Origin of the sequence: Burkholderia plantarii, assembly GCF_001411805.1 — a bacterium.
Taxonomy (GTDB): Bacteria; Pseudomonadota; Gammaproteobacteria; order Burkholderiales; family Burkholderiaceae; genus Burkholderia; species Burkholderia plantarii.
Genome location: NZ_CP007212.1, coordinates 1,028,585 through 1,083,716, shown reverse-complemented (window position 1 = coordinate 1,083,716; position 55,132 = coordinate 1,028,585). Strand labels below are relative to the sequence as shown.

Genomic DNA, 55,132 nt, shown 5'->3' with positions numbered 1-55,132 from the left:
GCCTGCTGCTGGCCGGCGGCCAGGGCTCGCGCATGGGCGGCGTCGACAAGGGACTGCAGCCGCTGCGCGGCGAACCGCTCGCGCTGCACGTGCTGCGTCGGCTCGCGCCACAGGTCGCGGCGATCGTGGTCAGCGCGAACCGCAACCGCGACACCTACGCGGCGCTGGGCCGGCCCTACGGCGCGCGCATCGTCGCCGACGCGACGCCCGGCTTCGCGGGGCCGCTGGCAGGCCTGCTGGCGGGCCTGCGCGCGGCGGCCACGCCGCTCGTGCTGAGCGCGCCGTGCGACACCCCCTATCTGCCGGACGACCTGGCCACACGCCTGCTGGCGGCGCGCGACGCAAACGGCGCCGCGATCGCGATGGCCGTCAGCGTGGCAGCCGACGGCCGCACGCATCCGCAGCCGACCTTCGCGCTGGTCCCGGTCGCGCTCGCCGACGATCTCGAGGCCGCGCTGGCGGCCGGCGAGCGCCGCGTGCGCGCGTGGTACGCACGCCACACGACCATCGAAGTGCCATTTGACAACGAGCGCGCGTTTTACAATGCCAACTCTTTGCAGGAATTGACACGCCTCGAACGCGACTGACGGCGGCCCGCGTTTCACCCGCCGCGCGCTTTCTTCGACGCGTCCCGCCGCTGCGGCACGCCGCTGCCGCCTGCCGGCGCGAACCCGATCCCCGCCTCGCGGCGCTCCTTCAGCCATGACCACGCCACCGTCTCCCGAAACCCTGTCCGTCGAAGCCGCGCGCGCACTGGCGCTGCGTGCGATCGTGCCGGTCGCGGAAACGGAGCGCGTCGCGCTGTACGACGCGCTCGGCCGCGTGCTCGCCGACGCCATCACGTCGCCGCTCGACGTGCCCGCCTACGACAACGCGGCCATGGACGGCTACGCGTTCGCCGGCGAGGCGCTCGCGACCGCGGCGAACGGCGAACTCGCGCTGCCGGTGGCCGGCATCGCGCTGGCCGGCCATCCCCACGCGGGCGCCCTGCCGGCCGGCGCCTGCATCCGGATCATGACGGGCGCGCCGCTGCCGGCCGGCAGCGACACCGTGATCGCGCAGGAGCGCGTGAGCGCAACCGACACGCTGGTGCGCTTCGCGGCGAACGCGGTCGCGCCCGGCGCGAACTGCCGTCGCGCCGGCGAGGATCTCGCGCGCGACTCGATCGTGCTCGAAGCCGGCCGGATCGTGCGGCCCGCCGATCTGGGCCTGCTCGCCTCGCTCGGTGTCGGCCTGGTCAACGTGCGGCGCCGGCTGCGCGTGGCGTGCCTGTCGACGGGCGACGAGCTGCGCGCGCCAGGCGAGCCGCTCGGCGCCGGCGGCCGTTACGACAGCAACCGCGCGACGCTGTTCGGGATGCTCGCGGCGCTCGGCATCGAGGTGCTGGATGGCGGGATCGTCCGCGACGATCCCGCCGCGCTCGAAGCGGCGCTGCGGGACGCGGCCGCGCGCGCCGACGTGGTGATCACTTCGGGCGGCGTGTCGGTGGGCGACGCCGATTTCACGCGCGAGCTGCTCGAACGTCTTGGTGAAATCCGCTTCGCGAGCCTCGCGATGCGGCCCGGCCGGCCGCTCGCCTGCGGGCGCCTCGCCCCGACCGCGCCGGGCGCGCGCGCGGCGCTGTTCTTCGGGCTGCCCGGCAACCCGGTGGCGGTCGCCGCGACGTTCCAGGTGATCGTGCGCGACGCGCTGCTCGCCATGATGGGCGCGCGGGCCGAGCCGGCACCGCGCTATCCGGCACGCACCAGCGCGGCGATCGACACGCGCGCGGGCCGCACCGATTTCCTGCGCGGCGTGGCCAGCCGTGAACCGGACGGCGCGTGGCGCGTCGCCCCGGCGGGCTCGCAGAGCTCGGCGTCGCTGAAGGGCCTCAGCGACGCGAACTGCTTCATCGTCGTGGGCGCCGACCTCGCCCGCGTCGAAGCCGGCGACAGCGTCGAGATCCTGCCGTTCGCCGGCGCACTCTGAGCAACGATTATTTTCAGCACTTACGGGGCAACTCGATTATGAAAAAGCAAATCTCCTCGATCGCGGCAGGGCAGACGGCCAAGGCACTGATCCTCGTCTACCTGACGTTCAGCGTGCCGATCGTGCTGCTCGGCATCGTCGTCGCGTTCGTGCGCTACGGGTCGGTCGAGCTGAGCACCATCTTCAGCGCGCTGCTGCTGAACGCGATCATCGGCTTCGTGCTGCTGTGGATCGCCTGCCACGCCTACAACTGGGTCGCGTCGCGCTTCGGCGGTATCGAGATCGTGCTGTCGGACGTGCCGGAGGAAGCATGAAATTCGAGATCCGCGACGCAGCACCGAGCGACGTCGCGGCACTCATCGCGCTGACCCGCGAACTCGCCGAATTCGAGTCGCTGACGCATCTGTTCGTCGCGACCGAGGCCGATCTGGCCGATGCCCTGTTCGGGAAAAATCCGGCCGCCGGCGCGCTGGTGGCCACGCATGACGACGACCTGGTCGGCTATGCGCTCTACTTCCAGAATTACTCGACCTTCGTCGGCAAGCGCGGCCTCTATCTGGAAGATCTCTACGTGAAGCCGGCCTGCCGCGGCACCGGGCTCGGCACGCGGCTGCTGCGCGCGGTCGCGGCGCTCGCGGTCGAACGCCGCTGCGGCCGCTTCGAGTGGACGGTGCTCGACTGGAACCGCCAGGCGATCGATTTCTACGAACGGATGGGCGCCGTGGTCCTGCCGGACTGGCGCGTGGTGCGCGTGACGGGCGACGCGCTCGACGCGCTCGCGCAATCGCTGCACGACGACGACTGAGTAACCGTGTCTCGAGTCAAGCGAGATGAAGCGAATCGTCCCAAAGGGTGTTGGATTTGACCATGGCATTGAGCATGGTCAGGAGCTTGCGCATGCAGGCAACCAGCGCGACCTTGGGCAGTTTGCCGGCTGCTTTGAGACGTTGATGGAAGGCCTTGATAGCCGGGTTGTGGCGGGTTGCAGTGAGCGTCGCCATGTACAGCACGCGGCGAATTTCAAAGCGCCCGCCCTGCACACGTCGTCGTCCTTGGCGCGAGCCCGAATCGCAAGCGACAGGGGCAACGCCCACGAGTGCCGCAATCTGGCGACGATTGAGCTTGCCCAGTTCCGGCAGTTGAGCAATCAGGCAGGCACTGGATACCGGGCCGATGCCGCGAGTCGATTGCAGCAATCGGTCGAGTTCAGCAAAGTGTTCGCGAACGTGGCCGACCATTTGAGCATCGATGTCGTCGAGCTGGGCCTGAATGGCGGCGATGATGGCCTGCAAACTGGGATGCAAACGCTCGGGCGTGATTTGCAGCCGCTGCCGCTCGGATAAGAGCATGGTGATCAACTGGCGCCTGCGCGTCAGCAGAGCAGCAAGCCACTGCTGGCGCTCGTCGGAGACGGGGCGCAGCAAGCGGGACAGATCTTCACGACGCACCAGCACCGAGGCCATTTCGGCGAGCATGCGGGCGTCGATGGAATCGGTCTTGGCGAGCTTGCCCATGGCACGCGCGAAGTCACGAGCCTGGCGGGGATTGACGACGGCCACCGGCAAGCCAGCACCTTGCAGAGCGCAGGCCAATTCGGCTTCATAGCCACCGGTCGCTTCCATGACGACCAGATCGATGCCCAATGGCTGTAATGCCGTGGCCAGCGCCGTATGGCCGTCGGCGTCATTGTTGAAGCGTTGAGCGTCCAGACGGGCGCCCAGCAAGGCGACATCGACGTGGGCTTTGGCCACATCGATGCCAACCGTGACGAAGGAAGGAGCAGACATGATCTTCGGATCCCATGCTTGTACATGCGCACTCGGCGGTGCCGGGGCGCGTAACCGTTCGGGTTTCGGGAAGACCAGCACGGCGACCGTGCGCTCTTTACTCAGTCACGGGCTCGAACGCCCAAGCGGCGGACAAACTGCACGGTCTTGTCTGGCTACCGTCAGACTTTACCGTACTGGTCTGGTTTAAACATACAAGCCGGACGGCGCGCGCCGTCTCTCAGCCCGCGCCCTGAGCGGACACGCCGCGCCCCCGGGCCGGCATGCCGGCACCAGGCGCGCCACGACAAGCCCTCAAGCATCCTCGCCATCGCCCGCCGGGCCGGCCGCGCCGCCGAGCAATCCGGCCGCATCCTCACCGGGCAGCGCCTCGACTTTCTTGAGCTTGCGATTCATCACGCGCGTGCGCTGCTCGGCCGCCTCGATCGAGCGCGTCACCGTCTCCAGCTGCGATTTGGTACGCGCGAGCACCTCGCCGAACTTGCCGAACTCGGTTTTCACCGCGCCCAGCACCTGCCAGACCTCGCTCGACCGGCGCTCGATCGCGAGCGTGCGGAACCCCATCTGCAGGCTGTTGAGCAGCGCCGTCAGCGTGGTCGGGCCGGCCACCGTCACGCGATAGTCGCGCTGCAGCAAGTCGGTGAGCCCGGGGCGCCGCAGGATCTCGGCATAGAGCCCCTCGGTCGGCAGGAACAGCAGCGCGAAATCGGTGGTGTGCGGCGGCGCCACGTATTTTTCTGCGATCGTCTTCGCCTCGGCGCGCACGCGGGCTTCGAGCGCGCGCGCGGCTTCCTCGGCACCGGCGGCGTCCGCGCGCTCCTGCGCATCGACGAGCCGCTCGTAATCCTCGCGCGGGAACTTCGCGTCGACCGGCAGCCAGACCGGCTGCGCGTCGGCCTGCCGGCCCGGCAGCCGGATCGCGAACTCGACGCGTTCGCTGCTCTTGGGCACCGTCGCGACGTTCTTCGCGTACTGGTCCGGCGTCAGCATCTGTTCGAGCAGCGCCTCGAGCTGCACCTCGCCCCAGGTGCCGCGCGTCTTCACGTTGGTCAGCACCTTCTTCAGGTCGCCGACGCCGGCCGCCAGCGTCTGCATCTCGCCGAGCCCGCGATGCACCTGCTCGAGCCGCTCCGAGACGAGGCGGAACGATTCGCCGAGTCGCTGTTCGAGCGTTGCGTGCAGCTTCTCGTCGACGGTGCGGCGCATCTCGTCGAGTTTCGCGGCGTTGTTCGCCTCGATGTCCTTCAGGCGCTGTTCGAGCGTCGCGCGCACCTCGCCCATGCGGCGGTCGTTCGCTTCGCTGAGCTGCGCGAGCTGCTGGGTCAGCACCGCACCGAAATGGCGTAGCGCCGCGCCCTGCTCGTCGCGCGCGAGCTGGGCCTGCTGATGCAGCCCGTCGCGCATCGCATCGAACTGCTGGGTATTGGCGGCCACCAGCTTCGCGAGCTGCTGCGCGAAGCCGTCGATCTGCTGGTTCTGCACGGTGGCCACGCTGGTCAGCTGCGCAGCCAGCATCTGCTGCAATTGCGTGAAGCTGCCGGCCAGTTCGGTGCGCGCGCCGCGTGAGCCCGCCGCGAACTCGTCGCGCAGCGCGCGTTCGAGCCGTTCGAGCGCGTGCGCATGCGCGTCCTGCACCTCGTCGAGCCGCTCGCCGAGCCAGCCGATGCCGTCGCCGGCGTGGCCCGCGCCGCGCCAGACCACCACCAGCGCGATCACGAGCGCGACCGCCAGCAGCGCGATCGCGCCGAGCAGCCACGGCGTCATGCGCGTGCCTTGCCGAGCACGTCGGGATTGATCGGGTTCGGCGGGCGGCCGGCACGCGGGCCTTCGCCGAGCGCCGCGATCAGGTTGTCGGCGGCGAGATTCGCCATCGCGCGGCGCGTGGCCTCGCTCGCGCTCGCGATGTGCGGCGTCAGCACGACGTTCGGCACCTCGAGCAGCGCCGGCAGCACGCTCGGCTCGCCCTCGAACACGTCGAGGCCGGCCGCCGCGATGCGGCGCTCGCGCAGCGCGACGGCCAGCGCCGCGTCGTCGACGATGCCGCCGCGCGCGATGTTGGTCAGCGTCGCGGTGGGCTTCATCAGTGCGAGCTCGGCCGCGCCGATCGTGTGGTGGTTCTCCTTCGTGTAGGGCAGTACCAGCACGACGTGGTCGGCCTGCTTCAGCAGCGCTTCCTTCGAGAGATATTCGGCGTTCAGCTCGGCCTCGATCGCGGCCGCGACGCGCGAGCGGTTGTGATAGACCACGCGCATGTTGAAGCCGCGCGCGCGGCGCGCGATCGCCTGGCCGATGCGGCCCATGCCGATCACGCCAAGCGTCGCGCCGTGGATGTCGGCGCCGAGGAAGCTGTCGAATGACCACTTCTGCCAGCGGCCCGCCCGCAGCCAGTGTTCCGATTCGGCGATGCGCCGCGCGGTGGCCATCATCAGCGCCCAGCCGAAATCGGCGGTGGTCTCGTTCAGCACGTCCGGCGTGTTGGTGCCGAGCACGTTGGCGGCGTTGAACGCGGCCATGTCGAAGTTGTTGTAGCCGACCGCCATGTTCGCGACCGCGCGCAGCTTCGGCGCCGCCGCGAGCGCCGCCGCGCCGACCGGATCGCCCGCGGTGAGCGCGCCGTCCTTGTCGGCGAGCCGCGCGTGCAGCGCGTCGGGCGCGAGCGCGTCGCCGTCGTTCCAGTCCACCTCGAAATGCTGCTTCAGGCGCTCGATCACGTCCGGAAAGATCGAACGCGCCACCAGGATTTTCTGCATAACCCGTCTCCGTCGAGCATGTGCGACCGCCGGTGCCTCGGCCCCGCCGGGCCGCGACACGCAACCCATACCTGCCGAAACCCGCCCGTTCAGGCGGAAAAGAACAGCCACGTCGCCAGCGCGAACACCGGCAACAGGATGCCGAACGACCAGCCGAGATAGCCGAAGAAGCTCGGCATGCGGATGCCGCGCGCCTCGGCGATCGCCTTGACCATGAAGTTCGGCGCATTGCCGATGTAGCTGTTGGCGCCCATGAACACGGCGCCGGCCGAAATCGCCGCGAGCGCCGCGGCGCCCGTCGTCATCAGGCTCGCCGCGTCGCCGCCGGCGAGGTTGAAGAATACGAGGTAGGTCGGCGCGTTGTCGAGGAACGACGACAGCAGTCCGGTGGCCCAGAACAGCATCGGCACGATCGGCTCGCCGTCGACGCCCGTGACGAGATGGACGATCGGCGCGAACGCGCCGTCTGCGCCTGCGCGCAGGATCATGATGACGGGCGCGATCGTCACGAAGATGCCGGCGAACAGCTTCGCGACCTCCTTGATCGGCGCCCAGTCGAACGCATTGCCCTCGCGCGCCGAGCGCGGCGTGACCGCGAGCGACAGCAGCGCGACCACCACCAGCGCGAGGTCCCGCACCAGATTCTGCAGCGCCACCTGCGTGCCGGCCACCTCGAACTCGATGCCGGGCTTCCAGATTCCGCTCATCAGCACCAGCACGACGATCGCCACGAGCAGTACGAAGTTGATCCTGCCGTCGAGCCACAGCCGCGCGCCGGCCGCCTGTTGCGCGCCAGGCCGGTTTGGCCCGAGCGCGACGGCCCGCGCGTCGTCGGCCTCGTGGTCGAGCGGGTCCTTGTCGTGATCGAGCGCGCGCCCGAGCACGCCGTCGCGGCGGAAGCGCCACGCGTCGAGCAGGTAGAACACGGCCAGCAGCACGGCGCAGACGAACAGCGTCGGCAGCGCGAGGTGGCGCGTGGTCCAGAAGAAATCGACGCCGTTCAGGAAGCCGAGAAACAGCGGCGGATCGCCGAGCGGAGAGAGCGCGCCGCCCGCGTTGGCGACCAGGAAGATGAAGAACACCACGACATGCACGACGCGCGGGCGCGCCGCGTTCGCGCGCAGCAGCGGGCGGATCAGCAGCATCGCCGCGCCGGTGGTGCCCATCACGCTCGCCAGCACGGCGCCGAGCGCGAGCAGCGCGGTATTGCGCGCGGGCGAGGCGCGCAGCTGGCCATGCAGGCAGATGCCACCCGCCACCGTGTAGAGCGCCGCCAGCAGCACGATGAACGGCACGTATTCCTCGAGCAGCGCGTGGACCAGCGTGGCGCCCGCCGTCGCCGCGCCGAACACGACCGCGAACGGCGCGAGCAGCGCGCAGGCCCAGCCGGCCGCGATCTTGCCGAAATGGTGATGCCAGAACGCGGGCGCGACGAGCGGGAACAGCGCGATCGACAGCAGCATGCCGGCGAACGGGATGCCCCACAGCGCGGACAGCGCGGCGCCGTCGAGCGTGGCCGCCGAAGCGGCCGAGGGCGCGATGCCGAGCGCCAGCGCGATGAACGCGACGAGCCTGAACGGCAGGGCACCGCCGCCGGAAACGACGAGCGCGAGGCGCGCAAGGAACGCGGAGAACGTGTCGGGAAGGGGGAAACGGAAAGCGGCGTGGCGCCGCGCGATGGCCGTCATGCGCCGCGCACGAGGATCGCGTGAACGCGATACGGGCCGTGCGCGCCGAGGACGATGGTCTGCTCGATGTCGCCGGTGCGCGACGGCCCCGACACCAGATTGACCGCGCGCGGCAGTTCGCCCCGTTCCGCGCGGATCAGCGCGAACGCGTCCTCGTGGCCGGCCACGATCCGCGAGACCGGTACCACCACGATGTGCGTCTCCGGCAGCAGCGCGGCCGACACGTAGGTGTCCGGGCCGGACAGCAGCACCAGCGAGCCGGTCTCGGCGGTCGCGCAGAAGCAGCCGGTAATGCCGACCAGATCGCCGTCGGCGGGCTTGCGCGGCGCGACCTCGAGGCCGGCCGCCTGCCAGTCGAGGCCGTCGAGCGTGCGCCAGGCGATCGCCTGCAGCGGCAGCGCCTGCTCGCGCAAATAGCGCGCAGCCTCGGCCGGCACCGCATCGAGCGTGTCGACGAACGCGACGGTGGTGGACATGCGCGCGGCTTCCTCGGCGAAACGCCCGGCCAGCGCGGCCGGATCGGCCGGCATCGGCGGACGCGGGCCGGCCGGGTGGCGCGTCAGATAATCGGCGGCCTGTTCGCGCTCGTGGGCTTCGGGCTCGGCGGGGCGTCCCTGCGCGGCGCGGATGCGCGCGAGTATGTTGCGGCGGGCGGCCGACGTGTCCATGAGTGGTCCTCGTGAGCGTGGCGATGACGAACGATCGGGTTCGATTATAACGGCGCCCTCGCGCGCGACGGCGCCGGCCGAACGGCCGGGGGCGCCGGTCGTCGTGCCGCCCGCTTGCCTGCTTGCCTATTTTCCCGCGTCGTCCTCGACCGGCTGCGCGATGCCGAACACCTGGCGCAGGTAGGCGAGATAGGCCTTGTCGTCGCACATGCTCTTGCCCGGCGAATCGGACAGCTTCGCGACCGGCTGGCCGTTGCAGCGGACCATCTTGATGACGATCTGCAGCGGCCGGTAGCCGAGGTCGTTGGTCAGGTTCGTGCCCACCCCGAACGCGAGCTTGCAGCGATCGCGGAAGCGCTCGTAGAGCTGCAGCACTTTGGGGATGTCGAGCGCGTCGGAGAACACCAGCACCTTGGTGCGCGGGTCGCAGCGGTTCGCCTCGTAATGGCGCAGCATGCGCTCGCCCCATTCGAACGGGTCGCCGGAATCGTGGCGCGCGCCGTCGAACAGCTTGCAGAAGTACATGTCGAAGTCGCGCAGGAACGCGTCCATGCCGTAGACGTCCGACAGCGCGATGCCGAGATCGCCGCGGTATTCCTTGGCCCACATCTCGAGGCCGTAGATCTGCGAATCGCGCAGCCGGGGGCCGAGCGCCTGGCAGGCCTGCAGGTATTCGTGCGCCATGGTGCCGAGCGGCGTGATGCCGTGCCGCATCGCGTAATAGACGTTGCTGGTGCCGGCGAACTGCTCGCCGAGCCCGTCGCGCAGCGTCAGCGCGACTTCCTCGTGCCAGACCTTCGAGAAGCGGCGGCGCGTGCCGTAGTCGGCGATCTTGCAGTCGGCAAACTCGGGGCGCGCGCCGAGCAGCTTCATCTTCTCGCGCAGCCGCCCGCGTCCCTCACCGTAGTCGGGGTCGCTCTGCGTGTTGCGGAAATAGACCTCGTTGACGATCGCCAGCACAGGGATCTCGAACAGGATCGTGTGCAGCCACGGGCCGCGGATCGCGATGTCGATCTCGCCGTTGCCCTTCGGCGACGGCGAGATCTCGATGTACTTCTCGCTCAGGTGGAACAGCGCGAGGAAATCGACGAAATCGCTCTTGATGAACCGCATCTGGCGCAGGTAGTCGAGTTCGGCATCGGAGAAGCGCAGATGGCAGAGCCCGCGCACCTCGTCGCGGATCTCGTCGATGTAGGGGACGAGATCGACGTCCGGAGTGCGGCAGCGGAAGCGGTATTCGACGTTGGCGGCGGGAAAATGATGCAGGACGACCTGCATCATCGTGAACTTGTACAGATCGGTGTCGAGCAGCGAGGTAATGATCATGATTCGGGACTGCCAAAAACGGGATCAGCGGGAGCAGCGGAATCCGGAGCGAGCCGAGCCCGAAGGCGACGCGCGCCCGCGCGCTGCCCGATCTGCCTGCCGCATGTTACCCGAATGCGAGGAGGGACACTTCGTCGCAGCGACCTCGGTCCGACATAAACTAATCACGAAACGATATAAGACCGCTTCGGGCCGGCTGGATACCGGTTTTCCGCTTCAGTTACAATGGCATATTTGGCGCAAAGCTCGCCTCCCCCACACACATATTCGCCAAGCAGGAGCGTTTTGAATGACTCACGTTGTGACCGAAGGCTGCATCAAGTGCAAATACACCGATTGCGTCGATGTATGCCCGGTGGATTGCTTCCGTGAAGGTCCCAATTTCCTCGCGATCGACCCGGACGAATGCATCGACTGCGCCGTGTGCGTGGCCGAGTGCCCGACCAATGCGATCTATGCCGAGGAAGACGTTCCTGGCGATCAGCAGCAGTTCACGCCGCTGAACGCGGAGCTGGCCAAGGCATGGCCGTCGATCACGAAGACCAAGCCCGCGCCCGGCGACGCCGACGAGTGGAAGGACGTGCAGGACAAGCTGCATCTGCTCGAACGCTGATCTCCCCCGGAGCGTGTCGCGGCCGGCCAACGTCCGGCTAGCCCCTCGCAGAAATTTAGCGCGAGGGCTTGACACCCCCGGCACCGCCTCATAAAATCTCGTTTCTCTGCTGTTTGTTCCCCGATAGCTCAGTCGGTAGAGCGCCGGACTGTTAATCCGTAGGTCCCTGGTTCGAGCCCAGGTCGGGGAGCCAAAAAAATGCAGAGGCCAGCGTGGCGTAGCCAGCCGGTTTCTGCATCAAGAACAAACACAGTACCGATTTATTCCCCGATAGCTCAGTCGGTAGAGCGCCGGACTGTTAATCCGTAGGTCCCTGGTTCGAGCCCAGGTCGGGGAGCCAGACAGCGAAAGGCCCGTCATTCGACGGGCCTTTTTGCTTTGGCATTTCGATATCGATATGTCGATGACGATGCATCGAATCGGGCGGCGCTGGAAACGGGAGGATGTCGCCCGATTCCATGCTTCCATGGCGATGCCGTCCGCCCTCACCGGCCGTGCTAGAGTCGAACTCCCTGTCGCTCTCCGCCCGCATCTCGCGCCCGCCGCCCATGAACCGTCATCTTGCCGCCGCCCTCGCGTCCTGCGCCATCGTCTCGCTGATTCCCTTCGCCGCCCATGCCGAGGAAGTCGCCAGCGTCAACACGAACTTCCGCCTGACCGGTTCGGACCGCGTCGTCGTCGAAGCCTATGACGATCCGCTCGTGCAGGGCGTGACCTGCTACGTGTCGCGCGCGCGTACGGGCGGCATCAAGGGCAGCCTCGGCATTGCCGAGGATCCGACCGAGGCGTCGATCGCGTGCCGCCAGGTCGGACCGATCCATTTCACGCAGCCGCTCAAGCAGCAGACCGACGTGTTCAACGAACGGCTGTCGTTCGTGTTCAAGACGCTGCACGTGGTGCGCGTGGTCGACCGCAAGCGCAATACGCTCGTCTATCTGACCTACAGCGACCGGATCGTGAGCGGCAGCGCGAAGAACAGCGTGACGGCGGTGCCCGTGCCGGACGGCACGCCGATTCCGCTCAAGTAAGCCGCGACCGCCGCCACCGACCTCGCCCCGGCCCCGGCCATGCGCTCCGTCCGCCTCCCCGACGCCGCCCGCTACTGGCGCACGCCGCTGCTGCCGGGCGCGGACCTCGTGACCGCCACCTACCGCGACCACTCGTTCCCGCCGCACTGGCACGACGCGTACACGCTGCCCGTGATCGAGACCGGCGCCGAGCGCTACACCTATCGCGGCGGCCAGCGCCTGGCCGACACCGGCAGCGTGCCGGTGATCAATCCCGGCGAGATCCACACCGGTTCGCGCGCCACCGAGGACGGCTGGCGCTATCGCGTGTCCTACGTGCCGATCGAGTTCCTGCGCGCCCTCGCCGACGAGATCGCCGGCAAGCCGCAGCCGGTGCCCTGGTTCCCCGACGACGCGATCGACGACGCCGACTTCGCCCATCGGCTGCTGCTCGCGTATCGCCTGCTCGAGGCGAGCGGCATCGATATCGCCCACCCCGGCGCCGAGGCGCCGCCGGAGGTCAGCGTCGAGCTGGCCACCCCCGCCGTGGGTGCCGCCCCGCTTGAGGCCGAGATGGCGATGCTCGATGCGCTGTCCACGCTGCTGGTCCGCCACGCGATCGAACGGCCGCGCGCCGCGGTGCCGGTCGCCGACGAGCCGCGCATCGCGCGCATGCGCGAACGGCTCGCGGCCGACCTGACGGCGCCCGTCACGCTGGCCGAACTCGCGCAGGCGGTGGGCTTGTCGCCGTTCCACGCGGCGCGGCTCTTCACGCGCGCGACCGGCATGGCACCGCACGCGTGGCGCAACCAGTTGCGCATCCAGCGCGCGCTGGCGCCGCTGCGCGCGGGCGCGCCGGTTGCGCAGGTCGCCGCGGCCAGCGGCTTCGTCGACCAGAGCCACTTCACGCGGCACTTCAAGCGCATGTTCGGGGTATCGCCGGGCCGCTGGCAGGGCATCCGGAAATAGGCCACGCCGGCGGACCACCGCGCGCGCCCACGCCGATGCGCTGCCGTGACGTCGCGCAAGAACGTACAAGACCACCGCGCCGCACTCCCTTATCCTCCGCGGTCCAGGAGGAATCACCGTTGAACCCGTCTCATTCCAGCTCTCCCGCCGCGCGGCCGCCGCTGCGCGAATTCGCCGACGGCGCGCGCGACACGTTTCCGATGATGGTCGGCGCGGCGCCGTTCGGCGTGATCTTCGGCACGCTCGTCACCGCCGGCCCGCTCGCGTGGTGGCATGGCGAACTGATGTCGCTCGCCGTGTTCGCGGGCTCGGCGCAATTCATCGCGATCGGCCTGATCGCCGGCGGCGCCAGCGCGCTGGTGGTGGTCGCCACCACCTTCGTGGTGAACCTGCGCCACCTGCTCTATTCGGCCACGCTCGCGCCCTACGTGGCCCACCTGCCGCTGCGCTGGCGCGCGACGCTCGGCGCCGTGATGACCGACGAGGTGTTCGCGGTGGTCTACGCGCGCTATCGCCACCACCAGCCCGGCGAGGTCGGCCCGCACTACTTCCTCGGCTCCGGCGTCGCGATGTACCTGAACTGGCAGCTCTGGACCCTCATCGGGCTGCTGTTCGGCGCCGCGTTCCCGGGCCTGCAGTCGCTCGGCCTCGATTTCGCGATGGCGGCCACCTTCATCGCGATCGTGGTGCCGCAGCTCGTCGCGCTGCGCTATCTGGCGGCGGCGGCCACCGCCGGCGTGATCGCGCAGCTCTGCCACGCGTTGCCGTACAAGCTCGGCCTGCTCGCGGCCGTGATCGCGGGCGTCGCCGTCGGCGTCGCGCTGTCGCTGCGCGACGTCGCCCGCGCGCGCAGCCGCGCTTGCGAGGAGGCCACCTCGTGATGCGCTACGTATTGCTGATCCTCGGCATGGCCGCCGTCACCTACGCGATTCGCACCACGCTGTTCCTGTTCGGCGAGCGGCTGGTGTTCCCGCCGCTCGTGCGCACCGCGCTCGGCTTCGTGCCCGTGACCGTGCTGACCGCCATCACCGTGCCGATGGCCGTCGCGCCGCACGGCGGCGGCCTCGAACTGGGCTGGCGCAACCCGCAGCTGATCGGCGCGCTCGCCGCCGTGCTGGTGTCGGCCACCACGCGCCGCCCGCTGCTGACGATCGCGGTCGGGCTGGCGGTGTTCTTCGTCTGGCAAGGCATCGTGATGCCGCGCTGGCTGCCGGCCTGATGTTCGATCTGATGTCGCCAACCTGAGGCGCCGCGCGGGCCGCCGGATGCGGCATGCCCGCGGCTTCCTCACGAATTCTGAATCGCCACCCTCAAGTTTCTTCGTCGGCCGCCGATATAGGAGGAAAACCACCCTGGCGCCGATCGCGACCGGGCCGGCCGGCGCGCGGCATCCCGCGCGCGAACGCACCGCCCCACGCGGGCGGCACGGACCGGCGCGTCGCGGGCGTCGGCCGCCCACGCGCTTCGAGAGATTCATGGGACAGATCACCCTGTCGATCAAGGACGACACCATCACGTCGCTGCGCAAGGACTTCGAGGCCTTCGTGCGCGTGTCGCAGAAGCTCGATCCGCAGTTCGCGACCCCGTCGTTCGAAGACTTCCTGCGCGCCAAGCTGCTCGACAACATGGTGCCGCTGACCGAAAACGCCGTGCAGCGCATGCTGCAGGGCGGCCAGTACGCGTGGGCGAAACGCACGCTCGACAAGGAATTCCCCGACGTGCTCGCGATCATGATGCGGCAGGCGGAAACCTTCGGCTTCGGCTTCGCGTCGCGCAGCGAATGGACCCCGGACGAGCTCGTGAAAGCCTGCCAGGACTGGGCCACCGCGCTCGTCACGGAAGCGCAGGGCGATCCGGCCCAGATCGAGCCGCTCGCCGCGCAGATCAAATCGGCGGTCCACGACATCCAGACGCTCGAGGAACGGATGCAGACGCCCGCATGGCGGCTTGCCGAGTCGCTGCGCCAGCGCGTCTACGAGGCGAAGCTCGCTTGCGAAATGAGCGTGGGCAGCCTCGCGCGCGAGAAGCTCGGCGAGTTGCGCGGGCTGCTGCGGCTCGGCATCTCGCACGGCTCGTTCCAGAAGCAGGAAGCCCAGCAGATCATGGAATACCTGCGCCTGCTGAAGCCGGAGATCTTCGTCGAGGAACCCTACGACATCTTCTCGCGGCTCGCCGGCTGGCTGCGCGGCATCTTCATGGTGGCCACGCCGATGCAGGCCAAGGCGCCGGCCCAGCAGAGCCAGCAGCGCCGGCCGTAATCGCGCCGGTCGGGCGCGCTCGCCCGCCCGCCCGGCGCAGTCGGGTCCGGATGCGTCCACCCGGCCACGCACCTGTCCTTTCCGCACGCGGCATTCAATAAACGGAAACGGACCGGACCGCTCGACGCGGAATCCGGCCCGCTCCTCCGTGGGCAATCACGACGGCTTACGCGCAAGCACGCACCGTGATTGGGCGACGGCAGTCGACGCCTGCGGCGCTTATTGCGACTGCGAGCCGTTGCCGCCGTCCGGCGCCGCCATCGGCGACGTACCGTTGGTGTTGCCGTTCACGGCATCGCCCGCCTTCGACTTCGCGCCATGCATCGAGCTGTTCGCCCGCGTCTTCGCATGCGACTTCATCGAATGCTTGGCGCCCGTGCCGCCGGCGCCGGGGCCGGTGCCCGGCGCGGTCGGTGCCGCATCGGTACCGCCGCCCGCGTTCATGCCGGCGCCGCCCGACGGGCCGCTGCCGGCCGGGCCGCCGCCACCGCCGCCGGCACCACCCGCCCCGGCACCACCGCCCGCTCCGCCGCCCGCCTGGGCCATTGCGGCGGTCGCGCCGAACGCCATGGTCGTCACGACAAGCGCGCTCATCAGCTTCATACGAATTCCGGACATGACATTTCTCCTCGGTTGAATGGGACACGGCTCTGCGGCGAGTCGCGCCACGCCGCCGCAACGGGCGGCAGGTTCATGGAATGCCGGCGGCCGGCCGTGCCGGCGCGCCGTCGTTGCCGTCATCGTCGGGACTTGCCCGACGCGCCCCCGCTATCGGGCGGGCTCACGGCCGGCGCATCCGCGCCTGTCGCCGCCCACGCGATCGGGCTCGCCTCGTCGATTCCGGCTCTCCATGCCACGCAGCGTTCGTTCCCGATCCTGCACCGGCATGCCGCGACCGCGGCGCGAGCCGCCCCGATACGCCGCCGCGCCCGCCCCGCCGGGCTTCGCGCGGTATCGACCGGAGCCGCCGGCGCCGCCCTCACGCGGCGCTCGCCGCCGCGATCGCGCTGGCTTATGATGCGAAGCCTTGTCTTTTTTACTCATGCGCGCCCTTCGCGCATGTCATTCGATGCCCAATCTGGATTTCACGCTGACCGGCGAATTCGTCGAACTGCACAACCTGCTCAAGATCACCGGGGTGGCCGACAGCGGCGGCTCCGCCAAGATGCTGGTCGCCTCGGGCGCGGTGCGCGTCGACGGCGCCGTCGAGCTGCGCAAGACCTGCAAGATCCGCGCGGGTCAGGTCGTGCTGTTCGAGGACACGCGGATCGCCGTCCACGGCGCTTAGGGTCGGTTCCTTTCCCCGCCGCGGGCGCCGGTGTGGGTCGCCGATGCGCGTCCGGCGCCGGCGCGACGGCTTCAAACGACGGCACATCAAGCTCCCCCGCCGGTCGATTCGACAGCGGGGGGTGAAACCCGTAAGCTTGCCGTCTCAGTACAACAATGCCGCGCGGGCCCGCATTCGCGCGCACTGCTCATGTCGCGCCACGACTTCTCTCGCGCCGCCCTCGCGCCGCCCTCCTTTTCCCGCCACGCCGCCGACACCGCCCGTCTTGCCGCGCCGCTTGCGATCGCACAGCTTTCGCAGATGGCGATGAGCGTCACCGACACGGTGCTGCTCGGCTCGCTCGGTCCCGACTCGCTCGCCGCCGGCGGGCTCGGCGCCACGCTGTTCTTCGTCGCCGTCACGGTGCTGCAGGGCGTGCTGACCTCGGTCAGCGTCAGCGTCGCGCATGCGCGCGGCGCGCGCGACGACAGCCGGATTCCGCACATCTACTGGACCGGCGTGGCGCTCGCGCTGCTGCTGTCGGTGCCGGCGATCGTGGTGCTGCTGTGCGCCGAGCCGCTGCTGCTGATGTTCCACGAGCCGCCGATGCTGGCCCACCACATCGGCGAATACACGCGCGTGCTGAGCCTGGCCGCGCCCGGCAGCCTGATCGGCGTCGGCCTGATGCGCTCGTTCCTGCCGGCGATCGGCGCGGCGCGACGCCTGCTGTGGGTGTCGATCGCGAGCGTCGGCGTCAACGCGGTGCTGAACTACGGGCTGATCCACGGGGCGTTCGGGCTGCCCCGGCTCGGCTTCCTCGGCTCGGCGGCGGCCACCACCATCACCATCTGGCTCACCGCGATCTCGCTCGTGCTGCTGCTGCACGGCCGCCCCACCTATCGCCGGTTCGTCGCCGCCTCGCGTCCGAAGCTGCCGATGATGGGCGAGCTGGTCGGGATCGGCTGGCCGGTGGCGATCACCTACGGGGTCGAATCGACGCTGTTCCTCGCCACCGGCCTCACGATCGGCGTGCTCGGCGAATCGTCGCTCGCCGCGCACCAGATCGCGCTGAACATCGCCTCGGTCACCTTCATGGTGCCGCTCGCGATCGGCCAGGCCGCCAACGTGCGCGTGAGCTACTGGACCGGCGCCGGCGCGCCGCTCGCCGCGCGCCACGCGGGCTTCGTCGCGATCGGGCTCGGCGTCGCGTTCATGTCGCTGTCAGGGCTCGTGATGATCGTCGCGCCGCATGCGATCGTCGGGCTCTACCTGCGCCTCGACGATCCGGCCAACGCGCGCACCATCGCGCTGGCCACCTCGCTGCTCGGCATCGCCGCGCTGTTCCAGATCGTCGACGGCGTGCAGACGGTCGGCTCGGGCTGCCTGCGCGGCCTCAAGGACACGCGCGTGCCGATGCTGGCCGCCACGGTCGGCTACTGGGGCATCGGCTTTCCGGTCGGCTACTGGTTCGCGTTCCATGTCGGGCTTGGCGCGCGCGGGCTCTGGTGGGGGCTCGCGGCCGGCCTCGCGAGCGTCGCGGTGCTGATGACGTGGCGCTTCCACCGCAAGACCGCGATGCTGGCCGCCGGCCGCTAACGGCGCACGCGCCGCGCCGATCCCCCGTGTGCCGCGAGCCGACGTAAAATCGCCCGCGGCGCTATGCTTGTCGCCTCTGGACGCCGTCGTCAGAACGGCGCCCGTCCCTACCTACGCTTGCGTGCCGCGCCCGCGCGGCATGGCTATTTTTTCAGTGACGGAGTCATCAAGATGAGCGAAGCAGTACGGATGGAACGCGACACGTTCGGTGAGATCGCGGTGCCGGACGCCCGCCTGTGGGGCGCGCAGACGCAGCGTTCGCTGCAGAACTTCAAGATCTCGACCGAAAAGCAGTCGCCCGAGCTGATCCATGCGCTCGCGCTGATCAAGCGCGCGGCGGCCAGCGTCAACCGCGAGCTCGGCGTGCTGCCCGACGACAAGGCGAACGCGATCGTGGCGGCCGCCGACGAGATCATCGCCGGCCGGCACCCGGACGAGTTCCCGCTCGCGGTCTGGCAGACCGGCTCGGGCACGCAGACCAACATGAACCTCAACGAGGTGATCGCGAACCGCGCGAGCGAGCTGCTCGGCGGCGTGCGCGGCGAGTCGCGCAAGGTCCACCCGAACGACGACGTGAACCGCGGCCAGTCGTCGAACGACGTGTTCCCGACGGCGATGCACATCGCCGCCGCGTTCGCGATCCACACCCGGCTGCTGCCGGCGTTGAAGCGCCTGCGCGCGACGCTCGACGAGAAGTCGAAGGCGTTCGCCGCGATCGTCAAGATCGGCCGCACGCACCTGCAGGACGCCACGCCGCTCACGCTCGGCCAGGAGTTCTCGGGCTACGTCGCGCAGCTCGATCAGGGCATCCGCCACGTCGAATCGACGCTGCCGCACCTGTACGAACTCGCGCAGGGCGGCACCGCGGTCGGCACCGGCCTCAACGCGCATCCGAAGTTCGCGGTGGCGGTGGCCGACGAGATCGGCCGGCTCACCCAGCTGCCGTTCGTCACGGCGCCGAACAAGTTCGAGGTGATGGCCGCGGCCGACGCGCTGGTGTTCGCGCACGGCGCGCTGAAGACGGTCGCCGCGAGCCTGATGAAGATCGCCAACGACGTACGCTGGCTCGCCAGCGGCCCGCGCTGCGGCCTCGGCGAGCTGTCGATCCCGGAAAACGAGCCGGGCAGCTCGATCATGCCGGGCAAGGTGAATCCGACCCAGTCGGAAGCGGTGACGATGCTGTGCTGCCAGGTGTTCGGCAACGACGTGGCCGTGAACTTCGGCGGCGCGAGCGGCAACTTCGAGCTGAACGTGTTCCGGCCGATGATCGCGCACAACGTGCTGCAGTCGGTGCGGCTCCTGGCCGACGGCGCGCTCAGCTTCAACGACCACTGCGCGGTCGGCATCGAGCCGAACCATTCGCGCATCGACACGCTGCTCAACGAATCGCTGATGCTGGTGACGGCGCTCAATCCGCACATCGGCTACGACAAGGCCGCGCAGATCGCGAAGAAGGCGCACAAGGACGGCACCACGCTGAAGGCCGCCGCGCTCGCGCTCGGCCACGTGACCGACGCGCAGTTCGACGAGTGGGTGAAGCCGGCCGAGATGATCGGCAAGCCCTGAGCGGGCACGCCCGATGCCGCCGCTGCCCGGTAATGCCGGGCGGCGCGGCGAGATTGCCGGGGCCGGCGTCGCGCGTCATCGCGCCCGCCGGCCCCGGCCGTTTCAGACCGTGCCCTTCGCGACTTCCTCGGGCTTCAGCTCGACGATCTTGTCGAGCGCCGCGCGCACGTCCATCGCGTACTGCGCGAGGCGCTTCTCCTCGTCGGTGGCGGGCACGAACGGCGGCACCGGCAGCGGGTTGCCGTTCTCGTCGACGGCCACGAACACCACCAGGCAGTCGGTGGTCTGGCGAAGCACGCCGCCTTTCGGATCGCCGGCGTGGACCGATACGTGGATGTGCATGCTGGTGCGGCCCGTGGCGACCACGCGCGCCTTCAGCTCGACCAGGTTGCCGACCAGGATCGGCCGCTGGAAACGGATGTTGCCGACGCTGACGGTCACGCAATAGCGGCTCGACCAGATCGCCGCGCAGGCATAGGCGGTTTCGTCGATCCACTTCATCAACGCACCGCCGTGGACCTTGCCGCCGAAGTTCACGGAGGTCGGCTCGGCGAGGAAACGGAACACCGTCTCGGAGCGATCGAGCGGCGCGGTGGGCGAGGAATTCGACATCTTGGGCTCCGTTTCGGGCGGGATCGTGTGGATGCGCCGATTATACGGGGCCGTGACGATGTGCCGCGCGCCGCTTTGTTCTGCCGAGGTGTTCCCGCCGGGATGCGCGTCGGACTCAGTTGTGGACGCTGATCCCCTGGTCGATCGTGCCGTACATCTCGATGCTGCCGTGGCCCGCGCCACCACCCGCGCCACCACCCGCGCCGCCGTTCGCGCATCCCGCGCAGACGAGCGCCACGGCCAGCGCCGCCAGCCAAGCCTTCGTCGGTTTACGCATGATCGTTTCCTCGTCTCGCTCCGGATGGGACGCATTCTACGCGGCGCATCCGGCGGCCGGCGCGCATTCGACGTTTCATGTCGAGCCGAATCATTGAATCCGTGCCGCGCCTACACTGCCGCTATCCCTTTCCCGCGGAACCCGACCATGATCGCCACCGACCCGCACTTTCCCGGCCTGAGCCGGATCGGCGCGCTGCTCGCCGACCCGGGCCGCGCAGCCATGCTGTGGGCGCTGATGGACGGCAGCGCGCGCCCGGCCGGCGAGCTCACGCGGCTCGCCGGGCTCTCGCCGTCGGCCGGCAGCGCGCATCTCGCGCGCCTGACCGACGGCGGCCTGCTCACGCCCGAAGTGCGCGGCCGGCACCGCTATTACCGGATCGCGTCGCCCGATGTCGCCGCCGCGATCGAGGCGCTCGCCAATCTCGCGCAGGCCGCCGCGCCCGCCCTGCCGCCGCGGGCGCCCCGGCCAGCGCGCACCGTGCCGATGGAGATGCGCCATGCGCGCACCTGCTACGACCACATGGCCGGCGAACTCGCGGTGCGGCTCTACGAGCGCATGCTCGATGCCGGCTGGCTCACCGCCCAGACGCGCGAGGTCGAGGTCACGCCGGCCGGCGCGGCGCAGTTCACGCGCTGGCGCATCGATCTCGGCGGCGAACGGCAGCGCCGCCGGCGCTTCGCCTGCACCTGCCTCGACTGGAGCGAGCGGCGCGCGCATCTGGCCGGCGCGCTCGGCGCCGCGCTGCTCGACGCGTTCCGCGCGCAGCGCTGGGTCGAGTCCACCGGCAAGCCGCGCATCCTGCGCGTCACGCCCGAGGGACGGCGCCAGTTCGAGCGGCTGCTTACCGGCCGTTGACGGCGGCTTTGCAGGCCGTTGACGAATCGCGCGCGGCGACATGCTTTGTTACAGCCATCGCGAGTCGCATTACAAAAGCCGGCGTCCGGAAACATCGGGCCCGGGTAGAGTGACGTCACCGGTGCGCCGCCGCGCCGGATATCGAACAACGAGTTCAACATGACATCACGCCGCGCTTCGTTCCTGTCGACTTCACCGACCGCACTGGCCACGCTGGCCCTTGCCGCGTTCACGGCGCTCGGCGCCACCGCGCCGGGCGCGCTCGCCCAGACTCCGCCGCCCACCGCGGCCGCCGCACCAACCGCGCAGCAGCCGGGCGGCGACCCGCCATCGCGCGTGGCGCGGCTCGACTATCTGTCCGGTCCCGTGACGACCGAGCCCGCCGGCGCGAGCGACTGGTCCTACGCGGCCGTGAACCGCCCGCTGACCACCGGCGACCAGCTCTGGAACGATCGCGGCGGTCGCTCGGAAATGCATATCGGCTCGACCGCGGTGCGGCTCGACCAATCGACCTCGCTCGCGCTCCTGAACCTCGACGACAGCAACGCGCAGTTGAAGGTCGCGCTCGGCACGCTGTCGACGCACGTGCGCGAGGTGCCGCCCGGCAGCGCCTATGAAATCGACACGCCGAACCTCGCGCTCGCGATCAACGGCGCCGGCGACTACCGCGTCGACGTCGCGCCGGACGGCGCCTCGACCACCGTCACGGTGCGCAGCGGCAGCGCGACCGTGTACGGCGACAGCGGCCAGATGCCGATCGGCCCCGGCCAGCAGGTCACCTTCACCGGCACCGGCCTGCAGACGGCCGGCAGCGGCGCGGCGCCCGCGCCCGATGCGTTCGACCAGTGGGGCGGCGCGCGCGACGCGGCCGAGGACCGCTCGATCTCGGCGCGCTACGTGTCGCGCGAGATCCCCGGCTACCAGGATCTCGACGCGAACGGCAGCTGGCACGAAACGCCCGAGTACGGCGCGGTCTGGACTCCGAACAGCGTGCCGGCCGGCTGGGCGCCCTATCACACCGGCCACTGGATCTGGCAGGCGCCGTGGGGCTGGACCTGGGTCGACGATGCGCCGTGGGGCTTCGCGCCCTATCATTACGGCCGCTGGGCCTATGTCGACAACAGCTGGGGCTGGGTGCCCGGCCCGATCGTGCCGGCCGCGCCGCCCTGCTACGCACCGGCACTGGTGGCCTTCGTCGGCGGCGGGGGCGGCGGCTTCGACTGGAGCGTCGGGCTGGCCGCGGGCGGCGCGCTCGCCGCCGGCATCGCGTGGTTCCCGCTCGGCCCGCGCGAAGTCTGGCATCCCGGCTGGCAGGGCTGGAGCCCGCGCTACTACGAACGCGTGAACCGGCCGGTGTTCGTCAACCAGACCGTCAACATCACCAACATCCACAACACCTACGTGAACTATCACGTGCGCAACGCCATCACCGCCGTGCCGGCGACGGCGTTCATGCACGGGCAGCCGGTCGCGCACTTCGCGCAGCACGTCGATCCGCAGCAGTGGCGCAACGCGCGCATCGGCGCGGGCGCGCCCGGCATCGCGCCAGTGCGCCAGAGCTTCTCGGGCGGCCTGCGCAACGCGGCCTACCGGCCGCCGCAGGCCGCGTTCGCGCATCCGATCGTGGCCACCCGCAATCCGGCCGTGCCCGCAGCGTTCCACGACCGGCAGGCGCAGCAGTATGCGCAGCATGGCGGCAGCGTGCCGGGCGCGGGCGCGCCGGTAATCCGCGCCGCGACGCCGCCGAACTACGCGGCGCGGCCGGTCCGTCCGGTGGCGGGCGGCGCCGCGCCGAACGGCGGCCGGAACCCGTGGGCGATGCACAACGTGCAGCTCGTGAATCCGCACGGGCCGGTGCTGCAGGCGAGCCGCGGCGGACCGGCTGCGCATCCCGGGCCGGGCACGCCGTCGGCGGCCGCGATGCGAGGCAACGGCATGCCCGCCGCCGGCTTCGCGCGGCCGGGTGCCCCAACGCCGGGCAACGGCGTGCCGCGCCCGCCCGCCGAATCGCGGCAGCCGGGCGGCGCGCAGCCGCCCCGGCAGGCGGCCCCCGGCGACCAGCCGGCGTGGACCCGACCGCATGCGCCGATCGCGCAGCAGCACGCCAACGGCGGCTTCCCGCACAACGACGCGGCGGGCCAGCGCGGCGGCGAAGTCCCCGGCGGCCAACCGCATCCGAACTTCGGCGAGCGATACGGCCAGAACGTGCAAAACGTGCAGTCGCGTGTCAACGGCGTGCCGGTCCAGCCGGGCGGCCAGGGCTTCGCGCCGAACCAGACGCCGCACGCGGCGCCGGGCATGCACGTACCGACCCAGCCGCGCGTCGAGCAGCAGGCGCCGCACGTCAACGCGCCCCGGCCCGAGTTCGGCCAGCAACAACCACCGCATATGGCGGCCCCGCAGCCGCACGTCGAGGCACCCCGCTTCGAACGCCCGCAACCGCAGCCTCGCGTCGAGGCGCCGCGCATGGAAGCACCCCAGCCGCATTTCGAGCGTCCTCAACCGCAACCGCAGCCGCGCATGGAGCCGCAGCGCATTGAGTCGCAGCACATGGCGCCGCCGCACGTGGAAGCACCGCGCCCGGCGCCGGCACAGCCGCATCCGCAGGAGGCACCGCACCCGGGGCACCCCGCGCACGGCTGATCGACGCCTTCAACGCCAACGCCGCCGGCCGCGCATCGCGCGGCCCCGCTCCCGATTCGTGCGGGAGTGAACGGGGCAGCAAAAAGCCCGCGCCAACTTGGCGCGGGCGTGTTTTGCGCTCTCCGATGCCGGGCGGCACGCGCCCGGCGCGTCGCTCAGACCGCCATCGGCGCCGTCAGCGGCGCGTGATGGCGATAGCCGGCCAGCGAGAAATCGGCCGGTTCGATCCGTTCCAGCCATTCGGGCGCGTAGACGCCCGTCTTCGCGTAGTCGGGCACGCGCTCGGCGATCTCGAGGCGCGGGCTCTCGTAGGGCTCGCGCTCGAGCTGCTGGCGCAGCATGTCGAGCTGGTTCTCGTAGATGTGCGCATCGCCGATGAAATAGCTGAACCAGCGCGGCTGGTATCCCGTCAGCCGGCCGACGAGTTCCAGCAGCGCCGCGCCTTCCGTGAGGTTGAACGGCGTGCCGAGGCCCACGTCGTTGCTGCGGATGTACAGGCAGAGCGAGATCTCGCGCTTCGCCAGGTTCGGCAGGAACTGGTAGAGCAGATGGCAGGCCGGCAGCGCGATTTCCTCGAGCTTCACGGGGTTCCAGCCGTGGAACAGGATGCGCCGGCTCGACGGGTCGCGCATGATCGTGTCGAGGCAGTCGCGCAGCTGGTCGATCGCCTTGTGCAGCAGCACCTTCTGCGCGCCCGCCTCGTCGAAGCGCGTGACGATCCGGTAGCCGCGCGAGAGCGCGTCCTCGACCTGCGCCGTCGCCTGCGCGTCGAGCACCTTGTAGCCGGGCCAGCTGCGCCATTGCACGCCGTACACGTCGCCGAGATCGTCCACGCCGGTGCGATACGGGTTCGCGAGCCAGGCGGCGTTGTCGTTCGCGTTGGCGTCCCAGACCTTGCAGCCGAGCGCGCGGAATTCGGCCGCGCTGCGCGAGGCGCGCAGGAAGCCGACCAGCTCGCCGATCGCCGACTTGAACGCGAGCTTCTTGGTCGTGACGGCCGGAAAGCCCTGCTGGAGGTCGAAGCGCAGCATCGCGCCGGGAATGCCGATGGTGCGGACGCCGGTGCGGTTTTCCTGCCAGGAGCCGGTGTCGAGGATGGTGCGGACGAGATCGAGATACTGTTTCATGCGGGTTCCTTCGGCCGCGAGCGCGGCCACACCCGCGATTCTAACAAGCCTCGCGCCGCTCAGCGGCGGCCGGCGCCGCGAGCCCGGCCGCGCCAGGCTCGCGTTCGCGCATGCCGTGCGCGAGCATCAGCCGGTACAGCGTCACGCGCGACACGCCGAGTTCGCACGCGGCCTCGGCCAGGCGCCCGCGATGGCGCAGCAGCGCCACCTCGATCGCGCGGCGCTCGGCGGCCTCGCGCGCCGCCACGAGCGAGACCGGCGCATGGTCGACGAAGCCCGACAGTTCCAGGTCGGCCGCCGTGATCATGCGCCCCTCCGACATCACGATCGCGCGCCGCACGCGGTTGATCAGCTCGCGCACGTTGCCGGGCCAGCCATAGTTGTGAAGCGCCGCGATCGCATCGGGCGCGAAGCCGCGCAGCCGCCGGTGCCCGTCGCCGCGAAAGCGTTCGAGCATGTGTCGCGCCAACACCTCGATGTCGCGGCCACGCTCGCGCAGCGGCGGTTCGACCAGCTTCAACACGCACAGCCGGTGATAGAGATCCTCGCGAAAGCGCCCGGCACGCAGCGCGGCCTCCATGTCGACGTGGGTCGCGCAGATCACGCGCACGTCGACCGGGATCGACGCATGGCCGCCGAGCCGCTCGATGCGGCCTTCCTGCAGGAAGCGCAGCAGGCTCGCCTGGCTTTCCAGCGGCAGGTCGCCGATCTCGTCGAGGAACAGCGTGCCGCCATGCGCGGCCTCGACGCGGCCGATCTTGCGCTGGGTGGCGCCGGTGAACGCGCCGCGTTCGTAGCCGAACAGCTCGGACTGCAGCAGGTGAGGCGGGATCGCGCCGCAGTTGATCGCCACGAACGGCGCCGCCGCGCGCGCCGAGCGCTCGTGGATCGCCACCGCAGTCAGTTCCTTGCCGGTGCCCGACTCGCCGGCGATGAACACCGGCGCGTCGGTCGACGCAACCTTGCGGATGGTCCGGAACAGCGCGAGCATCGCCTCGCAGGCGCCGACCATCTCGCCTTCGCCGAGCGTGCCCGCATGCGGCGGCGGTTCGGTCAGCGTGATCATGCCGTAGGCATGGCCGACCGACTCGACGATGCGCTCGCCGCTGCACGGCATCGTCACGTAGTCGAAGCAGTAGTCGCGCACCAGCCGGCGCAGCGCGGCGTCCTGCATCTGGCCGCGCTGCGTGGCCGCGATCCAGCCGACGTTCGGCGTGGTGAGGCAGGTCTCGACGTCGTGCAGATCGGCCACGCCGACCCCGCCCGACACGTCGAGCAGGCCGCCCGCGATGCCGCCCCGTCCGGCCGCCCGGCGCAATTCGCGCGCCGAATGCACGACCTCGATCTGCCAGCCGCGCGCGTCGAAGCAGCGTTGCAGATCGACGCTCGGCGCCGGAGAAAAATAGATCAGATGCCTAGTGGCGATTCCCATCGCATCATCCTTCGTCTGATTCCAGGCATGTGTGGCCTCACATGCATTCATCGGATCGAACGAAGCCCGGGGGCGTGATTCGATCCGCGCGTCACATTGCAGACATTGAAGTCACCCCGGAAGTATTGCGCGTGGCTGGGTCGCTTCCTCGTGTATTGCGCAACCCTGATTATTCGTATTGTTGATTGACGCGATCGGCCGTGCCGACACGTTTTCAATGTAGTCGCTCCCGATGTCGCGCAAAAAACTTTTGTGAAGCCGGCGCGACGAATCCGTGGCGCCGCAGGCTGGCTTCACGCCCAACCCGCCTCCCTTGTTGCGCCGCGATCGATTGCAGGGTCAGTGTCGAGGCTTTCGTATCGCTTGGATATCCGAAGTAATCCCGACGACCGATGTTTCAGAACTGAAACGTTCTCGGCCGCTCGCACGTGGCCAGATTGGTTCCGATGTTGCCGCGCGCCCTGCCCGGCCAGCTCGCCCGCGCGATGGCACGGATTTCGCGCGATTGCCGGGCCGGAGATCCCCGTCATGCCCCGCTGCGTCACCTGCCCCACCCGATCCGCCCTTCTCGAATCCGCGCCGGTACCATGCTGGCCGGCGTGCTGGCCGGCGTCCTCCTGTCGGTTGCCGACGCGGCGCAGATGCCCGATCACGAGGCCGACGCGGGCCCGCTGGCCAACGCGACGTTCGCCGACGCTAACGCGCTCCGGCTCGCGCCGGCGTCAGACGAAACCACGCGCAGCGCGGCCGCTGCCGACCCCGAACATGGTCGATCTCCACGGCAGCCTCGGCATAGCGAACCGCACCGGCGCCGCGATCGACAATCGGCAGGCAGTGGTGCTCGACCGCGTCTCGCTCGCGCCGCCCGGGCAGAGCGCGATGCGCGGCACGGTCACCACCCCGATCGACGGCGTCGGCGCGACGGCGGGCGCGACAGCCGTCACCGACACCGCGTCGGCCGGCATGCCGAACGCGATGTTCGGCGCCGACGCGGCCGACGGCGTGGCGGGCAGCCTCGGCGTGAACCTCGCCGGCGGCGCCGGCAACCTGCAGCACAACGGTCTCGTGGTCGTATCGCTCGGCGGCACGCACTGAACGCCTCGCCGCGATCGCGCCCGGCATCCGGCAGGGTGCGCCCCGACGTTCGCGGCGCGCCCATGCCAGGGCCGCGCGGTCACGGAAGCGGCCCCGATCGGCGATCCGGTAGAATCGGGCGCTTTCCCGCCCGCACCCGGATTCCCCATGACGACCCTCAGCCTGATCGTCGCGCGCGCCCGCAACGGCGTGATCGGCCGCGACAACCAGCTTCCTTGGAAGCTCCCCGAGGATCTCGCGTTCTTCAAGCGCACCACGATGGGCGCGCCGATCGTGATGGGCCGCAAGACCCACGAGTCGATCGGCCGCCCGCTGCCGGGGCGCCGCAACATCGTCGTCACGCGCGATGCGACGCGGCACTTCGACGGCTGCGACGTGGTCAACTCGCTGGCCGAGGCGCTCGCGGCGGCCGCGCGCGACGGCGCGGCCGAGGCGTTCCTGATCGGCGGCGCGCAGCTGTACGCCGAGGGACTGCGCGACGCGGACAAGCTGATCGTCACCGAGATCGACGCCGATTTCGACGGTGACGCGCATTTCCCGGCGCCCGACCCGACGCAGTGGCGCGAGGTGTCGCGCGAGCGCCATCACGCGGCCGCGCCGAACAACTTCGACTACGCGTTCGTCGTCTATACGCGCGCGCCGGCGCCCTGAGCGCCGCCTGGCGCCCGCTCTCACGCACAGCAAGAAGCGCCGCTTCGAGCGGCGCTTTTCGTTTCGGCCGAACGCGGGGAATCCCGCGCGGTGCTTACTGCCCGGCGATCGTCATCTGCTCGATCAGCACCGAGCCGGTTTCCTTGGTGCCGCGCACGATCGTGTCGGCGCCGATCGCGACGATGTGGCGGAACATCTCCTGCAGCGTGCTCGCCACCGTGATCTCCTCGACCGGGTACTGGATCACGCCGTTCTCGACCCAGAAGCCCGCCGCGCCGCGCGAATAGTCGCCCGTCACGTAGTTCACGCCCTGCCCCATCAGCTCGGTCAGCAGCAGGCCGGTGCCGAGCTTCTTCAGCATCGCGTCGAAATCGTCGCCGGCCTTCGTGCTGGTGCTGCGCAGCGCGAGGTTGTGCGAGCCGCCGGCGTTGCCGGTGGTCTGCGTCTTGAGCTTGCGCGCCGAGTAGGTGGACAGGAAGTAGCCCTCCACCACGCCGTCCTTCACCACGCTGCGCGCGTGCGTGCGCACGCCTTCCTCGTCGAACGGCGCGCTGCCCATCGCGCGCGGCACGTGCGGATCCTCGACCACCTGCACGTGCGGCGCGAACACCGGCTTGCCGAGGCTGTCGACGAGGAACGTGGTCTTGCGATAGAGCGCGCCGCCGCTGGTGGCCTGCACGAACGCGCCGAGCAGGCCCGCCGCGAGCGGCGCCTCGAACAGCACCGGCACCTTGCGCGTGTCGAGCCGGCGCGCGCCCATCCGCGCCAGCGCGCGCTCGGCCGCGTAACGGCCGACCGCTTCGGGGCTGGCCAGTTCGTCGGCGTTGCGCTTCGAGCTGTACCAGTCGTCGCGCTGCATGTTGCGGCCGCTGCCGGCGATCGGCGCGCAGGCCACGTAGTGACGCGAATACGGGTAGCCGGCCAGGAAGCCGCGCGAGGTGGCCAGCACGAACTGCGAATGCTGCGCCGACACGCTCGCGCCTTCCGAGTTGCGGATCTGCGGGCTGACCGCGAACGCGGCGTCTTCCGAGCGGCGCGCGATCTCGACGGCCTCGTCGGCGCTGAGCGCCCACGGGTGGTAGAGATCGAGGTCGCGCGGCGCCGTCTCCAGCAGCTCGGCTTCGGCGAGGCCCGCCGCATCGTCCTCGGCCGTGAAGCGCGCGATGTTGTAGGCCGCCGCGACCGTGTCCTTCAGCGCGCTCGACGAGAAGTCCGAGGTGCTGGCGTTGCCGCGCTTCTTGCCGATGAATACCGTGACGCCGACCATCTTGTCGCGGTTGTGCTCGATCGTCTCGACTTCGCCGCGCCGCACCGACACCGACAGGCCGTCGCCCTCCGAGATTTCGGTCGCCGCGTCGGTCGCGCCGAGCGACTTCGCGTGCCGGAGGATGTCCGAGGCGATTTCTTTCAGTTGCTCCTGCGTGTGCGGGAAGTGGCGCGCGGGTGCGTCGATATGGGCAGGCATCGTCGTGATATCCGGTGGCGGGCGCGGGCACCCGCTTGTTTCGAAATTGGCGTATCCCGCGATCATAACAAGGTCCGGCCCCCGTCACCTATCCGTGCCGCCCCATCCGCGCGACCGGCGGCGGCTCGCGGCGCGATACAATCTCGCCCATGAACCGCAAAACCCGTATCCAACCGATCGAGCCCGCCGACGACGACAGCGGCCACGGCTACGACCGCCCCAGCAAGTCCCAACTGAAACGCGAGATGCACGCGCTGCAGCAGCTTGGCCGCGACCTCGTCGAGCTGCCGAAGGATGCGCTCAAGCGCATGCCGATGCCGGAGAGCCTCGGCGACGCCGTGCGCGAGGCGCGCCGCATCACCGACCACGAAGGCAAGCGCCGCCAGCTGCAGTACATCGGCAAGGTGATGCGCGCGTTGACCGAGCCCGAGATCGCGGCGCTGCAGTCCGCGCTCGACGCGCAGCGCGGCGTGAACAAAGCCGAAACCGCGCGGCTGCACTGGATCGAGCGCACGCGCGACCAGCTGCTCGCCACCGACGACGCGCTGACCGCCTTCATCCGCGACTACCCGGCCGCCGACGTGCAGGAAGGCCGCACGCTGATCCGCAACGCGCGCAAGGAAGCCGAGCAGGGCAAGCCGCCGCGCTACTTCCGCGAGCTGTTCCAGTGGATCAAGACCGCGAGTGGCACGCCGGGCGAGGCCGACGGCGAGCGCGACGAGGATCGCGACGACGAAGACGACCATGACGACGACCAAGCGTAAGCACCCCGACGAGCTGATCGTCGGCCTCGTGTCGATCAGCGACCGCGCGAGCCGCGGCGATTACGAGGATCAAGGCATCCCGGCGCTCGAAGGCTGGCTCGGCGGCGCGCTCACCTCGCCGTGGCGCGCCGAGACGCGTCTGATCGCCGACGAAGCCGCGCTGATCTCGGCCACGCTCGTCGAGTTGATCGACGTGGCCGGCTGCGACCTGGTGCTGACCACGGGCGGCACCGGCCCGGCGCGGCGCGACGTGACGCCGGAGGCCACGCTGGCGGTCGCCACGAAAGAAATGCCCGGTTTCGGCGAGCAGATGCGCCAGATCAGCCTGCGTTTCGTGCCGACCGCGATCCTCTCGCGGCAGGTCGCGGTGATCCGCGAGACGGCCGATCACGCGGCGCTCGTGATCAACCTGCCGGGACAGCCGAAATCGATCCGGGAAACGCTCGAAGGGCTGCGCGACACGGGCGGCGCGGTGACGGTGCCGGGCATCTTCGCCGCGGTGCCTTACTGCATCGACCTGATCGGCGGCCCTTACATCGAGACGCGGCCCGAGGTGACGGCCGCGTTCCGGCCCAGGAGCGCACAGCGACCGCCGCGCGAGGCGTGACGCCCGGGGCGGCCCGGGCGGGCGCTCTGGCCGCGGAGTAAGCGGCGCGGCGGCATCGCCACGGCCGCAGCTGCCGTGCGCGCCACCACCGCCGTCACGACAGGAAGCGTCAGACGCCGTCGGGCGCCGTGCTCGCCGCCGGAATCAGGAAATGCTCGCGGTAGTACTTGAGCTCGTCGATCGACTCGTGGATGTCGGCCAGCGCCGTATGCATCGCGCGCTTCTGGAAGCCCTTGTAGATGGCCGGCTGCCAGCGGCGGCAAAGTTCCTTCAGCGTGCTGACGTCGAGGTTCCGGTAATGGAAGAAGCGTTCGAGCTCGGGCATCCAGCGCGCCATGAAGCGGCGGTCCTGGCAGATCGAGTTGCCGCACATCGGCGACTTGCCCGGCGAGACGTACTGCGCGAGAAACGCCTCGATCTGCGCGGCCGCGTCGGCCTCGCTCACGGTCGAGGCGCGCACGCGGTCGATCAGGCCCGAACGGCCGTGCGTGGACTGGTTCCAGGCGTCCATCTTCGCGAGCGTCTCGTCACTCTGGTGGATCGCGAGCACCGGGCCTTCCACGGCCTTGTCGAGCGTCGAGTTCGTGACGACCACGGCGATCTCGATGATGCGGTCGCTATCCGGGTTCAAACCCGTCATTTCCATGTCGAGCCAGACGAGGTTCAGTTCGTTGCGCACGAGCGTGCTCTGGCCGGCGGATTCGGGGGTATCGGTCATACGGTTTTCCTGGAGAATCGGCGGTGGCGAATGCGCCGCCTAGGCAGCCGAAGACCGATGAGCGGGCCCCGACCGCAAGAACATATAATTCTCGCATAGATACTACTGGCTCCCCCCGATGTCCGCCCAACCGTTCACCCTGCTGTTCGCCGCCGCCATCCTCGCGATGGTCGGCACCAAGCTCTGGCTCGCCTCGCGCCAGATCCGCTTCGTCGCGGCCCATCGCGCCAGCGTGCCGGGCCAGTTCCGCGAGACGATCGCGCTCGACGCGCACCAGCGCGCGGCCGACTACACCGTGGCGCGCACACGCCTGGCGATGCTCGAGGTGGTCGCGAGCGCCGTGGTGCTGATCGCGCTGACGCTGCTGGGCGGCGTGGGCGCGCTCGATCATGCGCTGCGCGGCTGGCTCGGCGCCGGCTATGGCCAGCAGATCGCGCTGATCGTGATCGTGCTGCTGATCACGAGCGCCGTCGAGCTGCCGTTCAACTACTACCGCCAGTTCGGCATCGAGAGCCGCTTCGGCTTCAACCGCATGACGCGCCGGCTGTTCTTCACCGATCTCGTGCGCGGCACGCTGCTCGGCGCCGCGTTCGGCCTGCCGCTGCTGTTCGTCGTGCTGTGGCTGATGAACCGCGCCGGCCCGCTCTGGTGGCTGTGGGCCTGGGCGGTCTGGATCGCGTTCCAGCTGGTCGGGCAGGTGATCTTCCCCACCTTCATCGCGCCGCTGTTCAACAAGTTCGAACCGCTCGGCGACGAGGCGCTGCGCTCGCGCATCGAAGGCCTGATGAAGCGCTGCGGCTTCGCGGCGAAGGGGTTGTTCGTGATGGACGGCAGCCGCCGTTCGGCGCACGGCAACGCCTATTTCTCGGGCTTCGGCGCGACCAAGCGCATCGTGTTCTTCGACACGCTGCTCGAACGGCTGTCCGGCAGCGAGATCGAGGCCGTGCTGGCCCACGAGCTCGGCCATTTCAAGCTGCGCCACGTATTGAAGCGGATGATCGTCGCGTTCGCGCTGAGCCTCGTGCTGCTCGCGCTGCTCGGCTGGCTCGCGGGCCGCGTCTGGTTCTACACCGGGCTCGGCGCGCTGCCGTCGATGGCGGGCAGCAATGCGGGCCTCGCGCTGGTGCTGTTCTTCCTCGCGTTGCCGGTGTTCCTGTTCTTCTTCACGCCGCTCGGCAGCCTCAGCTCGCGCAAGCACGAATTCGAGGCCGACGCGTTCGCGGCCAGCCAGACCGACAAGCAGGATCTCGTCAACGCACTCGTGAAGCTCTACGAGGACAACGCCTCGACGCTGACGCCCGACCCCGTCTACACCGCGTTCTACTACTCGCATCCGCCGGCCTCGCAGCGGATCGATCGCCTGATGCGGCACGCATGACGCGCGGCCGCCAGAACGCGCCGGCCCGGCCGGCCAAAGCGGGCCAGGGCGCCGGGCGCCTCGAGGGGCGCGTGATCGCCGCGCACGGGCGCCATTACCTCGTCGCGCCGGCGGCCGGCGGGCCGATGCTGCAATGCTTCCCGCGCGGCAAGAAGAGCGAGGTCGCGGTCGGCGATCGCGTGTTCTACGAGCAGAGTTCGGCCGACCAGGGCGTAATCGTCGAGATCGGCGAGCGCCGCAACCTGCTCTATCGCTCGGACCAGTTCAAGTCGAAGCTGTTCGCCGCGAACCTCGACCAGTTGCTGATCGTGCTCGCCACCGAGCCGTACTTCAGCGAGGACCTGCTCGGCCGCGCGCTGATCGCGGCCGAGGCCAACGAGCTGAAGCCGATCGTGGTACTCAACAAGATCGACGTCGAGGCCGCGCTGCCGGTCGCGCGCGAGCGGCTCGCGCCGTATCGCGCGCTCGGCTACGACGTGGTGGAGCTGTCGGTGAAGGGCGCGCCCGAGGCCACGCTCGCGCAGCTGATGCCGCGCCTGGCCGGCCATTCGACGATCCTGCTCGGCCAGTCGGGGATGGGCAAGTCGACGCTGGTGAACCTGATCGTGCCCGAGGCCGAGGCGGCCACGCGCGAGATCTCGGCGGCGCTGAACAGCGGCCGGCACACCACCACCTTCACGCGGCTCTATCCGCTTGCCGACGGCGGCGCGCTGATCGATTCGCCGGGGTTCCAGGAGTTCGGGCTCCATCACCTGACGGAAGGCCGGCTCGAACGCGCGTTCCCGGAGTTCCGGCCGCTGCTGGCCGATTGCCGCTTCTACAACTGCCATCACCTGCATGAGCCGGGCTGCGCGATCCTCGCCGCCGTCGAGGACGGGCGGATCGCGAAATCGCGCCACGCGCTCTATGCGCAGCTCGTCCACGAGGCGAGCCAGATCGTGCGCTGAGCACACCGCCCACTCCGCCGCCCCCCGCGATGCGCTTCACGGCTCCCGACCTCGCTACCGCTCACCACTGGGTCAACGTGCTGAGCACGGCCGGCGTCGGCTGCGAACTGCACAACCGCTTCGCCACCGGCGCGCTCGGCGGGCTGCCGCCCGATCAGTGCGCGCCGGAGATCTGGCTGCACGACGAGCGCGATACCGCACTCGCGCGCCGGCTGCTCGCGGCAGCCGCCGCCGGACCGCCCGCTGGCGCGTCGCGCTGGCGCTGCGGCGGCTGCGGCGAGCTGCTCGAAGCCCAGTTCACGGCCTGCTGGCGCTGCGCGCGGATCCGCGACCCGCGCGACGACGAGGCGCCCGGCGACGGCTAACGCGTACCGGCCAGGAACGCTCATGCCCTACGGCGTCGTCAACGAAAAAGCCGGCTCGCAGGCCGGCTTTTCCAATTTCCGCGGCGCCTCTCGCGCCGCGCGGTCACGACACCCAGACCGCGAGCGTCAGCATCAGCAGCAGGATCATCCACAGGATCACGGCGCGCCAGACGAGGCCGACCGCCGACTGCAGCGTTCGCGGCGTGCAGTCGTCGCCGACCGCGAGCGGGCCGCTGTCGCCGACCGCGAGCGCGTCAACGCTCGACGGCTCCGCGAGCGGGCCGGCCAGCCGCGCGCCGAGCGCGCCGCTTCCGGAGGCCAGCAGCACGCCGTCGTTCGAATCGGGCCATTGTCGCGTGTGGTTGCGCCACGCGTAGATCGCGTCCTCGAAGTTGCCGACGATCGCGAAGCCGAGCGCGGTCAGCCGCGACGGAATCCAGTCGATCACGAAGAACGCGCGCTGCGCGAAATTCGAGAACGCGGCGGTGCGGTCGTCGCCCGGCACCGACCAGCTGCGCGACAGGTATTCGGCGATCCGGTACAGCACGGCGCCCGCCGGGCCGAACGGCAGCACGAACCAGAAGAACACGCCGAACACGTGGCGATGCGAGGCGACCACGGCGTGGATCAGCGTGTGGCGGACGATCTCGCCGACCGGCATGTCCACGGTGTCGAGCCCGGTCCACTCGTTGAGCACTTCGCGCGCGCGCGGCACGTCGTCGTTGTTGAGCGCGAGATGGATGTCGGTGAAGTAATGGCTGAACTGCCGGAAGCCGAGCGTGAAATAGACCACCACCACGTTCCAGACGAACGCGAACGCGAAGCCGAGCTTGAACAGCAGGTAGTAGACGAGCGCGACGGCCAGCACCCAGGGCACCACCACCACCAGCCACGCGAGCACGCCATGCTTCTTCTTGCCGGCATCGAAGCCGTGCGCCGCGGTTTCCGCATGGAACTGGAACAGCGCGAATACCGGATTTCCCGGCGACAGCGCGCGCACCTGCTCGATGATGAGGGCGAGGAGAACCGAAAAGAAAGTCATGCGAAAGGCCGTGCCGTTCTGGGTTATACGATTTTTCACATAACGATAGCACAGCGGACCCGCCCGATGCGTCGGGCTGGCCCCGTGCGCCATGCGCGGGGCGCCGCCGGCTCAGGCGCGCGCGACCAGGAAACGGTACAGATTACGTAACATGCCCGCGGTTGCGCCCCAGATGAAGTAATGGCCGTCGTCGCGTCCGTTCGGATAGGGCATCGCAAAAAAACGACGCTCGCCGCCCTCCCATTTGAAGAGACGCACCTCGTGGTGCTCGGGCGCCATCAGGAACGCGAGCGGCACCTCGAAGATCTCGGCCACCTCGAGCGTGTCGGCCTTCACCGTGAACGGCGGATGCACGATGCCGACCACCGGCGTCACGCGATAGCCGGTGCCGGTCAGGTATTCGGGCAACTCGCCAAGCACCTCCACGTGCTCGCGGCTCAGCGCGATCTCCTCGTCGGCCTCGCGCAGCGCGGTGGCGGTCGCGTCGGCATCGCCCGGTTCGTGGCGGCCGCCGGGAAAGCTGATCTGGCCGGCGTGATCGGTGAGATGGTCGGCGCGCTGCGTGAGCAGCACGGTGAGCCCGTCGGCGCGCGCGACGAGCGGCACCAGCACGGCCGCGACGCGCGGATCGCGATCGGCGTGCCGCGCCTCGTGGGCTTCCTGTGTCCAGTCGTAGGTCTGGCTGAAGCGCTCACGCAGGCCCGCCGGCGTCAGCACCTCGCGCGGGACGTCCGGCAGGCCGGCGCCGGTCGATTCGACTGGCAGCACTTCGGGATCGATGATCGGACGGCGTATCACGGGCTCGCTCGCGGAAAAGTCAGACGGAACCGTATTGTCGCGCCGGAATAAAAAAAGCACCCGGGTGGGTGCTTTTTCCTTACAGCATTTACGCCTGCTGGGCCGCGGCGCGATCCTTCGACACCAGCTTTTCCTTGATTCGAGCCGACTTGCCCGAACGCTCGCGCAGGTAGTACAGCTTCGCGCGACGGACATCGCCACGACGCTTGACGACGATGCTCGCGAGCAGCGGCGAGTACGTCTGGAACGTACGCTCGACGCCTTCGCCCGACGAAATCTTGCGGACGATGAACGACGAGTTGAGGCCACGGTTGCGCTTCGCGATCACGACGCCTTCGTAAGCCTGAACGCGCTTGCGGTTACCTTCCACCACGTTCACGTTCACGATCACCGTATCGCCGGGGGCGAATTCGGGGATCGTCTTGCCTGCGAGCGCGCGCTCGATTTCTTCCTGCTCAAGTTTTGCGATCAGATTCATGACTGCTCCCAATGCCATCGTGTCGGCGTTTGCGCCTGTCCGGTTCGGACCTGGCCCCGATAGAGGATGGATTCACAACTGGCGCCGCGCACGCATGCGCGACACCGCCTGGTTCCCGGTCCGCCGCGAAAACGCCTCAGTTCAAGGCTTTCTTCGCGGCCTTCGCGAGACTTGCCAGCCAGGCCTCGTCGGCCCGGCTCAACAACTGCTTGCTGCGCGCCCGTTCGATCAGGTCCGGGCGCTTCTGCCACGTGTTGCGCAGTGATTCCTGGCGCCGCCACTTCTCGATTTCGGCATGATGGCCGCCGAGCAGCACGTCGGGCACCCGCACGCCCTCGTAATCCTCGGGCCGCGTGTAGTGCGGACAATCGAGCAGGCCGTCGACGAAACTGTCCTGCACGGCCGACTGCGTATCGTTCAGCACGCCGGGCAACTGACGCACCACCGCATCCATCAGCGCCATCGCCGGCAGTTCGCCGCCCGACAGCACGAAATCGCCGAGGCTGATTTCCTCGTCCACGCAGCGATCGAGCAGACGCTGGTCGATCGCCTCGTAGCGGCCGCACAGCAGCACGACACCGGGCTCCTCGACCATCCGCATCACGCGTTCATGCGTGAGCGGCGCGCCTTGCGGCGACATCATCACGACCCGCGTCGCGGCGATCCCCTGGGCGGCCTGCGCGGCCTTCGCCGCGCCGATCGCCGCCTCGAGCGGCTTCGGGATCATCACCATGCCGGGACCGCCGCCGTAGGGGCGATCGTCGACCGTGCGGTAGTTGTTCGTGGTGAAATCGCGCGGATTCCACGTGCGCAACCCGAAACTGCCTTGCTTCACGGCGCGGCTGGTGATGCCCCAGTCGGTCAGCGCGGCGAACATCTCGGGAAAGAGCGTGACGACATCGAACTGCATCGCGCGCTCCTTGGCGTCATTCATTTCAGTAATCGGCTTCCCAGTCGACGACGATACGCTTCGCCACCTGATCGACCGTTTTCACGTACACGCCGACGAACGGAATCAGCCGCTCGCCGGTGACCGGGCGCCCATCCTTGCCGCTGGCCGGATAGTCGACCCGCATGATCGAATGCACGCCGTTGTCGATCATGTCGCCGACGTGGCCGAGCGCAACACCTGCTTCGTTGACCACTTCGAGGCCGATCAGATCGACCCAGTAGAATTCGTCGGTGTCGAGCGCCGGGAAATCCTCACGGCGCACGAACACGCGGTAGCCGCGCAGTGCCAGCGCCTGATCGCGATCGACCAGGCCGGCCGGATGCGCGACGACGGTATCGGCATGCAACTTGGACTGCGTGACCTGCGCGGACAGCCTTTCGGCGTCCTTGCCGAGCCACCAGAGGCGCGCCTTCAGCAGCGCATCGCCGCCGCGGCCCGCGCCCGCGTGGGGCACGACCTTGACCCAGCCCTTCAGGCCGTAGGCATCGACGATCGCGCCGACCTCGACCGCATCGTCAGGCCAGGACTGCGCCGGCTCGATGCTGGCCGAGGCATGCCCCGGGTTCCCGCCTGCTGCTTCCGGCTTCGCGTCGCCCTTGGCGGGCGCGCGCTCGACCGGCTTGCGGACGAACACACCAAACTGTGAAGCTTCGCGTGTGCCGCGCTTTGCATCGCCGGATGAATCGTGACCGGACATTCAGACCACCTCGCGGCCGCGACCACCGGAAAACCGTGCCATGTCAGGCAGCCGGCTGCGCCTTTTGCGCTTCCTTCACGAGGCGAGCGACGGTCGGCGACAGTTGCGCGCCGACGCCTTGCCAGTACGTCAGGCGATCCTGAGCGATACGCAGCGATTCGCCCTTCGTCGCGACCGGGTTGTAGAAGCCGACGCGTTCGATGAAGCGGCCGTCACGACGATTGCGCGAATCGGTGGCGACGATGTTGTAGAACGGGCGCTTCTTCGAGCCGCCGCGAGCCAGACGGATGATAACCATATGAAATCCTTCGGGAAAACCGGGTTCGAAACTGCTGAAACGAGCGATTATAGCTGGAAACCAGCGGCATAACAAACACTTACCACGCCGCGCCGCAAAAAAGCGCGGCACGCGAGGCGCGACGGCACCAACGTCGGCCCGCCACGCCCGAGACCGGCCGACGCACGAACCCGTTCCCCGGCGTACCCGACTGCCGGCGATCCGCCGGCCAAGCCGCTCGCAAGCTTCTACAATCCCCGCATGGTGCCTCGCGCACGCTCCCCGCCCCGCTCCGCCATGCGCCCGACCCGTTTCGCCTCTCGCCGTTCGCTCGCCGCCGTGCGCCGCTGCCTGCGTGCGACCGGCGCCGCCTGTCTCGTCCTCGCCACGGCCATCGCCGACAGCGATGCCGCGCCGCCCGTCGAGCGGCTCGGCGTGCCGCCCGGTTTCCACGTCGAGCTGTTCGCCGCCGACGTGCCGACCGCGCGCGAAATGGCCTGGTCGCCGCGCGGCATCCTCTACGTCGGCTCGACCGACGGTGCCGTCCACGCGCTGACGGTCGAACGGGGCCGCGTCACCGGCCGCCACGTGGTCGCCTCCGGGCTCGAGATGCCGGTCGGCGTGGCCTACCGTGACGGCGCGCTCTACATTTCCGCGATCTCGCGGATCCTGCGGCTCGACGACATCGACGCGAAGCTCGCCGCGCCGCCGAAACCGGTGGTCGTGATCGATTCGCTGCCGTCCGACCGGCAGCACGGCTGGAAATTCATCGCGTTCGGGCCGGACGGCAAGCTCTATGTGCCGACCGGCGCGCCCTGCAACATCTGCGAACCCGATCGCGACCGCTACGCGATGCTCGGCCGAATGAACCCGGACGGCAGCAATTATCAGGTGTTCGCGCGCGGCATCCGCAACACCGTCGGCTTCGACTGGCATCCGGCCACGCACGCGCTGTGGTTCACCGACAACGGCCGCGACATGCTCGGCGACGACGTGCCCGACGACGAGCTGAACCAGGCGCCGCGCGCGGGCCTCGACTTTGGCTATCCGTATTGCCATGCCGGCGACACGCCCGACCCGCAATACGGCAAGGGCCATCCGTGCAGCGGCTTCACGCCGCCGGCGCTGAAGCTCGGCGCGCACGTGGCGGCGCTCGGCATGCGCTTCTACACCGGCACGATGTTTCCGGCCGGGTACCGCGATGCGATCTTCATCGCCGAGCACGGTTCGTGGAATCGCAGCAGCAAGGTCGGCTACCGCGTGGTGAGCGTGACCGCTGGGCCGGACGGCCGCGGCGCACGCATGCAGGTGTTCGCGCAGGGCTGGCTGCGGCCCGACGGCAGCGTCTGGGGGCGGCCCGCCGACGTGCTGCCGCTGCCCGACGGCTCGCTGCTCGTCAGCGACGATTACGCGGGCGCGATCTATCGGATCACTTATACCGGGCACTGACGGCGGCGGCTGATCGCGGCGTTGCGCGCGGCGTAGAATGAGGCCGGCGGCACCTGCGCCGTCCCTTCCCCGCCTCGCCTTTCCTATCGGATCGCCATGTCCAGCCAGCCGTCGCGTTCCCTGCCCGCTCCGCACTCACCGCACTCGCCACGTTTTCGCTCGAAGACGCTGGCCGCCGCGCTCGCGTTCCTGCTCGGCGCGTTCGGCGCGCATCGCTTCTATCTGTACGGACGCCGCGACCTGGCCGGCTGGGCGCATCTGGTCGGCACGCTGCTCGGCGCGCGCGGCGTGCTGCTGCTCGTGTCCACCGAGCGCGCGTCGGTGCTCGGCTGGAGTCTCGCCATGCCCGGCGCGATTTCGCTGCTGGCCGCGTTCCTGGCCGCGATCGTCTACGGGCTGCGCCCCGACGATCGCTGGGACGCACGATTCAATGCCGACACCGGCCGCCGCAGCCGGTCGGGCTGGACGGTCGTGTTCGTGGTGATCTTCTCGCTCCTGATCGGCGCGTTCCTGCTGATGACGGGGCTCGCGCTGTCGTTCCAGACCTACTTCGAATCGCAGGTGCAGGCGGCCAAGGCGCTGTCGCAATAGCCAGCCTGTGAGCCTGCCGCGCCGGCACCCTTCTCAGAACAGGTTCAGCTGCGGCGTCTCGGGCGCCGCGCGCGCGGCGCCCTTCACGCGCTCCGGCGCCTGGAACTGCGAGAAATCGAGGATGCCGCGCGCGCGCTCGTTCAGGCCAAGCCGCTTGACCGCCTTCTGGAAACGCTGCTTCAGCAGATCGGCCCACAGGCCCTCGCCCTTCATCCGGCTGCGAAAATCGGACTCGTAGTCCTTGCCGCCGCGCATGTCGCGCACGCGCGCCATCACGCGCTCGGCGCGGTCGGGGAAGTGCGCGCCCAGCCATTCGCGAAAGAGCGGTGCCACTTCCCACGGCAGCCGCAGCACGATGTAGCTCGCGTGCGTCGCGCCGGCCTCGGCGCAGGCTTCCAGCACGCGCTCCAGGTCCGGCTCGGTGACGAACGGGATCACCGGCGCGATGCTCACGCCCACCGGCACGCCGGCCTCGCGCAGCGCGCGGATCGTGCGCAGCCGCCGCGACGGCGTGGCCGCGCGCGGTTCGAGCGCGCGCGCCAGATCGGCGTCGAGCGTGGTGATGGTCACGGCGGCGATCACCTGCTCGCGCCCGGCCATCGGCGCGAGCAGGTCGAGGTCGCGCTCGATCAGCGACGACTTGGTGATCGCCGCGAACGGCTGCCCGTGATCATGCATCACCTGGATCACGTCGCGCGTGATGCGGCGCTCGCGCTCGCAGGGCTGGTAGGCGTCGGTGTTGACGCCGAGCGCGATCGGCTCGGGTACGTAGCCGCGCTTGCCGAGCTCGCGTTCGAGCAGTTCGGCCGCGTTGACCTTGGCGTAGATCCGGCTCTCGAAATCGAGCCCGGGCGAGAGCCCGAGGTAGCTGTGTGTCGGCCGGGCGAAACAATAGATGCAACCGTGCTCGCAGCCGCGGTACGGGTTCAGCGAGACGTTGAACGGGATATCGGGCGAGGCGTTGCGCGTCAGGATGCTTTTCGCGCGCTCGTCGAACACCAGCGTGCGCAGGCGCGGGCCGGCCGCGTCGTCGCCATCTGCCTCGTCGCCCGCGTCGTGGCCGGCGCCCGCCTGCCAGCCGTCGTCGACGCGCTCGCGCTGGTCCGTCTCGTAGCGCCCCTGCAGATTGCCCACCGCGCCACGGCCCTTGCGCGGCACGGGCGGCGCCACCGGAAATTCGACATCGGATCGATCACTCATCATGCCTCTTCGTCTCGCCGGCACAAGCGAAACGTCGCATGAGCCGAATACTGTTTATTTATACAGTATTCGGCTCATGCTGCCAAGTTGTCGCAGTAAGTGTCCGGCCGTCAGTCGTCGACGGCGATCGTCAGCGTCTCCTTGATTTCCTCCATCACCACGTAGCTCTTCGACTGCACCGCGCCGGGCAGTTGCAGCAGGATGTCGCCGAGCAGTTTGCGGTAATCTGCCATCTCGCCGATGCGCGCCTTGATCAGGTAGTCGAAATCGCCGGACACGAGGTGGCATTCGAGCACCTCGTCGATCTTCATCACCTCGCGCCGGAACTGCTCGAACATGTTGCCGCTCTTGTGATCGAGCGTGATCTCGACGAACACCAGCAGCGCGGCGCCCAGCTGGGCGGGGTCGACGCGTGCGTGATAGCCGGTGATCACGCCGTCGCGCTCCATGCGTCGCACGCGCTCGATGCACGGCGTGACGGTCAGTCCGACCTGCTCGGCCAGGTCCTTCATCGCCATGCGTCCGTCCTGCTGGAGCAGCCGCAGGATCCGGCGGTCGAGCTTGTCCAGCGCGCGTACTGGTTGACGTTGGGTTCTCATCGTGTTTTTTCTGAATTTCTAAAAAATACAATAACAAAACCTAGATCTTCGACAATACCATAGCGAAAAAAACTAGGCTGGATCGCGCGAGCAGCGGTTAGACGAATGCACTCTCGACGCCCCGGCTTTTTCCATTTCGGAGCAGCTATGCGAGTCGTGATTCTGGGAAGCGGTGTGGTGGGCGTGACGAGTGCCTATTATCTGGCGCGCGCCGGCCATGAGGTGACGGTGATCGACCGCGAGGCCGGCCCCGCGCTCGAGACCAGCTTCGCGAACGCCGGCCAGATCTCGCCCGGCTACGCGGCGCCGTGGGCCGCGCCCGGCGTGCCGCTGAAGGCGGTCAAGTGGATGTTCGAGAAACATGCGCCGCTCGCGATCCGGCTCGACGGCTCGCGCTTCCAGCTGCAATGGATGTGGCAGATGCTGCGCAACTGCACGTCCGAACGTTACGCGGTCAACAAGGGCCGCATGGTGCGGCTGGCCGAATACAGCCGCGACTGCATGCAGGCGCTGCGCGCCGACACGCAGATCCAGTACGAAGGCCGCACTGGCGGCACGCTGCAGCTGTTCCGCACCCAGGCGCAGTTCGACGGCGCCGCGAAGGACATGGCCGTGCTGCGCGAGGCCAACGTGCCGTTCGAGCTGCTGACCGCGCAGGAGCTCTCGCGCGCCGAGCCGGCGCTGGCCGCGGTTTCGCACAAGCTCACGGGCGGCCTGCGCCTGCCTGGCGACGAGACCGGCGACTGCCAGCTGTTCACCACGCGCCTCGCGGAAATGGCCGCGGAACTCGGCGTGCAGTTCCGCTACAACACGCCGGTCGATGCGCTGGCCGTGGCGGGCGGCCGGATCGCCGGCGTCCAGTGCGGCGGCGAACTGGTGCGCGGCGACGCCTACGTGGTCGCGCTCGGTTCGTACTCCACGCGCCTGCTGTCGAACCTCGTGAAAATCCCGGTCTATCCGCTCAAGGGCTACTCGATCACGGCGCCGATCGTCGATGCGTCGGCCGCGCCGGTCTCCACGGTGCTCGACGAGACCTACAAGATCGCGATCACGCGCTTCGATTCGCGCATTCGCGTGGGCGGCATGGCCGAGATCGCCGGCTTCGACAAGCGTCTCAACACGGCGCGCCGCGAGACGCTCGAAATGTGCGTGAACGATCTGTTCCCGGGCGGCGGCGACACCTCGAAGGCGACGTTCTGGACCGGCCTGCGCCCGATGACGCCGGACGGCACGCCGGTGGTGGGCCGCACGCCGATCCCGAACCTCTACCTCAACACGGGCCACGGCACGCTCGGCTGGACCATGTCGTGCGGCTCGGGCCAGTTGCTCGCGGACCTGATGTCGGGCAGGAAGCCGGCGATCCAGGCCGACGACCTGTCGGTCCACCGCTATCTCAGCGAAACGGCCGGCGCCACGCGCCCCGCCTACGCATAAGCGGCGGGCCGCCTCGGGCGGCGCGTGCAAAACGAAGAAGGGCGCCCGAGGGCGCCCTTCTTCACATGGAACTCACAACAGACGAAGCGTCAGAACTGGTCCTCGGTCAGCGCGAGCACGCTGTCGGCGCCGCTCGCCGTGACGATCGACGCGGCAATCCCGGGCGCCTGCACCAGCACGTGCTGCGCATAGAACTGCGCGATCGCGATCTTCGCGTCGTAAAAGGCCGCGTCGTCGGCCCGCAGGCGCCCGGCGGCCAGCAGCGCGCGCGCCATCTGCCAGCCGCCCAGCACGATGCCGGCCAACTTCAGGTACGGCACGCTGCCGAGGAACACGGCGTTCGGATCGCCCTTGGTGTTCGCGACGACGAACTCGACCACTGCCTCGAACGACTTCAGGCCGTCCGACAGGTGCCGGCGCATCGCGGCGCAGGCCGGCGTGTCGTGGGCGCCGAGCGCCGCGACGGTCTCGCCGATCGCGGCGGCCAGCGCCTTCGCCACCGCGCCGCCGTCGCGCGCGGTCTTGCGGCCGACCAGATCGTTGGCCTGGATCGCCGTGGTGCCTTCATAGATCGCGAGAATCCGCGCGTCGCGGTAGTACTGCGCGGCGCCCGTCTCCTCGATGAAGCCCATGCCGCCGTGGACCTGCACGCCAAGGCTCGCGACCTCGTTGACCATCTCGGTGCTCCAGCCCTTCACGATCGGCACCAGGTACTCGTAGATCGCCTGGTGGCGCGCGCGTTCGGCCCCGTCGGGATGCGCGCGCGCGTGGTCGCTGTGCGCGGCCGCGACGTAGGCCAGCGCGCGGGCGCCCTCGGTCAGCGCGCGCATCGTGCCAAGCATGCGCCGCACGTCCGGGTGATGGATGATCGTGACCGACTGCTTCGCCGAGCCGTCCACCGGCCGGCTCTGCACGCGCTCCTTCGCGAACGCGGCGGCCTTCTGGTAGGCGCGGTCCGCCACGCCGATGCCCTGCATGCCGACGCCGAAGCGCGCGGCGTTCATCATGATGAACATGTATTCGAGGCCGCGGTTCTCCTCGCCGACCAGATGGCCGATCGCGCCGCCGTGGTCGCCGTATTGCAGCACCGCGGTCGGGCTCGCCTTGATGCCGAGCTTGTGCTCGATCGACACGCAATGCACGTCGTTGCGCGCGCCCAGGCTGCCGTCCTCGTTGACGAGGAACTTCGGCACGGTGAACAGCGAAATGCCCTTCACGCCGTCGGGCGCGCCCGGCGTGCGCGCCAGCACGAGGTGGACGATGTTGTCCGTCATGTCGTGCTCGCCCCAAGTGATGAAGATCTTGGTGCCGAACACCTTGTACGAACCGTCGCCCTGCGGTTCCGCACGCGCGCGCACCAGCGCGAGATCGGAGCCGGCCTGCGGCTCGGTCAGGTTCATCGTGCCGGTCCATTCGCCCGACACCAGCTTCGGCACGTAGCGCGCCTTCTGCGCGTCGGTGCCGGCCGTCAGCAGCGCCTCGATCGCGCCGTCGGTCAAGAGCGGACAGAGCGCGAACGAGAGGTTCGCGGCGTTCAGCATTTCGATGCAGGGCGTGGCGATCAGCTTCGGCAGGCCCTGGCCGTCGTATTCGGCCGGATGCTGGAGCCCCTGCCAGCCGCCCGCCGCGAACTGGCGGAACGCCTCGCCGAAGCCGGCGGTCGCCGTCACCTCGCCGTCGCGCCACGCGCTCGGCTGCTGGTCGCCTTCGACGTTGAGTGGCGCGAGCACCTCGCCGCAGAACTTCGCCGACTCGTCGAGCACGGCCTGCGCGGTGTCGAAGCCGGCGTCCTCGAAGCCCGGCAGCTTCGCGACCTCGTCGATGCCGGCCAGTTCCTTCATCACGAACAGCATGTCCTTGACGGGCGCGATGTAGCTCATGGTGCTCCTCTCCTCTGTCTGCTTATGGGTAAAAAAAGGGGCGCTCGCCGCGCCCCTTGTTCCGTGCGGTCAGCCGCATCGGCAGTCGATACGCGGGTTCGCCGCGCCCCGGGTTCAGCCGAGCGCCGCCACCAGTTCCGGCACGACCGTGAACAGGTCGCCGACGATGCCGTAGTCGGCCACGCTGAAGATCGGCGCTTCTTCGTCCTTGTTGATCGCGACGATCACCTTCGAGTCCTTCATGCCGGCCAGATGCTGGATCGCACCCGAGATGCCGACCGCGACGTACAACTGCGGCGCCACGATCTTGCCGGTCTGGCCGACCTGGAAGTCGTTCGGCACGTAGCCCGCGTCCACCGCCGCGCGCGAGGCGCCCAGCGCGGCCTGCAGCTTGTCGGCGAGCGGCTCCAGCACCTTCGTGTAGTTCTCGCCGCTGCCGAGACCCCGGCCGCCCGACACGATGATTGCGGCGCTCGTCAGCTCCGGACGGTCGAGCTTGGTGACCTCGCGGTTCACGAACTGCGACTTGCCGCTGTCGGCTGCCGCCTCGATCTTCTCGACCGACGCGCTGCCGCCCTCGGCCGCCACCGGATCGAAGCCGGTCGCGCGCACCGTGATCACCTTGACCGGATCACTCGACTGCACCGTCGCGATCGCGTTGCCGGCATAGATCGGGCGCTCGAACGTATCGGCGCTGTCGACCGCCGTGATGTCGGAGATCTGCGCGACGTCGAGCTTCGCGGCGATGCGCGGCGCGACGTTCTTGCCGTAGGCGGTAGCCGGAGCGAGGATGTGCGAATAGTCCTTCGCGATGGCCAGCACGGTGGCCTCGACGTTCTCGGCGAGACCGGCGGCCAGTTGCGGCGCGTCGGCCAGCAACACCTTCGCCACGCCGGCGATCTTCGCCGCCGCGTCGGCCGCGCCCTGTGCGTCGTGCCCGGCCACCAGCACGTGAATGTCGCCGCCGATCTTCTGCGCGGCGGCTACGGTGTTGAGCGTCGCCGCCTTGATCGAGGCGTTGTCGTGTTCGGCAATGATCAGGATCGTCATCTTGTCGTCTCCCCTTTACAGCACTTTCGCTTCGGTCTTCAGCTTCTCGACCAGCGTCTTCACGTCGGCCACCTTCACACCCGCCGCGCGCTTGGGCGGCTCGGCCACCTTCAGCGTCTTCAGGCGCGGCGTGACATCCACGCCGAGGTCTTCCGGCTTGACGTTCTCGAGGGGTTTCTTCTTCGCCTTCATGATGTTCGGCAGCGTCACGTAGCGCGGCTCGTTCAAACGCAGGTCGGTGGTCACCACCGCCGGCAGCGTCAGCGCCAGCGTTTCCGAACCGCCGTCCACTTCGCGCGCGACGGTAGCCTTGCCGTCGGCGATCGTGACCTTCGAGGCGAACGTCGCCTGCGGCAGACCCGCCAGCGCGGCCAGCATCTGGCCCGTCTGATTCGAATCGTCGTCGATCGCCTGCTTGCCGAGGATCACCAGCTGCGGCTGTTCCTTGTCGACCAGCGCCTTAAGGAGTTTCGCGACCGCCAGCGGCTCGACGCCGTCACCAGCCTCGACCAGGATCGCGCGGTCGGCGCCGATCGCCAGCGCCGTGCGCAGCGTTTCCTGCGCCTGCGCCACGCCGATCGAGACGGCCACCACTTCCGTCGCGGTGCCCGCTTCCTTCAGGCGCACCGCCTCTTCCACGGCGATTTCGTCGAACGGGTTCATCGACATCTTCACGTTCGCGATATCGACGCCCGTTCCGTCCGACTTCACGCGCACCTTCACGTTGTAATCGACCACTCTTTTTACCGGCACCAGGATTTTCATGCACACGCTCCAAAGTTACGAATACGACCGACGGCCATTTTATAGCGTCGCCCACCGGGGGGCGGTGATCCGGGCCATCCGGCCCTCGACCGTCGAGGATAACGTCATTCGGCGATACGCCGGCAATAGCGAACGATCGTTCTATTTTAAGAGAGAAAAAACCCGGACGCCAAGCCCGGGCTCTCGACCCTCGCCTCTAATCGCCGGCACGCCCGATGCTCGCGCCCGCGGCGCTCACCACGACGCTATCACCGCGCCGCCGAATCTGCCTTCGAGATATTGCTTGACCTGCGAGGAATGGTAGGCCGCCACCAGCTTCGCGACCCACGGTTTGTCGCGATCCGCGGCGCGCACCGCCAGCACGTTTACGTAGGGTCCGTCGGCGCCCTCGATCGCGATCGCGTCCCGTTTCGGCTGCAGGCCCGCCTCCATCGCGAAATTGGTGTTGATCACGGCCGCGTCGACGTCCGCCAGCGAACGCGGGATCTGCGCGGCGTCGAGTTCGACGATCTTCACGCCCGACGGATTGCCGACCACGTCGAAACGCGTCGCGCTCAGGCCCGCGCCGTCGCGCAGCCGGATCACCCCCTGCTTCTGCAGCAGCAGCAAGGCCCGGCCGCCGTTGGTCGGATCGTTCGGAATCGCGATTCGTGCGCCCTTCGGCAGCGCCGCGAGCGACTTCACGCGCGTCGAATAGACGCCCATCGGAAACGTCACCGTGTTCGCCACGCCGACGATCCGGTAGCCGCGGTCCCTGACCTGCGCGGCCAGATACGGCGCGTGCTGGTAGCTGTTCGCGTCGAGGTCGCCGGCCGCGAGCGCCGCGTTCGGCTGCACGTAGTCGGAGAACTCGACGATGCGGATCTCAAGGCCCTGTTCGGCGGCCACGCGCTTGACGACTTCCATCACCTGCGCATGCGGGCCGGCCGTCACGCCGACGCGGATCGTCTCGGCCGCCGCCCGCGCGACGCCGAACCCGGCAAGCCATCCGGCCAGCAGCAAGCCGGCGAATACGGTACGTCGTTGCATCGGTCGAACTCCGGAAAGGAATCACGAAACGGCGCCGGCGCGGCAGCGGCCCGACGGCTTGGCGGTTCAGCGACTTTCGGCTTAGCGATGGCTGAGCCGACGCACCAGCCAGTCGCCGAACGACTGCACGATCTGCACGAACACGATCAGGATCACCACCACGGTCCACATCACTTCCGGCTCGTAGCGCTGGTAGCCGTAGCGGATGCCGAGATCGCCGAGCCCGCCGCCGCCGATCGCGCCGGCCATCGCCGAATAGCCGACGAGCGACACGAACGTGATGGTCAGGCCGGCGACGATGCCGGGCCACGCCTCGGGCAACAGCACCTTGAACACGATCTGGCGCGTGGTCGCGCCCATCGCGAGCGCCGCTTCGATCAGCCCGCGGTCGACCTCGCGCAGCGCGGTCTCGACGAGCCGCGCGATGAACGGCGCCGAGGCGATCGTCAGCGGCACCACGGCCGCCGCGGTGCCGATCGACGAGCCGACGATCAGCCGCGTGAACGGGATCACCGCCACCAGCAGGATGATGAACGGCGTCGAGCGCACCGCATTGACGAGGCCGCCCAGCGCGCGATTGACGGCGAGGTTCTGCAGCACGCCCTGACGGTCGGTCAGGTAGAGCAGCACGCCGAGCGGCAGCCCGACCAGCGCGCCGACCACGCCCGAGATGCCGACCATGATCAGCGTCTCCCAGAACGACTGCACGAACATATCCAGCATTTCACTCAACATGCGACAACTCCTCGACCACCACGCCCTGCTCGCGCAGATACGCGAGCGCCTGCCCGACCTTGCCGGGTTCGCCGCCCGCGAGCACCGCGAGCGAGCCGAACGCCTGCCCCTGGATCTCGTCGATCTGGCCGTGCAGGATGTTGAAGTCCAGTTCGTAGCGGCGGATCGTCTCCGAGAGGATCGGCTGATCGACGCCGCTGCCCGTGAACGCCAGCCGCAGCAGGTGGCTGCGCCCGCTCTTGAGCTTGTCGGCCACGCGCGCCTTCAGCGCTGGGGGCAGCTCCTGCGCGATCACGTCGCCGAGCAGCGCGCGCGTCACCTCGTGGCGCGGCTGCAGGAACACGTCGATGACCGGGCCGGTTTCCACCACGCGGCCCGCGTCGAGCACGGCGACGCGGTCGCAGACCTGCTTGATCACTTCCATCTGGTGCGTGATCAGCACGATCGTGAGCCCGAGCTCGCGGTTGATCCGGCGCAGCAGATCCAGAATCGCGCGGGTGGTCTCGGGATCGAGCGCCGAGGTGGCCTCGTCGGACAGCAGCACCTTCGGCTTGCTCGCGAGCGCGCGCGCGATGCCCACGCGCTGCTTCTGGCCGCCGCTGATCTGCGCCGGGTAACGGTCCTTCTGCGCGGTGAGGCCGACCAGTTCGAGCAGCGGCAGCACTGCCGCGTCGATGTCGGCGCGCTTGACGCCGGCCAGTTCGAGCGGCAGCGCGACGTTCTCGTAGACGGTGCGCGACGACAGCAGGTTGAAGTGCTGGAAGATCATGCCGATGTCGCGGCGCGCGGCGCGCAGATCGGCCGCCGACAGCAGCGTCAGGTCGCGACCGTCCACCACTACGTTGCCCTCGGTCGGGCGCGTCAGCAGGTTGATGGTGCGGATCAGCGTGCTCTTGCCCGCGCCGCTGCGGCCGATGATGCCGAACACCTCGCCGCGGGGAATCGTCAGGTTGACGTCGTGCAGCGCCTCGATCCAGCCACGCGGGCCGGGAAAACGCTGCGACAGATTGCGAATTTCGATCATGTAAACAAAACGGCGGAAGCTGCGGTGCCGATCGTGTCGGGCCCCGCCGGCGGCCGCCGTCATATCCGGGAATAGCCGCGCATTTTAGCGCAAGCATCTCATTTCACTTAATAATCGATTCGGCTTCTTTCATAACCTGGAGAAATTAGAGGATCGGACCCGCGCGGCGTGCGGAGCGCGCGACTATGATCGTCGGCATCACGAAAACGACGGAGACCTCGCCGATGAACGCCACCGCCCCGCAGGCCCGAGATCCGGACGGCTCCGACGGCGCGGCCTGGACGCGGGTGCGCAGCGCCGACGGCGTCGAACTGGCCGCGTGCCGCTGGCCCGTCGAGGCGCCGCCGCGTGCGACGATCGCGCTGCTGCACGGGCTCGCCGAGCACGCGGGGCGCTACGACGCGCTGGCGGCACGGCTCGCGACGGCCGGCATCGAACTCGTCGCCGTCGATCTGCGCGGCCATGGCCGCTCGCCGGGCCGGCGGGCCTGGGTAGAGCGCTTCGACCGCTATCTCGACGATGCCGACGCGCTGATCGCGTTCGCCAGACGCGACGGCGTGCCGCTATTTCTGATGGGGCACAGCATGGGCGGCGCGATCGCGGCGCTTGACGCGATCGAGCGTGCGCCGCACATAGCCGGGCTGCTGCTGTCGAGCCCGGCGCTCGCGCCGGGCCGCGACGTGCCGCGCTGGATGCTCGCGGCGAGCCATGTCATGAGCCGGATCTGGCCACGCTTTCCGGCGCTGAAAATCGACGCGGCGCTGCTGTCGCGCGATCCGGCCGTGGTGGCCGCGAACCGCGCGGACCCGCTGGTCCATCACGGCGCGGTGCCGGCGCGCACCGGCGCCGAACTGCTCGTCGCGATGGAACGCATCGCGCGCGGCCGCGCGGCGCTGACGCGGCCGACGCTGATCTGGCACGGCACCGCGGACCAGTTGACCGAACCGGCCGGCAGCCGCGAGTTCGCCGCGCAGGCGGGGCCGTCCGACCTGACGCTCACGCTCTACGATGGCAATTACCACGAGACGCTCAACGAGCTCGAACGCGAGCGCGTGACCGGCGCGCTGATCGACTGGGTGCGGGCCCGCACCTGACACGCCCGGAACCTTGAAAGCGAGTGTCATCGATGGCGCCGCACGAACGATCGCGCGGCGTCGCCGGCCTCGTCAGACGCTCGCCAGCACGCGCAGATGCGCCACCACGCTGCGGCCGAGCGCCGACAGGTGATAGCCGCCCTCCAGGCAGCTGACGATGCGGCCGCGCGCATGACGGCGCGCGACCTGGCAGATCTGCCCGGTCAGCCATTCGTAGTCGGCCTCGACGAGCCCCATGCGGCCGAGTTCGTCCTCGCGATGCGCGTCGAACCCGGCCGACACGAACAGCATCTGCGGCCGGAACGCCTCGAGCCTGGGCAGCCAGAGCAGGTCGACGATCTCGCGCACCGCCATGCCCTGGGTGCGCGCCGGCACCGGCACGTTGAGCATGTTCGACGCGGGATGATCGGTACCCGAGAACGGGAACAGCGGGTGCTGGAAGAAGCCGCACATCAGCACGCGCGGATCGTTCGAGAACGCCGCTTCGGTGCCGTTGCCGTGATGCACGTCGAAGTCGATCACGGCAACCCGTTCGAGCCCGTGGACGTCGAGCGCGTGACGCGCCGCGATCGCGACGTTGTTGAAGAAGCAGAAGCCCATCGCGCGTGCGGGCTCGGCGTGATGGCCGGGCGGACGCACGCTGCAGAACGCGTTGTCGTAGCGCCCCTCGATCACCGCGTCGGTCGCCGCGATGGCCGCGCCCGCCGCGCGCAGGGCCGCGCGCCACGTATGCGGATTCATCCGTGTGTCGGGATCGAACTCGAAGTAGCCCTCGGCCGGCGCGTTCGACTTCACGTAGTCGATGTGCGCGCGCGTATGGACACGCGCGAGCGCGGCCTCGCTCGCGAACGGCGCGCTCTCGTGTACGAGCAGTTCGTCGATCCGGCTCGCGATCAGCTGGTCCTGGATCGCCGAGAGCCGCGACGGGCATTCGGGATGCCACTCGCCCATCTCGTGCAGCAGACAGTCGGGATGCGTGTAAAGGGCGGTTGCCATGGCCTGTTCCGCGGCGCGAACCCAGCCGGCGCCGCAGGTCTCCTTCAATTAATGACGCCGCGCGGGTCGCGCGCGAATTCGCCGCTAACTTACCACAACGGCTTCGCGGCGATCCGTCGCCGTGGAGGCGTCAGTTATACTGGCCCGACCTCCACCGCGTCGTCCACCCTCCGGTACCCATGACTTTCCGATCGTCCGCCGTCTTCCATCCGCTTCGTTTCCGCTCACGTTTCCCGCTCGCGTCGCTGTCGCTCGCGGCCGTGGTCGCGACGCTGGCCGCATGCGCGCAGACGCCGACCGAGCCGCAGGCCGCGGCACCGGCAACGTCCACCGCGCCGACCGTGCCCGCCGCCCCGGCCGCGCCTGTCGTGCCTCCCGCGCCGCCGGCAGCCGGCGCATCGCAGCTGGTGCCTGCCGCCGGTCTGTCGGCCTCCGAAGAACAGATCGTGCCGCAGCAGTACGCGAACAATCCGAAGATCGACGCGTTCATCAGCGAAGTGGCCGCGCGCGACGGCTTCGATCCGGCGAAGCTGCATGCATTGTTCGCGAGTGCGAACTATTCGGCGACGGCCGTGCGGCTGGTGCGGCCGGCCCCGTCGCCGTCGGTCAAGAACTGGCGCGTCTATCAGGCGCGCTTCCTCGATCCGATCCGCATCAACGCCGGCGTGAAGTTCTGGCGCGCGAACCAGGCGACGCTGCAGCGCGCGTCGGCCGAATTCGGCGTGCCGCCCGAGGTGATCGTCGGCATCATCGGCGTCGAGACGATCTACGGCCGCTACATGGGCAACTTCCCGACGCTCGACGCGCTGACCACGCTCGCGTTCGACTATCCCGACACGCCGAACCGCGACGACCGGCAGGCCACGTTCCGCAAGAACCTCGAGGACTTCCTGGTGTGGACGCGCGACAGCCAGCTCGATCCGACCAGCGTGCTCGGTTCGTACACGGGCGCGATCGGCATTCCGCAGTTCCTGCCGAGCAGCATCCGCAGCTACGCGGTCGATTACGAAGGCAACGGCCACATCGACCTGCGCGCGAGCACGGCCGACGCGATCGGCAGCGTCGCGAACTACCTGAAGCAGCACGGCTGGGAGCCGGGCCGCCCGGTGGTCTGGCAGATCGCGCCGGACGCCGGCAGCCAGGGCGTGGCGCAGGCCGCGGCCGACGGCAAGCCGGAGCCGCACCTCACGCTGTCGCAGCTCACGCAGGCCGGCCTCGCGCTCGACGAGCCCTCGGTGAATCTGGCCGCCGAGGCCGGCACGCCGGTCACGGTCGTCGATCTGCCGAGCCCGGGCCGCGCCACCGAGTACAAGCTCGGCCTGAAGAACTTCTACGTGCTGACGCGCTACAACCGCAGCTTCTTCTACGCGCTGGCCGTCTATCAGCTCGGCGAACGCGTGAAGCAGAAGATGCTGGCCACGCAGTGATGCAAGACGCTGCGGCGCCTCCGCAAAGCCCATGAAAAAAGCGCCGGTCAAGGCGCTTTTTTCATGGGCGGCGAAGCAGCGAGCCGCACGCGCGGCTCGCGTAAATACGACGCTCAGGCGGGAAACACGCCCGTCGACAGATAGCGGTCGCCGCGGTCGCAGACGATGAACACGATCGTCGCGTTCTCGACCTGCCGCGCGATCCGCATCGCCACCTCGCAGGCGCCGCCGGACGAGATCCCGCAGAACAGGCCCTCGATCGCCGCGAGCTTGCGCGCCATCGCTTCCGAGGCGGCCTGGCTCACGTTCTCGACGCGGTCGATGCGGCTGCGGTCGAAGATCTTCGGCAGGTAGGCCTCGGGCCACTTGCGGATGCCGGGAATGCGCGAGCCTTCCTCCGGCTGGGCGCCGATGATCTCGATGCTCTGGCGCTGCTCCTTCAGGAACTGCGTGGTGCCCATGATGGTGCCGGTGGTGCCCATCGCCGAGACGAAATGCGTGATGCGGCCTTCGGTTTCGCGCCAGATTTCCGGGCCGGTCGTCTCGTAGTGCGCGAGCGGATTGTCCGGGTTCGCGAACTGGTCGAGGATCACGCCCTTGCCTTCGCGCTGCATCTGGTCGGCGAGGTCGCGCGCGAGTTCCATGCCGCCCTTGGTCGGCGTCAGCACGATTTCCGCGCCGTAGGCGGCCATGCTCTGGCGGCGCTCGACCGACAGATCCTCGGGCATGATCAGCACCATCCGGTAGCCGCGGATCGCGGCCGCCATCGCGAGCGCGATGCCGGTGTTGCCGCTCGTCGCCTCGATCAGCGTGTCGCCGGGCTTGATGCGGCCGCGTTCCTCGGCCTTGCGGATCATCGACAGCGCCGGCCGGTCCTTGACCGAACCGGCGGGATTGTTGCCTTCGAGCTTCGCGAGGATCACGTTGTTGCGGGCCCGGATCTCGTCGTCAGTGACGCGGACCAACTGCACGAGCGGCGTGTTGCCGATCGTGTCTTCAATAGTTTTGTAAGCCATGAGCGATAAGTGAATGCGAGGCCGATGAATCCGTCGATTGTAATCCAGCGCCGGATCGGTCGTGTCGGCGCCGGGAATGTCCCTGTCCGCGTCTCGGTCGTTGGCCGCAATCGTTTCTCATGGTCATTCATCGCGCGCCGCGCTCGCGCCTCACGTAAAAAAACCCGCAGCAACGCTGCGGGACACCGTCGAACCAG

General features: G+C 69.2%; 56 protein-coding genes and 2 tRNA genes. 29 read left to right on the top strand and 29 right to left on the bottom strand.

Annotated elements, in window-relative coordinates:
- Window positions 1-32: 32 nt before the first annotated feature.
- From mobA to bpln_RS04775, 4 genes are all read left to right on the top strand, one after another.
- Window positions 33-587: a molybdenum cofactor guanylyltransferase MobA gene (gene mobA / locus bpln_RS04790; protein WP_244132130.1), complete on the top strand. Its 555-nt coding sequence runs from the start codon at window positions 33-35 to the stop codon at window positions 585-587.
- Window positions 588-702: 115 nt separating this feature from the next.
- Window positions 703-1,968, top strand: a complete 1,266-nt coding sequence (gene moeA / locus bpln_RS04785; RefSeq protein WP_055138197.1) for a molybdopterin molybdotransferase MoeA — start codon at window positions 703-705, stop codon at window positions 1,966-1,968.
- Between the two features lie 38 nt (window positions 1,969-2,006).
- A complete protein-coding gene (locus bpln_RS04780; protein WP_012735005.1) occupies window positions 2,007-2,282 on the top strand; it encodes a hypothetical protein in 276 nt (91 codons plus the stop codon).
- On the top strand, window positions 2,279-2,773 hold the full coding sequence (locus bpln_RS04775; RefSeq protein WP_055138196.1) for a GNAT family N-acetyltransferase: 495 nt from the start codon (window positions 2,279-2,281) through the stop codon (window positions 2,771-2,773). The genes bpln_RS04780 and bpln_RS04775 overlap by 4 nt, the downstream gene beginning before the upstream one ends.
- 16 nt (window positions 2,774-2,789) lie before the next feature.
- On the opposite strand, the gene bpln_RS04770 is transcribed toward bpln_RS04775, so the two are convergent.
- The 6 genes from bpln_RS04770 to pncB all read right to left on the bottom strand — a co-directional run bounded on the left by bpln_RS04770 (window position 2,790) and on the right by pncB (window position 10,187).
- Window positions 2,790-3,755, bottom strand: a complete 966-nt coding sequence (locus bpln_RS04770) for an IS110 family RNA-guided transposase (protein ID WP_055138195.1) — start codon at window positions 3,753-3,755, stop codon at window positions 2,790-2,792.
- Between the two features lie 294 nt (window positions 3,756-4,049).
- Window positions 4,050-5,519, bottom strand: a complete 1,470-nt coding sequence (locus bpln_RS04765; protein WP_042624209.1) for a DNA recombination protein RmuC — start codon at window positions 5,517-5,519, stop codon at window positions 4,050-4,052.
- Entirely contained in the window at window positions 5,516-6,505 is a 990-nt protein-coding gene (locus tag bpln_RS04760) for a 2-hydroxyacid dehydrogenase (RefSeq protein ID WP_055138194.1), read from the bottom strand. The genes bpln_RS04765 and bpln_RS04760 overlap by 4 nt, the downstream gene beginning before the upstream one ends.
- 89 nt (window positions 6,506-6,594) lie before the next feature.
- A complete protein-coding gene (locus bpln_RS04755; RefSeq protein ID WP_420807357.1) occupies window positions 6,595-8,088 on the bottom strand; it encodes a sodium:proton antiporter in 1,494 nt (497 codons plus the stop codon).
- Between the two features lie 101 nt (window positions 8,089-8,189).
- A complete protein-coding gene (locus bpln_RS04750; RefSeq protein WP_055138193.1) occupies window positions 8,190-8,861 on the bottom strand; it encodes a LutC/YkgG family protein in 672 nt (223 codons plus the stop codon).
- Between the two features lie 126 nt (window positions 8,862-8,987).
- Window positions 8,988-10,187 (bottom strand): nicotinate phosphoribosyltransferase, encoded by a 1,200-nt coding sequence (pncB, locus tag bpln_RS04745; protein WP_042624206.1) that lies wholly within the window; start codon window positions 10,185-10,187, stop codon window positions 8,988-8,990.
- A 289-nt stretch (window positions 10,188-10,476) separates the two neighbouring features.
- Between pncB and fdxA the strand changes: the two genes are divergently transcribed.
- From fdxA to bpln_RS04705, 8 genes are all read left to right on the top strand, one after another.
- Window positions 10,477-10,800, top strand: a complete 324-nt coding sequence (fdxA, locus tag bpln_RS04740; RefSeq protein ID WP_025098982.1) for a ferredoxin FdxA — start codon at window positions 10,477-10,479, stop codon at window positions 10,798-10,800.
- 117 nt (window positions 10,801-10,917) lie between these two features.
- Window positions 10,918-10,993 (top strand) — tRNA-Asn (locus bpln_RS04735).
- Window positions 10,994-11,064: 71 nt separating this feature from the next.
- Window positions 11,065-11,140, top strand: a tRNA-Asn gene (locus tag bpln_RS04730).
- A 208-nt stretch (window positions 11,141-11,348) separates the two neighbouring features.
- The gene (locus bpln_RS04725; RefSeq protein WP_042624205.1) at window positions 11,349-11,828 is read left to right on the top strand and encodes a CreA family protein; all 480 of its coding nucleotides are present in this window, start codon (window positions 11,349-11,351) and stop codon (window positions 11,826-11,828) included.
- Window positions 11,829-11,867: 39 nt separating this feature from the next.
- Window positions 11,868-12,776 carry a helix-turn-helix transcriptional regulator gene (locus tag bpln_RS04720; RefSeq protein WP_055138192.1) on the top strand — a complete coding sequence of 303 codons (909 nt, stop codon included), beginning with the start codon at window positions 11,868-11,870 and terminating at the stop codon, window positions 12,774-12,776.
- Between the two features lie 119 nt (window positions 12,777-12,895).
- On the top strand, window positions 12,896-13,657 hold the full coding sequence (locus bpln_RS04715) for an AzlC family ABC transporter permease (RefSeq protein ID WP_055138191.1): 762 nt from the start codon (window positions 12,896-12,898) through the stop codon (window positions 13,655-13,657).
- A complete protein-coding gene (locus tag bpln_RS04710) occupies window positions 13,657-13,995 on the top strand; it encodes an AzlD domain-containing protein (RefSeq protein ID WP_042624202.1) in 339 nt (112 codons plus the stop codon). Before bpln_RS04715 ends, bpln_RS04710 begins: the two co-directional genes overlap by 1 nt.
- A gap of 256 nt (window positions 13,996-14,251) precedes the next feature.
- Window positions 14,252-15,034, top strand: coding sequence for a DUF4088 family protein (locus bpln_RS04705; protein ID WP_042624201.1), 783 nt, complete (start codon window positions 14,252-14,254; stop codon window positions 15,032-15,034).
- A 219-nt stretch (window positions 15,035-15,253) separates the two neighbouring features.
- Here bpln_RS04705 and bpln_RS37280 read toward each other — a convergent pair whose 3' ends face one another.
- A complete protein-coding gene (locus bpln_RS37280) occupies window positions 15,254-15,652 on the bottom strand; it encodes a hypothetical protein (RefSeq protein ID WP_175937985.1) in 399 nt (132 codons plus the stop codon).
- Between the two features lie 451 nt (window positions 15,653-16,103).
- On the opposite strand from bpln_RS37280, the gene bpln_RS04695 reads away from it, so the two are divergent.
- From bpln_RS04695 to fumC, 3 genes are all read left to right on the top strand, one after another.
- Complete coding sequence (locus bpln_RS04695) at window positions 16,104-16,322, top strand: RNA-binding S4 domain-containing protein (RefSeq protein ID WP_042624200.1); 219 nt, start codon at window positions 16,104-16,106, stop codon at window positions 16,320-16,322.
- A gap of 189 nt (window positions 16,323-16,511) precedes the next feature.
- The gene (locus bpln_RS04690) at window positions 16,512-17,897 is read left to right on the top strand and encodes an MATE family efflux transporter (RefSeq protein ID WP_042624199.1); all 1,386 of its coding nucleotides are present in this window, start codon (window positions 16,512-16,514) and stop codon (window positions 17,895-17,897) included.
- A gap of 171 nt (window positions 17,898-18,068) precedes the next feature.
- The gene (gene fumC / locus bpln_RS04685; RefSeq protein WP_042624198.1) at window positions 18,069-19,463 is read left to right on the top strand and encodes a class II fumarate hydratase; all 1,395 of its coding nucleotides are present in this window, start codon (window positions 18,069-18,071) and stop codon (window positions 19,461-19,463) included.
- A 102-nt stretch (window positions 19,464-19,565) separates the two neighbouring features.
- Here fumC and bpln_RS04680 read toward each other — a convergent pair whose 3' ends face one another.
- Together bpln_RS04680 and bpln_RS37115 are read right to left on the bottom strand one after the other, a co-directional pair.
- On the bottom strand, window positions 19,566-20,075 hold the full coding sequence (locus tag bpln_RS04680) for an acyl-CoA thioesterase (protein WP_042624197.1): 510 nt from the start codon (window positions 20,073-20,075) through the stop codon (window positions 19,566-19,568).
- A 115-nt stretch (window positions 20,076-20,190) separates the two neighbouring features.
- Window positions 20,191-20,352: a hypothetical protein gene (locus bpln_RS37115; protein ID WP_167352303.1), complete on the bottom strand. Its 162-nt coding sequence runs from the start codon at window positions 20,350-20,352 to the stop codon at window positions 20,191-20,193.
- Between the two features lie 147 nt (window positions 20,353-20,499).
- On the opposite strand from bpln_RS37115, the gene bpln_RS04675 reads away from it, so the two are divergent.
- Complete coding sequence (locus tag bpln_RS04675) at window positions 20,500-21,210, top strand: ArsR/SmtB family transcription factor (protein WP_055138189.1); 711 nt, start codon at window positions 20,500-20,502, stop codon at window positions 21,208-21,210.
- A gap of 159 nt (window positions 21,211-21,369) precedes the next feature.
- The gene (locus tag bpln_RS04670) at window positions 21,370-23,853 is read left to right on the top strand and encodes a DUF6600 domain-containing protein (RefSeq protein ID WP_055138188.1); all 2,484 of its coding nucleotides are present in this window, start codon (window positions 21,370-21,372) and stop codon (window positions 23,851-23,853) included.
- A gap of 155 nt (window positions 23,854-24,008) precedes the next feature.
- Here the strand turns inward: bpln_RS04670 and bpln_RS04665 are convergent, their stop codons facing one another.
- On the bottom strand, window positions 24,009-24,980 hold the full coding sequence (locus bpln_RS04665) for a thymidylate synthase (RefSeq protein ID WP_055139443.1): 972 nt from the start codon (window positions 24,978-24,980) through the stop codon (window positions 24,009-24,011).
- Window positions 24,981-25,020: 40 nt separating this feature from the next.
- Entirely contained in the window at window positions 25,021-26,412 is a 1,392-nt protein-coding gene (locus bpln_RS04660) for a sigma-54 dependent transcriptional regulator (RefSeq protein WP_055138187.1), read from the bottom strand.
- Between the two features lie 765 nt (window positions 26,413-27,177).
- On the opposite strand from bpln_RS04660, the gene bpln_RS36595 reads away from it, so the two are divergent.
- Both bpln_RS36595 and bpln_RS04650 read left to right on the top strand, forming a co-directional pair.
- Entirely contained in the window at window positions 27,178-27,507 is a 330-nt protein-coding gene (locus bpln_RS36595) for a hypothetical protein (protein WP_055138186.1), read from the top strand.
- Window positions 27,508-27,654: 147 nt separating this feature from the next.
- On the top strand, window positions 27,655-28,158 hold the full coding sequence (locus bpln_RS04650; protein WP_055138185.1) for a dihydrofolate reductase: 504 nt from the start codon (window positions 27,655-27,657) through the stop codon (window positions 28,156-28,158).
- Window positions 28,159-28,252: 94 nt separating this feature from the next.
- Here bpln_RS04650 and pmbA read toward each other — a convergent pair whose 3' ends face one another.
- Window positions 28,253-29,623, bottom strand: coding sequence for a metalloprotease PmbA (gene pmbA, locus bpln_RS04645; protein WP_042624191.1), 1,371 nt, complete (start codon window positions 29,621-29,623; stop codon window positions 28,253-28,255).
- A gap of 149 nt (window positions 29,624-29,772) precedes the next feature.
- Here pmbA and yjgA point away from each other — a divergent pair, with 149 nt between their 5' ends.
- Complete coding sequence (yjgA, locus tag bpln_RS04640; protein WP_042624190.1) at window positions 29,773-30,387, top strand: ribosome biogenesis factor YjgA; 615 nt, start codon at window positions 29,773-29,775, stop codon at window positions 30,385-30,387.
- Entirely contained in the window at window positions 30,368-30,994 is a 627-nt protein-coding gene (mog, locus tag bpln_RS04635; protein WP_055138184.1) for a molybdopterin adenylyltransferase, read from the top strand. The genes yjgA and mog overlap by 20 nt, the downstream gene beginning before the upstream one ends.
- A gap of 109 nt (window positions 30,995-31,103) precedes the next feature.
- On the opposite strand, the gene orn is transcribed toward mog, so the two are convergent.
- Window positions 31,104-31,712, bottom strand: a complete 609-nt coding sequence (gene orn, locus bpln_RS04630) for an oligoribonuclease (protein WP_042624188.1) — start codon at window positions 31,710-31,712, stop codon at window positions 31,104-31,106.
- 118 nt (window positions 31,713-31,830) lie between these two features.
- Between orn and bpln_RS04625 the strand changes: the two genes are divergently transcribed.
- The 3 genes from bpln_RS04625 to bpln_RS04615 are packed head-to-tail and all read left to right on the top strand — an operon-like array spanning window position 31,831 to window position 34,402.
- Entirely contained in the window at window positions 31,831-33,090 is a 1,260-nt protein-coding gene (locus bpln_RS04625; protein WP_055138183.1) for a M48 family metallopeptidase, read from the top strand.
- A complete protein-coding gene (rsgA, locus tag bpln_RS04620; protein ID WP_042624186.1) occupies window positions 33,087-34,037 on the top strand; it encodes a ribosome small subunit-dependent GTPase A in 951 nt (316 codons plus the stop codon). The genes bpln_RS04625 and rsgA overlap by 4 nt, the downstream gene beginning before the upstream one ends.
- Before the next feature lie 29 nt (window positions 34,038-34,066).
- Entirely contained in the window at window positions 34,067-34,402 is a 336-nt protein-coding gene (locus tag bpln_RS04615) for a putative signal transducing protein (protein WP_042624185.1), read from the top strand.
- 103 nt (window positions 34,403-34,505) lie between these two features.
- Here bpln_RS04615 and bpln_RS04610 read toward each other — a convergent pair whose 3' ends face one another.
- The 6 genes from bpln_RS04610 to rpsP all read right to left on the bottom strand — a co-directional run bounded on the left by bpln_RS04610 (window position 34,506) and on the right by rpsP (window position 38,667).
- A complete protein-coding gene (locus bpln_RS04610) occupies window positions 34,506-35,444 on the bottom strand; it encodes a CobD/CbiB family protein (protein ID WP_042624184.1) in 939 nt (312 codons plus the stop codon).
- A 111-nt stretch (window positions 35,445-35,555) separates the two neighbouring features.
- Window positions 35,556-36,242 (bottom strand): CoA pyrophosphatase, encoded by a 687-nt coding sequence (locus tag bpln_RS04605; protein ID WP_055138182.1) that lies wholly within the window; start codon window positions 36,240-36,242, stop codon window positions 35,556-35,558.
- An 88-nt stretch (window positions 36,243-36,330) separates the two neighbouring features.
- A complete protein-coding gene (rplS, locus tag bpln_RS04600) occupies window positions 36,331-36,720 on the bottom strand; it encodes a 50S ribosomal protein L19 (protein ID WP_012734977.1) in 390 nt (129 codons plus the stop codon).
- Window positions 36,721-36,856: 136 nt separating this feature from the next.
- Window positions 36,857-37,654 (bottom strand): tRNA (guanosine(37)-N1)-methyltransferase TrmD, encoded by a 798-nt coding sequence (gene trmD, locus bpln_RS04595; protein WP_042624182.1) that lies wholly within the window; start codon window positions 37,652-37,654, stop codon window positions 36,857-36,859.
- A 1-nt stretch (window position 37,655) separates the two neighbouring features.
- On the bottom strand, window positions 37,656-38,369 hold the full coding sequence (gene rimM, locus bpln_RS04590; RefSeq protein ID WP_055138181.1) for a ribosome maturation factor RimM: 714 nt from the start codon (window positions 38,367-38,369) through the stop codon (window positions 37,656-37,658).
- A gap of 43 nt (window positions 38,370-38,412) precedes the next feature.
- Entirely contained in the window at window positions 38,413-38,667 is a 255-nt protein-coding gene (gene rpsP, locus bpln_RS04585) for a 30S ribosomal protein S16 (protein ID WP_012734974.1), read from the bottom strand.
- 276 nt (window positions 38,668-38,943) lie between these two features.
- Between rpsP and bpln_RS04580 the strand changes: the two genes are divergently transcribed.
- Window positions 38,944-40,095, top strand: a complete 1,152-nt coding sequence (locus bpln_RS04580) for a PQQ-dependent sugar dehydrogenase (protein WP_055138180.1) — start codon at window positions 38,944-38,946, stop codon at window positions 40,093-40,095.
- Window positions 40,096-40,191: 96 nt separating this feature from the next.
- Window positions 40,192-40,686, top strand: a complete 495-nt coding sequence (locus bpln_RS04575) for an NINE protein (RefSeq protein ID WP_042624179.1) — start codon at window positions 40,192-40,194, stop codon at window positions 40,684-40,686.
- Window positions 40,687-40,719: 33 nt separating this feature from the next.
- Here bpln_RS04575 and bpln_RS04570 read toward each other — a convergent pair whose 3' ends face one another.
- Entirely contained in the window at window positions 40,720-41,886 is a 1,167-nt protein-coding gene (locus bpln_RS04570) for a PA0069 family radical SAM protein (protein WP_055139442.1), read from the bottom strand.
- Window positions 41,887-41,996: 110 nt separating this feature from the next.
- Complete coding sequence (locus bpln_RS04565) at window positions 41,997-42,485, bottom strand: Lrp/AsnC ligand binding domain-containing protein (RefSeq protein WP_042624178.1); 489 nt, start codon at window positions 42,483-42,485, stop codon at window positions 41,997-41,999.
- A gap of 147 nt (window positions 42,486-42,632) precedes the next feature.
- Between bpln_RS04565 and bpln_RS04560 the strand changes: the two genes are divergently transcribed.
- Window positions 42,633-43,919 (top strand): D-amino acid dehydrogenase, encoded by a 1,287-nt coding sequence (locus bpln_RS04560; protein ID WP_042624177.1) that lies wholly within the window; start codon window positions 42,633-42,635, stop codon window positions 43,917-43,919.
- 89 nt (window positions 43,920-44,008) lie between these two features.
- On the opposite strand, the gene bpln_RS04555 is transcribed toward bpln_RS04560, so the two are convergent.
- The 6 genes from bpln_RS04555 to bpln_RS04530 form a co-directional block, all read right to left on the bottom strand.
- The gene (locus bpln_RS04555; protein ID WP_055138179.1) at window positions 44,009-45,799 is read right to left on the bottom strand and encodes an acyl-CoA dehydrogenase; all 1,791 of its coding nucleotides are present in this window, start codon (window positions 45,797-45,799) and stop codon (window positions 44,009-44,011) included.
- Window positions 45,800-45,913: 114 nt separating this feature from the next.
- Window positions 45,914-46,849 carry an electron transfer flavoprotein subunit alpha/FixB family protein gene (locus tag bpln_RS04550; RefSeq protein ID WP_042624175.1) on the bottom strand — a complete coding sequence of 312 codons (936 nt, stop codon included), beginning with the start codon at window positions 46,847-46,849 and terminating at the stop codon, window positions 45,914-45,916.
- Window positions 46,850-46,864: 15 nt separating this feature from the next.
- On the bottom strand, window positions 46,865-47,614 hold the full coding sequence (locus tag bpln_RS04545; protein ID WP_042624174.1) for an electron transfer flavoprotein subunit beta/FixA family protein: 750 nt from the start codon (window positions 47,612-47,614) through the stop codon (window positions 46,865-46,867).
- 234 nt (window positions 47,615-47,848) lie between these two features.
- Window positions 47,849-48,643, bottom strand: coding sequence for a MetQ/NlpA family ABC transporter substrate-binding protein (locus bpln_RS04540; protein WP_042624173.1), 795 nt, complete (start codon window positions 48,641-48,643; stop codon window positions 47,849-47,851).
- 81 nt (window positions 48,644-48,724) lie between these two features.
- On the bottom strand, window positions 48,725-49,378 hold the full coding sequence (locus tag bpln_RS04535; RefSeq protein WP_042626441.1) for a methionine ABC transporter permease: 654 nt from the start codon (window positions 49,376-49,378) through the stop codon (window positions 48,725-48,727).
- On the bottom strand, window positions 49,368-50,402 hold the full coding sequence (locus bpln_RS04530; protein WP_042624172.1) for a methionine ABC transporter ATP-binding protein: 1,035 nt from the start codon (window positions 50,400-50,402) through the stop codon (window positions 49,368-49,370). The genes bpln_RS04535 and bpln_RS04530 overlap by 11 nt, the downstream gene beginning before the upstream one ends.
- 287 nt (window positions 50,403-50,689) lie before the next feature.
- Here bpln_RS04530 and bpln_RS04525 point away from each other — a divergent pair, with 287 nt between their 5' ends.
- The gene (locus bpln_RS04525) at window positions 50,690-51,496 is read left to right on the top strand and encodes an alpha/beta hydrolase (RefSeq protein ID WP_055139441.1); all 807 of its coding nucleotides are present in this window, start codon (window positions 50,690-50,692) and stop codon (window positions 51,494-51,496) included.
- 72 nt (window positions 51,497-51,568) lie between these two features.
- Here the strand turns inward: bpln_RS04525 and bpln_RS04520 are convergent, their stop codons facing one another.
- A complete protein-coding gene (locus bpln_RS04520) occupies window positions 51,569-52,492 on the bottom strand; it encodes a histone deacetylase family protein (RefSeq protein ID WP_042626439.1) in 924 nt (307 codons plus the stop codon).
- A gap of 179 nt (window positions 52,493-52,671) precedes the next feature.
- On the opposite strand from bpln_RS04520, the gene mltB reads away from it, so the two are divergent.
- Window positions 52,672-53,919: a lytic murein transglycosylase B gene (mltB, locus tag bpln_RS04515; RefSeq protein ID WP_055138178.1), complete on the top strand. Its 1,248-nt coding sequence runs from the start codon at window positions 52,672-52,674 to the stop codon at window positions 53,917-53,919.
- A gap of 113 nt (window positions 53,920-54,032) precedes the next feature.
- Here mltB and cysM read toward each other — a convergent pair whose 3' ends face one another.
- Complete coding sequence (cysM, locus tag bpln_RS04510; protein WP_042624170.1) at window positions 54,033-54,935, bottom strand: cysteine synthase CysM; 903 nt, start codon at window positions 54,933-54,935, stop codon at window positions 54,033-54,035.
- Window positions 54,936-55,132: the final 197 nt, after the last annotated feature.

Bases quoted from the DNA above. Each gene is read 5' to 3' on its own strand.
- mobA (WP_244132130.1), top strand. From the start codon at position 33: ATGGGCGGCGTCGACAAGGGACTGCAGCCGCTGCGCGGCGAACCGCTC.
- moeA (WP_055138197.1), top strand. From the start codon at position 703: ATGACCACGCCACCGTCTCCCGAAACCCTGTCCGTCGAAGCCGCGCGC.
- bpln_RS04780 (WP_012735005.1), top strand. From the start codon at position 2,007: ATGAAAAAGCAAATCTCCTCGATCGCGGCAGGGCAGACGGCCAAGGCA.
- bpln_RS04775 (WP_055138196.1), top strand. From the start codon at position 2,279: ATGAAATTCGAGATCCGCGACGCAGCACCGAGCGACGTCGCGGCACTC.
- bpln_RS04770 (WP_055138195.1), bottom strand. From the start codon at position 3,755: ATGTCTGCTCCTTCCTTCGTCACGGTTGGCATCGATGTGGCCAAAGCC.
- bpln_RS04765 (WP_042624209.1), bottom strand. From the start codon at position 5,519: ATGACGCCGTGGCTGCTCGGCGCGATCGCGCTGCTGGCGGTCGCGCTC.
- bpln_RS04760 (WP_055138194.1), bottom strand. From the start codon at position 6,505: ATGCAGAAAATCCTGGTGGCGCGTTCGATCTTTCCGGACGTGATCGAG.
- bpln_RS04750 (WP_055138193.1), bottom strand. From the start codon at position 8,861: ATGGACACGTCGGCCGCCCGCCGCAACATACTCGCGCGCATCCGCGCC.
- pncB (WP_042624206.1), bottom strand. From the start codon at position 10,187: ATGATCATTACCTCGCTGCTCGACACCGATCTGTACAAGTTCACGATG.
- fdxA (WP_025098982.1), top strand. From the start codon at position 10,477: ATGACTCACGTTGTGACCGAAGGCTGCATCAAGTGCAAATACACCGAT.
- bpln_RS04725 (WP_042624205.1), top strand. From the start codon at position 11,349: ATGAACCGTCATCTTGCCGCCGCCCTCGCGTCCTGCGCCATCGTCTCG.
- bpln_RS04720 (WP_055138192.1), top strand. From the start codon at position 11,868: ATGCGCTCCGTCCGCCTCCCCGACGCCGCCCGCTACTGGCGCACGCCG.
- bpln_RS04710 (WP_042624202.1), top strand. From the start codon at position 13,657: ATGCGCTACGTATTGCTGATCCTCGGCATGGCCGCCGTCACCTACGCG.
- bpln_RS04705 (WP_042624201.1), top strand. From the start codon at position 14,252: ATGGGACAGATCACCCTGTCGATCAAGGACGACACCATCACGTCGCTG.
- bpln_RS37280 (WP_175937985.1), bottom strand. From the start codon at position 15,652: ATGTCCGGAATTCGTATGAAGCTGATGAGCGCGCTTGTCGTGACGACC.
- bpln_RS04695 (WP_042624200.1), top strand. From the start codon at position 16,104: ATGCCCAATCTGGATTTCACGCTGACCGGCGAATTCGTCGAACTGCAC.
- bpln_RS04690 (WP_042624199.1), top strand. From the start codon at position 16,512: ATGTCGCGCCACGACTTCTCTCGCGCCGCCCTCGCGCCGCCCTCCTTT.
- fumC (WP_042624198.1), top strand. From the start codon at position 18,069: ATGAGCGAAGCAGTACGGATGGAACGCGACACGTTCGGTGAGATCGCG.
- bpln_RS04680 (WP_042624197.1), bottom strand. From the start codon at position 20,075: ATGTCGAATTCCTCGCCCACCGCGCCGCTCGATCGCTCCGAGACGGTG.
- bpln_RS37115 (WP_167352303.1), bottom strand. From the start codon at position 20,352: ATGCGTAAACCGACGAAGGCTTGGCTGGCGGCGCTGGCCGTGGCGCTC.
- bpln_RS04675 (WP_055138189.1), top strand. From the start codon at position 20,500: ATGATCGCCACCGACCCGCACTTTCCCGGCCTGAGCCGGATCGGCGCG.
- bpln_RS04670 (WP_055138188.1), top strand. From the start codon at position 21,370: ATGACATCACGCCGCGCTTCGTTCCTGTCGACTTCACCGACCGCACTG.
- bpln_RS04665 (WP_055139443.1), bottom strand. From the start codon at position 24,980: ATGAAACAGTATCTCGATCTCGTCCGCACCATCCTCGACACCGGCTCC.
- bpln_RS04660 (WP_055138187.1), bottom strand. From the start codon at position 26,412: ATGGGAATCGCCACTAGGCATCTGATCTATTTTTCTCCGGCGCCGAGC.
- bpln_RS36595 (WP_055138186.1), top strand. From the start codon at position 27,178: ATGGTCGATCTCCACGGCAGCCTCGGCATAGCGAACCGCACCGGCGCC.
- bpln_RS04650 (WP_055138185.1), top strand. From the start codon at position 27,655: ATGACGACCCTCAGCCTGATCGTCGCGCGCGCCCGCAACGGCGTGATC.
- pmbA (WP_042624191.1), bottom strand. From the start codon at position 29,623: ATGCCTGCCCATATCGACGCACCCGCGCGCCACTTCCCGCACACGCAG.
- yjgA (WP_042624190.1), top strand. From the start codon at position 29,773: ATGAACCGCAAAACCCGTATCCAACCGATCGAGCCCGCCGACGACGAC.
- mog (WP_055138184.1), top strand. From the start codon at position 30,368: ATGACGACGACCAAGCGTAAGCACCCCGACGAGCTGATCGTCGGCCTC.
- orn (WP_042624188.1), bottom strand. From the start codon at position 31,712: ATGACCGATACCCCCGAATCCGCCGGCCAGAGCACGCTCGTGCGCAAC.
- bpln_RS04625 (WP_055138183.1), top strand. From the start codon at position 31,831: ATGTCCGCCCAACCGTTCACCCTGCTGTTCGCCGCCGCCATCCTCGCG.
- rsgA (WP_042624186.1), top strand. From the start codon at position 33,087: ATGACGCGCGGCCGCCAGAACGCGCCGGCCCGGCCGGCCAAAGCGGGC.
- bpln_RS04615 (WP_042624185.1), top strand. From the start codon at position 34,067: ATGCGCTTCACGGCTCCCGACCTCGCTACCGCTCACCACTGGGTCAAC.
- bpln_RS04610 (WP_042624184.1), bottom strand. From the start codon at position 35,444: ATGACTTTCTTTTCGGTTCTCCTCGCCCTCATCATCGAGCAGGTGCGC.
- rplS (WP_012734977.1), bottom strand. From the start codon at position 36,720: ATGAATCTGATCGCAAAACTTGAGCAGGAAGAAATCGAGCGCGCGCTC.
- trmD (WP_042624182.1), bottom strand. From the start codon at position 37,654: ATGAATGACGCCAAGGAGCGCGCGATGCAGTTCGATGTCGTCACGCTC.
- rimM (WP_055138181.1), bottom strand. From the start codon at position 38,369: ATGTCCGGTCACGATTCATCCGGCGATGCAAAGCGCGGCACACGCGAA.
- rpsP (WP_012734974.1), bottom strand. From the start codon at position 38,667: ATGGTTATCATCCGTCTGGCTCGCGGCGGCTCGAAGAAGCGCCCGTTC.
- bpln_RS04580 (WP_055138180.1), top strand. From the start codon at position 38,944: ATGCGCCCGACCCGTTTCGCCTCTCGCCGTTCGCTCGCCGCCGTGCGC.
- bpln_RS04575 (WP_042624179.1), top strand. From the start codon at position 40,192: ATGTCCAGCCAGCCGTCGCGTTCCCTGCCCGCTCCGCACTCACCGCAC.
- bpln_RS04570 (WP_055139442.1), bottom strand. From the start codon at position 41,886: ATGAGTGATCGATCCGATGTCGAATTTCCGGTGGCGCCGCCCGTGCCG.
- bpln_RS04565 (WP_042624178.1), bottom strand. From the start codon at position 42,485: ATGAGAACCCAACGTCAACCAGTACGCGCGCTGGACAAGCTCGACCGC.
- bpln_RS04560 (WP_042624177.1), top strand. From the start codon at position 42,633: ATGCGAGTCGTGATTCTGGGAAGCGGTGTGGTGGGCGTGACGAGTGCC.
- bpln_RS04555 (WP_055138179.1), bottom strand. From the start codon at position 45,799: ATGAGCTACATCGCGCCCGTCAAGGACATGCTGTTCGTGATGAAGGAA.
- bpln_RS04550 (WP_042624175.1), bottom strand. From the start codon at position 46,849: ATGACGATCCTGATCATTGCCGAACACGACAACGCCTCGATCAAGGCG.
- bpln_RS04545 (WP_042624174.1), bottom strand. From the start codon at position 47,614: ATGAAAATCCTGGTGCCGGTAAAAAGAGTGGTCGATTACAACGTGAAG.
- bpln_RS04540 (WP_042624173.1), bottom strand. From the start codon at position 48,643: ATGCAACGACGTACCGTATTCGCCGGCTTGCTGCTGGCCGGATGGCTT.
- bpln_RS04535 (WP_042626441.1), bottom strand. From the start codon at position 49,378: ATGTTGAGTGAAATGCTGGATATGTTCGTGCAGTCGTTCTGGGAGACG.
- bpln_RS04530 (WP_042624172.1), bottom strand. From the start codon at position 50,402: ATGATCGAAATTCGCAATCTGTCGCAGCGTTTTCCCGGCCCGCGTGGC.
- bpln_RS04520 (WP_042626439.1), bottom strand. From the start codon at position 52,492: ATGGCAACCGCCCTTTACACGCATCCCGACTGTCTGCTGCACGAGATG.
- mltB (WP_055138178.1), top strand. From the start codon at position 52,672: ATGACTTTCCGATCGTCCGCCGTCTTCCATCCGCTTCGTTTCCGCTCA.
- cysM (WP_042624170.1), bottom strand. From the start codon at position 54,935: ATGGCTTACAAAACTATTGAAGACACGATCGGCAACACGCCGCTCGTG.